This is a genomic window from Naasia sp., from assembly GCF_025465545.1.
In the GTDB taxonomy this organism is placed as follows: domain Bacteria; phylum Actinomycetota; class Actinomycetes; order Actinomycetales; family Microbacteriaceae; genus Naasia.
Genome location: NZ_JAODMK010000013.1, coordinates 1 through 42,597, shown reverse-complemented (window position 1 = coordinate 42,597; position 42,597 = coordinate 1). Strand labels below are relative to the sequence as shown.

The 42,597-nt window shown below is 70.6% G+C and carries 40 protein-coding genes, 2 tRNA genes and 1 pseudogene; 10 read left to right on the top strand and 33 right to left on the bottom strand.

Annotation, left to right across the window (positions count from 1 at the left end; all coding sequences use genetic code 11):
* Position 1: 1 nt before the first annotated feature.
* A tRNA-Ile gene (locus JWR33_RS03960) sits at positions 2–75 on the bottom strand.
* 43 nt (positions 76–118) lie between these two features.
* Entirely contained in the window at positions 119–1,990 is a 1,872-nt protein-coding gene (locus JWR33_RS03955; RefSeq protein ID WP_297409651.1) for an NAD-binding protein, read from the bottom strand.
* Between the two features lie 145 nt (positions 1,991–2,135).
* Here JWR33_RS03955 and JWR33_RS03950 point away from each other — a divergent pair, with 145 nt between their 5' ends.
* A complete protein-coding gene (locus tag JWR33_RS03950; RefSeq protein WP_297409650.1) occupies positions 2,136–2,315 on the top strand; it encodes a hypothetical protein in 180 nt (59 codons plus the stop codon).
* A 43-nt stretch (positions 2,316–2,358) separates the two neighbouring features.
* Here the strand turns inward: JWR33_RS03950 and JWR33_RS03945 are convergent, their stop codons facing one another.
* Together JWR33_RS03945 and JWR33_RS03940 are read right to left on the bottom strand one after the other, a co-directional pair.
* Positions 2,359–3,591 (bottom strand): glycosyltransferase, encoded by a 1,233-nt coding sequence (locus JWR33_RS03945; protein WP_297409649.1) that lies wholly within the window; start codon positions 3,589–3,591, stop codon positions 2,359–2,361.
* 174 nt (positions 3,592–3,765) lie between these two features.
* Complete coding sequence (locus JWR33_RS03940; protein ID WP_297409648.1) at positions 3,766–4,680, bottom strand: DMT family transporter; 915 nt, start codon at positions 4,678–4,680, stop codon at positions 3,766–3,768.
* A 46-nt stretch (positions 4,681–4,726) separates the two neighbouring features.
* On the opposite strand from JWR33_RS03940, the gene def reads away from it, so the two are divergent.
* Positions 4,727–5,293, top strand: a complete 567-nt coding sequence (gene def, locus JWR33_RS03935; RefSeq protein ID WP_297409646.1) for a peptide deformylase — start codon at positions 4,727–4,729, stop codon at positions 5,291–5,293.
* Positions 5,294–5,296: 3 nt separating this feature from the next.
* On the opposite strand, the gene JWR33_RS03930 is transcribed toward def, so the two are convergent.
* Genes JWR33_RS03930 through JWR33_RS03920 form a run of 3 tightly spaced genes read right to left on the bottom strand, consistent with a single transcriptional unit; the run spans position 5,297 to position 7,249 of the window.
* Complete coding sequence (locus JWR33_RS03930; RefSeq protein WP_297409644.1) at positions 5,297–5,611, bottom strand: AzlD domain-containing protein; 315 nt, start codon at positions 5,609–5,611, stop codon at positions 5,297–5,299.
* Positions 5,608–6,366, bottom strand: a complete 759-nt coding sequence (locus JWR33_RS03925) for an AzlC family ABC transporter permease (RefSeq protein ID WP_297409642.1) — start codon at positions 6,364–6,366, stop codon at positions 5,608–5,610. The genes JWR33_RS03930 and JWR33_RS03925 overlap by 4 nt, the downstream gene beginning before the upstream one ends.
* Positions 6,350–7,249: a histidine kinase gene (locus tag JWR33_RS03920; RefSeq protein WP_297409640.1), complete on the bottom strand. Its 900-nt coding sequence runs from the start codon at positions 7,247–7,249 to the stop codon at positions 6,350–6,352. Before JWR33_RS03920 ends, JWR33_RS03925 begins: the two co-directional genes overlap by 17 nt.
* Before the next feature lie 65 nt (positions 7,250–7,314).
* On the opposite strand from JWR33_RS03920, the gene JWR33_RS03915 reads away from it, so the two are divergent.
* Positions 7,315–7,665 (top strand): TraR/DksA C4-type zinc finger protein, encoded by a 351-nt coding sequence (locus tag JWR33_RS03915; protein WP_297409638.1) that lies wholly within the window; start codon positions 7,315–7,317, stop codon positions 7,663–7,665.
* A gap of 79 nt (positions 7,666–7,744) precedes the next feature.
* On the opposite strand, the gene JWR33_RS03910 is transcribed toward JWR33_RS03915, so the two are convergent.
* The 8 genes from JWR33_RS03910 to dnaG all read right to left on the bottom strand — a co-directional run bounded on the left by JWR33_RS03910 (position 7,745) and on the right by dnaG (position 17,573).
* Positions 7,745–7,817: transfer RNA gene (locus tag JWR33_RS03910), tRNA-Asn, on the bottom strand.
* A gap of 50 nt (positions 7,818–7,867) precedes the next feature.
* Positions 7,868–8,875 carry a D-isomer specific 2-hydroxyacid dehydrogenase family protein gene (locus JWR33_RS03905; RefSeq protein ID WP_297409637.1) on the bottom strand — a complete coding sequence of 336 codons (1,008 nt, stop codon included), beginning with the start codon at positions 8,873–8,875 and terminating at the stop codon, positions 7,868–7,870.
* Positions 8,872–9,732: a dipeptide/oligopeptide/nickel ABC transporter ATP-binding protein gene (locus tag JWR33_RS03900; RefSeq protein ID WP_297409635.1), complete on the bottom strand. Its 861-nt coding sequence runs from the start codon at positions 9,730–9,732 to the stop codon at positions 8,872–8,874. The genes JWR33_RS03905 and JWR33_RS03900 overlap by 4 nt, the downstream gene beginning before the upstream one ends.
* A 41-nt stretch (positions 9,733–9,773) precedes the next feature.
* A complete protein-coding gene (locus JWR33_RS03895) occupies positions 9,774–11,456 on the bottom strand; it encodes an ABC transporter ATP-binding protein (protein ID WP_297409633.1) in 1,683 nt (560 codons plus the stop codon).
* Positions 11,453–12,478, bottom strand: coding sequence for an ABC transporter permease (locus JWR33_RS03890; protein ID WP_297409631.1), 1,026 nt, complete (start codon positions 12,476–12,478; stop codon positions 11,453–11,455). The genes JWR33_RS03895 and JWR33_RS03890 overlap by 4 nt, the downstream gene beginning before the upstream one ends.
* Positions 12,478–13,542: an ABC transporter permease gene (locus JWR33_RS03885; RefSeq protein WP_297409653.1), complete on the bottom strand. Its 1,065-nt coding sequence runs from the start codon at positions 13,540–13,542 to the stop codon at positions 12,478–12,480. The genes JWR33_RS03890 and JWR33_RS03885 overlap by 1 nt, the downstream gene beginning before the upstream one ends.
* 93 nt (positions 13,543–13,635) lie before the next feature.
* The gene (locus tag JWR33_RS03880; protein ID WP_297409629.1) at positions 13,636–15,279 is read right to left on the bottom strand and encodes an ABC transporter substrate-binding protein; all 1,644 of its coding nucleotides are present in this window, start codon (positions 15,277–15,279) and stop codon (positions 13,636–13,638) included.
* Positions 15,280–15,467: 188 nt separating this feature from the next.
* A complete protein-coding gene (gene dnaG, locus JWR33_RS03875) occupies positions 15,468–17,573 on the bottom strand; it encodes a DNA primase (protein ID WP_297409628.1) in 2,106 nt (701 codons plus the stop codon).
* Between the two features lie 271 nt (positions 17,574–17,844).
* On the opposite strand from dnaG, the gene lysA reads away from it, so the two are divergent.
* The 4 genes from lysA to JWR33_RS03855 are packed head-to-tail and all read left to right on the top strand — an operon-like array spanning position 17,845 to position 21,750.
* Entirely contained in the window at positions 17,845–19,068 is a 1,224-nt protein-coding gene (gene lysA, locus JWR33_RS03870; RefSeq protein ID WP_297409627.1) for a diaminopimelate decarboxylase, read from the top strand.
* Between the two features lie 51 nt (positions 19,069–19,119).
* Positions 19,120–20,046, top strand: coding sequence for an ABC transporter substrate-binding protein (locus JWR33_RS03865; protein WP_297409626.1), 927 nt, complete (start codon positions 19,120–19,122; stop codon positions 20,044–20,046).
* Between the two features lie 2 nt (positions 20,047–20,048).
* The gene (locus tag JWR33_RS03860) at positions 20,049–20,984 is read left to right on the top strand and encodes an amino acid ABC transporter permease (RefSeq protein WP_297409625.1); all 936 of its coding nucleotides are present in this window, start codon (positions 20,049–20,051) and stop codon (positions 20,982–20,984) included.
* Entirely contained in the window at positions 20,977–21,750 is a 774-nt protein-coding gene (locus tag JWR33_RS03855) for an amino acid ABC transporter ATP-binding protein (protein WP_297409624.1), read from the top strand. The genes JWR33_RS03860 and JWR33_RS03855 overlap by 8 nt, the downstream gene beginning before the upstream one ends.
* Positions 21,751–21,761: 11 nt before the next feature.
* Here the strand turns inward: JWR33_RS03855 and JWR33_RS03850 are convergent, their stop codons facing one another.
* From JWR33_RS03850 to dusB, 3 genes are read right to left on the bottom strand one after another with little or no spacing between them, the layout of a single operon-like run.
* Entirely contained in the window at positions 21,762–22,577 is an 816-nt protein-coding gene (locus JWR33_RS03850) for an oxygenase MpaB family protein (protein ID WP_297409623.1), read from the bottom strand.
* Positions 22,553–23,821 carry a deoxyguanosinetriphosphate triphosphohydrolase gene (locus JWR33_RS03845; protein WP_297409622.1) on the bottom strand — a complete coding sequence of 423 codons (1,269 nt, stop codon included), beginning with the start codon at positions 23,819–23,821 and terminating at the stop codon, positions 22,553–22,555. The genes JWR33_RS03850 and JWR33_RS03845 overlap by 25 nt, the downstream gene beginning before the upstream one ends.
* Positions 23,811–24,965 carry a tRNA dihydrouridine synthase DusB gene (gene dusB, locus JWR33_RS03840; protein ID WP_297409621.1) on the bottom strand — a complete coding sequence of 385 codons (1,155 nt, stop codon included), beginning with the start codon at positions 24,963–24,965 and terminating at the stop codon, positions 23,811–23,813. Before dusB ends, JWR33_RS03845 begins: the two co-directional genes overlap by 11 nt.
* Positions 24,966–25,129: 164 nt before the next feature.
* Between dusB and JWR33_RS03835 the strand changes: the two genes are divergently transcribed.
* Positions 25,130–25,588, top strand: coding sequence for a YbaK/EbsC family protein (locus JWR33_RS03835; RefSeq protein WP_297409620.1), 459 nt, complete (start codon positions 25,130–25,132; stop codon positions 25,586–25,588).
* A gap of 119 nt (positions 25,589–25,707) precedes the next feature.
* On the opposite strand, the gene JWR33_RS03830 is transcribed toward JWR33_RS03835, so the two are convergent.
* The 6 genes from JWR33_RS03830 to recO form a co-directional block, all read right to left on the bottom strand.
* Positions 25,708–25,854 (bottom strand): hypothetical protein, encoded by a 147-nt coding sequence (locus JWR33_RS03830; RefSeq protein ID WP_297409619.1) that lies wholly within the window; start codon positions 25,852–25,854, stop codon positions 25,708–25,710.
* Positions 25,851–26,501, bottom strand: a complete 651-nt coding sequence (locus JWR33_RS03825) for a DsbA family oxidoreductase (RefSeq protein ID WP_297409617.1) — start codon at positions 26,499–26,501, stop codon at positions 25,851–25,853. Before JWR33_RS03825 ends, JWR33_RS03830 begins: the two co-directional genes overlap by 4 nt.
* Positions 26,502–26,717: 216 nt before the next feature.
* A complete protein-coding gene (locus tag JWR33_RS03820) occupies positions 26,718–28,100 on the bottom strand; it encodes a glycine--tRNA ligase (protein WP_297409615.1) in 1,383 nt (460 codons plus the stop codon).
* A 55-nt stretch (positions 28,101–28,155) separates the two neighbouring features.
* Positions 28,156–28,407: a hypothetical protein gene (locus JWR33_RS03815; protein ID WP_297409613.1), complete on the bottom strand. Its 252-nt coding sequence runs from the start codon at positions 28,405–28,407 to the stop codon at positions 28,156–28,158.
* 242 nt (positions 28,408–28,649) lie between these two features.
* Positions 28,650–29,453, bottom strand: coding sequence for an isoprenyl transferase (locus JWR33_RS03810; protein WP_297409652.1), 804 nt, complete (start codon positions 29,451–29,453; stop codon positions 28,650–28,652).
* Entirely contained in the window at positions 29,450–30,211 is a 762-nt protein-coding gene (gene recO / locus JWR33_RS03805; protein ID WP_297409611.1) for a DNA repair protein RecO, read from the bottom strand. Before recO ends, JWR33_RS03810 begins: the two co-directional genes overlap by 4 nt.
* An 85-nt stretch (positions 30,212–30,296) precedes the next feature.
* Between recO and JWR33_RS03800 the strand changes: the two genes are divergently transcribed.
* Positions 30,297–30,938, top strand: coding sequence for a hypothetical protein (locus JWR33_RS03800; RefSeq protein ID WP_297409609.1), 642 nt, complete (start codon positions 30,297–30,299; stop codon positions 30,936–30,938).
* A 4-nt stretch (positions 30,939–30,942) separates the two neighbouring features.
* Here the strand turns inward: JWR33_RS03800 and JWR33_RS03795 are convergent, their stop codons facing one another.
* Positions 30,943–31,323, bottom strand: coding sequence for a nuclear transport factor 2 family protein (locus JWR33_RS03795; RefSeq protein WP_297409608.1), 381 nt, complete (start codon positions 31,321–31,323; stop codon positions 30,943–30,945).
* 124 nt (positions 31,324–31,447) lie between these two features.
* On the opposite strand from JWR33_RS03795, the gene JWR33_RS03790 reads away from it, so the two are divergent.
* The gene (locus JWR33_RS03790; RefSeq protein ID WP_297409606.1) at positions 31,448–32,092 is read left to right on the top strand and encodes a TRIC cation channel family protein; all 645 of its coding nucleotides are present in this window, start codon (positions 31,448–31,450) and stop codon (positions 32,090–32,092) included.
* 86 nt (positions 32,093–32,178) lie between these two features.
* On the opposite strand, the gene leuA is transcribed toward JWR33_RS03790, so the two are convergent.
* The 8 genes and pseudogenes from leuA to JWR33_RS03750 all read right to left on the bottom strand — a co-directional run.
* Positions 32,179–33,942, bottom strand: a complete 1,764-nt coding sequence (gene leuA / locus JWR33_RS03785; RefSeq protein ID WP_297409604.1) for a 2-isopropylmalate synthase — start codon at positions 33,940–33,942, stop codon at positions 32,179–32,181.
* A 573-nt stretch (positions 33,943–34,515) separates the two neighbouring features.
* Entirely contained in the window at positions 34,516–37,014 is a 2,499-nt protein-coding gene (locus tag JWR33_RS03780; RefSeq protein ID WP_297409602.1) for a DUF2156 domain-containing protein, read from the bottom strand.
* On the bottom strand, positions 37,011–38,309 hold the full coding sequence (locus tag JWR33_RS03775; RefSeq protein ID WP_297409600.1) for an alpha/beta hydrolase-fold protein: 1,299 nt from the start codon (positions 38,307–38,309) through the stop codon (positions 37,011–37,013). Before JWR33_RS03775 ends, JWR33_RS03780 begins: the two co-directional genes overlap by 4 nt.
* A 98-nt stretch (positions 38,310–38,407) precedes the next feature.
* Positions 38,408–39,030, bottom strand: a pseudogene (locus JWR33_RS03770) (response regulator transcription factor).
* 78 nt (positions 39,031–39,108) lie between these two features.
* Positions 39,109–39,999, bottom strand: coding sequence for a GTPase Era (gene era, locus JWR33_RS03765; protein ID WP_297409597.1), 891 nt, complete (start codon positions 39,997–39,999; stop codon positions 39,109–39,111).
* Complete coding sequence (locus tag JWR33_RS03760; RefSeq protein WP_297409596.1) at positions 39,996–41,429, bottom strand: hemolysin family protein; 1,434 nt, start codon at positions 41,427–41,429, stop codon at positions 39,996–39,998. Before JWR33_RS03760 ends, era begins: the two co-directional genes overlap by 4 nt.
* Positions 41,426–41,902 (bottom strand): rRNA maturation RNase YbeY, encoded by a 477-nt coding sequence (gene ybeY, locus JWR33_RS03755; RefSeq protein ID WP_297409595.1) that lies wholly within the window; start codon positions 41,900–41,902, stop codon positions 41,426–41,428. Before ybeY ends, JWR33_RS03760 begins: the two co-directional genes overlap by 4 nt.
* The coding region (locus JWR33_RS03750) for a PhoH family protein (RefSeq protein WP_297409593.1) at positions 41,899–42,597 on the bottom strand (699 nt) is incomplete at its 5' end. The genes JWR33_RS03750 and ybeY, both read right to left, overlap by 4 nt.

The following is a 42,597-nucleotide window of genomic DNA, read 5'->3' as shown; positions in this document are numbered from 1 at the left end:
GTAGGGCGGACGGGACTTGAACCCGTGACCGAGCGATTATGAGTCGCTTGCTCTGACCAGCTGAGCTACCGCCCCGAACGCGTTCACGATACCGGCACCCGCGGGTGCCGGTCGTCGCTCACCCCTCGGCGAGGACGATGATCTTGTCGTGCGGCGCGAAGCTGCGCGACTCCGCCTTCGAGGGATTCACCCGCACGCCGTACGCCTCCTCGCTGTTGCGGGCGTGCTCGGCGATCCGGTAGCCGATGGCGGTCTCGCCTCGCCGGCGGGCCGCCTCCAGCACCGTGTAGAAGTCGGCGGTCACGCCCGGGCGCACATAGCTGGAGGCAGGACGCAAGTAGATCTCGCTGCCCTCGCTGGAGAAGAGTGTGTTGAAGACGTCGGTCAGCTTCTTGTTCTCCGACGTCTGGGAGAGCATGAGGCTGATCAGCTTGTCGCTGACGATGAAGTCGTCGGCCTTCGTGACCTCGGCCAGCTCCCGGTTGGCGTCGTCGAGCATCTCGCTCACCACGGCGAAGTCGACCTCGGCCCGATCCGCCATGTCCCGCAGGTGCAGCAGCGTGATCAGGGTCTTCGCGTCGGCACGGTGCACGTCGAGGTGCTCCTTGTAGGCGAGCACGATGATGTGGTCGAACTCCTCCACCGACAGGCTCTCCAGCACGGCGCGGCTGGTGGAGTCCCCTCGGTGGGATCGGATCTCCAGGTTCGGCAGCTTCTGCAGCGGAGGCAGGTCGACATCGGCCACGACGAGCACCGTCGACCCCGGCGCCACGTACTCGCTCAGCTCCCGCAGCATCGTGTGCAGGCCCGAGTTGTAGCCGAGCACGAGGGTGTGCTCCGGCTTCGGCGCAGGCACCTCGGCGAAGCTGATCGCGTCCGGGTCGGGCACGCCGGGCGTGCCGAGCTTGATCGCACTGTCGTCTTCAGCGATCAGAATGAGCTGGTCGCCCTCCTCGTAGAGCACCTCGGCGGCCGGGTTGAGCACCACAGCGCCGCCCTTCACCATGCCGATGACCGCGCAGTCGGCATAGGCCAGCTGCACGCCGAAGTACGTCTCCCCGACGAGAGCGGGCTCCACGGTGAAGTAGATCTCATCGCCGCCGAAGTCGAGCAGCTCGGTGTAGACGACGCTGAGCCCGCTCTGCCGGCAGCTCTGCACGGTGATGCGGCTGATCAGTTCGCCGGCCAGCACCCAGTGCGCCTCGTCGCGGCCGACCAGGCGGGCCGCCTCGAGGTTCCCCGGGTCGTGGATCTCTCCCACGATGTGGTAGCTGCCCTCCTTGCGGTGCGGGTTGTTGGTGAGGGCGAGCGCCGTCCTGATCACCACGGAGTCCGGATCCGGGGTGTCCTCGGGCGCGAGGATCACAATGCTGCGCGCCGCGTGCGGGCTGACGAGCTCCAGCTCGGCCAGATTCATCGGGTTGCCGCTGCGCACCACGATCCTCGTCTTCCCCCGCTTCGGGAGCTGAGCGTGGAGCTCGTCCTCCATCTGCACCTTGTCCCGGTCGGCGAGGATCACGATGGTGGGCCGTCGCCGCGACTCGTTCGCGATGCAGATCTCGGTCACGATCGGGAACACCTTCGAGCTCCAGCCGAGGATCAGCGTGTGGTCGCTCTCGAGCACCTTCGAGCGGCCCTTGCGCAGGTCCTCGACCTTGCTGTCGAACGCGCTGGAGATGATGCCGATGAGGCTGGCCACCAGGATGACGCCGCCGATCGTGACCACGAGCATCGCGATCCGGAAGCCGCTGCCCTCGTCGCCGCCCATGGTCCCGCTGTCCAGGGTGCGCATCAGGTTGCCCCAGAGCACCTCCCAGAAGTCCGGGTTCCCTCCGGTGGGAAACAGGTGCAGCAGCTGCACGACGAGCGCGACGAGCGCGATGAACACCACCGTCGCCAGGGCGAGGAGCCCGATCAGTGCGATGGTGCCCTTCGCCATGACGCCGTCGAACCAATACCGAAACCGCTGCCCGAGCGTCACCTTCTGCACGTCCACATGTTGGCGGACAATCGCCGGGCGGCCCCGTACCCCACGCCGGAGGCCCTTCCTCGACCGGGAAGCGCCGACGCCCCAGTGCCCGACGGCCGCGCCCCATTCCGGGTGCAACGGCGGCGGTCGGCCTCACACTCGCATCATGACGACTTCCCTCTGCCCCACCTGTGGTGGGGTCACCCACCTGCTCCCCAACACCGAGCGACCGCTCGGCGCCATCAGCAGCTACATGAAGTGGCAGTGCGAGTCGGACGCTGCCCACGTGTTCGATGACGAGAACAGCCCGTCCCTGAGCCAGAGCCGTTCGTTCGGGGACCACTGAGGCCAGAGGTCCCGCGCCCGGAAGTCGCCGGACCGGCCGAACCCTAGTCGAGCGCCGAGACTCCGCGGACGCGTCGTCGCAGCGAGCGGAACTGCTCGCGCAGCTTCGCGCTGAGCGGCGCCACCTCGGTCACCGGGTCCTCCACCTGCTCGCCGCGGTAGAGGCGCTCGAACACGCTGACGGTGGTCTCGATGTCGTGCGGCTCGATCAGCCGGAGCGAGGCGTTCTTCATCACCAGCAGCTCCTCCTCGGGCAGGCGGAGCACCCGCTCGATCCGGTCGGCGAGGGCCCACGCGTCCCCCGGAGGGAACAGGTAGCCGTTCTCGCCGTCGCGCACCAGATGCGGCAGCGCCATCGCGTCGGCGGCCACGATCGGCAGACCGGAGGACATCGCCTCCATGGTGGCGATGCTCTGCAGCTCGGCGATGCTCGGCATGGCGAACAGCGTTGCCTCGGTGAGCACCCGACGCAGCTTCTGATCCGTCACTCGACCGTGGAAGATCACCCGGTCGGCGATCCCCAGCCGGACAGCCAGTGCCTCGAGCGGCTTGCGCTGGTCGCCGTCACCGACGATGTCGACCTTGACGTCGAGGTCCGCGGGCAGCATGGCGACGGCTTCGAGGAGCCGGTCGAGCTGCTTCTCGGGTGCCACGCGGCCGCAGAATGCGATCCGATTCTCGGTGCGGGGCTCGAAGTCCGGCGTGTAATCGGAGGCGCGGATGCCGCAGGAGATCGCGTGCACGCCGCGCAGTCCGGTCTGCTTCTCGAGGTAGTCAGCGGCCTTGCGGGTCGGGGTCGTCACCTCGGACGCACGCATCAGGATCCGCCGCGCGTCCTTCCAGGTCAGGGACACCGCGAGCGGCCAGACGAAGCGCGGCAGGCCGCTGAACTCGATCAGGTTCTCGGGCATGAAGTGGTTGGTGGCGACGATGCGGATGCCGGACTTCAGCGCCTCGGTGGAGGCTCCGCGGCCGGCCAGCAGGTGCGACTGGATGTGCACCACGTCGGGCTTGATCTCATCGATGATGCGCCGGGCGTTCGCGTTGATGCGCCACGGATACACGAAGCGGATCCAGTCGTGCTTGAGCCAGCGCATGCTCAGCAGCCGGTGCACGGTGAAGGTGGCCCCGCTGTGGTGCTCCCGGAATGCGCCCTGACGGTTGTCGTGGGCCTGCGCGATGACGTGCACGTCGTGGCCGTGCCGGGTGAGGCCGGCGGCGAGGCGCTCGCTGAAGTTCGCCGCGCCGTTGATCTCGGGCGGGAACGTGTCCCCCACGATCAGAACGGTGAGCGGGCGGAAGTCGCCGGATGGGGTATCGGCGGGGTGTGACGCGTCGATCGTTCTTCCTTGCGTTGCCACAGGCGGACGTGGGAGTCTCGGGAGCCCTCACGCTACCGCACGCCCTCGTTTCCGCGGGGAGCGGGGTCCGGCCGCGTGTCCCCCGGCGCCTCAGTGCTGGGCCTGCGGGTGATTCTTCGCCAGGTCGAAGACCCCCAAGACCGCGATGATGCCCGCGACCACGAAGGCGATCGCGGCGTACCACGGCGCCTGTGAGGCCTCCCCCAGCACGAGGATGCCGATGCCGACTGCGACGAGCGGGTCCACGACGGTGAGACCGGCGATGACGAGATCGGGCGGCCCTGCCGAGTAGGCGGTCTGCACGAAATAGGCGCCGAGCGCCCCTGCGGCGAGCAGGCCTGCGAGGCAGGTGAGGGTGAGCCACTCGAAGTCGCCCTGCAGGATGCGGTTGATGACGACCTTGGCGAGGGTCGCCACGAAGCCGTAGAGCACCCCGGCTCCGATGATGTAGTAGACGGCCCGGAACTGGTGCCGCAGGGCCAGGAAGGATGCGACGAAGGCGATCAGGACCGCGGCGAGGATGATCAGGATGGTCACCAGCTGGGTGTCGCTGATGGCGCGGTCGACGGCGGTGAACGCCGCAATGGTCACGAACAGGCCGACCCCGCCGACGCAGAGCGCGATGGCGCGGATGGAGCGCCGGTTGAGCGGCACGTGGCTCACTCGGGCGTTGAGGATCGAGGTGATCACGAGCGCGATCGCCCCGAGCGGCTGCACGACGATGAGCGGCGCGAAGCCGAGGCTGGTCAGCTGCAGCACGATGGCCAGGGCCAGCATCATGGTGCCGATCACCCAGGAGGGCCGGCCGAGCAGCGACGTGAGCTGCCCGAGGGACAGGCCGGCGGTCGAGGAGGCGTTCTGCTCCTCAACCTTCGCGACGCCGCGGTGCTGGAACTGTGCGCCGAGGCTGAGGAAGACGGCGCCGACGAGGGCGATCGGGATGCCGAGCGCCTGGTAGGGCCGAAGCAGGATCTGATCAGTCAGATCGGTCAGCTCGGGCGGCACGCAGAAAATCTTACCGGCGCCCCCTGCTCGATAGTCTTATGGCGATATGGCGATCCTCCCGATCCGCATCACCGGCGATCCGGTGCTGCACCAGCCCGCGCTGCCGGTCACCCGCTTCGACGACGACCTGCGCACTCTCGTGGCCGACATGTTCGAGACGATGGCCGCCGCGCCGGGGGTAGGGCTGGCCGGCCCGCAGGTCGGCGTTCCCCTGCGCCTCTTCGTCTACAACTACTCACCTGACGACGGCGGCGAGCGCCGCGGCGTCGCCATCAATCCGGAGCTCTGGATCACGCCGACCCCGACGGGCGAGGCCGATGAGCTCGCCGAGTCGGAGGGCTGTCTGTCCGTGCCGGGCGAGCGCTTCCCGCTGCGCCGGGCCGAGCGGGCACTGCTCCGCGCGGTCGACCTCGACGGGAAGTCGTTCGAGATCGAGGCGGCCGGCTGGTTCGCCCGGATCTTCCAGCATGAGTTCGACCACCTCGACGGGGTGCTCTACGTCGATCGTCTGGACTTCCTCAACGCGCGCCGCGCGACGAAGGCGATCGTGAAGAGCGGATGGGGCAAGCCGGGCAACTCCTGGCTCCCCGGGGTGGACGACCTGGAGGGCTGAGGCCTAGGCCGCCCAGCCGAGCAGGCGCAGGACCGCCGCGAGTGCCGCGGCGGCGACCACCACCGCGAGGAACGGTGCGCGCAGCGCCAGGAGCACGGCCGCAAGCAGCACGGCAGGCACTCGGGCGTCGACGGTGAGGGTCATCCCCGCGCCCAGCGTCTGGACCGCGATGAGCGCGGCGAGCAGCGCGACGGTCACGAGGTTCGCGGTCCGGGCCGCCGCCGGGCGCTCGAGGATCGTGGACGGCACGAGGTAGCCGGCCAGCTTGAGCGCGAGGACCGCCCCCGAGGCGAGCAGGACGATGGTCCAGATCGTCATCCCGGCTCCACCGCCCCCTCGCGACACGCGGGGCTCCCCGCTGCGTCGTCACTCTCCGGTCGGCGGCCGAATGCGTTCGTGATGCCGACGACGATCGCGACGGCCGCCGCGGCGAGCACCGGGACGCCCGGCGGCAGCACGGGGACCAGCACGGCGGCCACGACGACCGCCGCGACCGCCACGACGACCGGCTGCAGGGTGCGGAGGCGGGGCCAGAGCAGGCCGAGGAACGCGGCAGCCGCAGCGGCGTCCAGCCCGTACTGCCGCACGTCGCCGAGCGCGTCGCCCAGCAGGGCGCCCAGCAGGGTGGTGGCGTTCCAGCCCGCGAAGACCACGAGGCCGGTGACCCAGAAGCCGAGCCGCGCGCTGCGCAGCGTGGGCTGCACGGTGGCGACCGCCGTCGACTCATCGATCGTGACCCACGCCGCCGCAGCCTTGCGCCACACGCTGCCGCCGATCAGCGGCTTCACCCGCACGCCGTAGAGGGTGTTGCGGGCGCCGAGCAGGGCGGCGCCGGCGATCGCGGACGGGCCAGCCGCGACGCCGCCTGCCGCGAGAACACCGACGAGGGCGAACTGGGATCCGCCGCTGAACATCACGAGGCTCAGCACGCAGGTCTGCCAGACGTCCAGGCCGGAGGCCACCGAGAGCGCGCCGAAGGAGATGCCGTACAGGGCCGTCGCGATGCCGACGGCGAGGGCCGATCGCCGTGCGGCGGTGTCCGGATCGGCCGCGCCGCTAGCGCGTTCCGCCACGGCTCAGGTCCACGCCGTGCACACCGTTGTGATGCCGGAGCGCCGGGAAGACGGCCGAGACCGAGAAGCCCACGCCGGCGGTCTGGCTCACCGAGAGGATGCCGCCGAACAGCTCGGTCCGCTCCCGCATCTCCTCGATGCCGGGGCCGACCACCTGTTGGGTGAGGGTGCGCAGGTCCTCTTCGACCGTGTAGACCGTGCCGCCGTGGTCGGGGTCGAGGCCTTTCCGGACGGCGGCGTTGCGGATGCCGTCGTCATCGACCCGGACCTGCATGCCCTGAGTCGTCCAGGTGAAGCTGACGCGCGCCTCGGTGCCGTCGCCGCCGTACTTCAGCGAGTTGCTCAGCGCCTCCTGGAGGATGCGGTAGATCGCCAGCTCTGCGCCAGCGCTGAGCGGATACGGCTCTCCCGACTCGTCGAAGGTGACGCCGAGACCGGCGTCGCGCATCACCTTGAAGAGGTCCCGGGTCGACTTGAGCGTGGGCTGAGGAGCCACGTCCGCCTCGGTCTCCCGGACGAGGGAGCTGACCCGGCGCATGTCGGCGAGGGCAGCGCGGCCGGTGTCCGCGATGGTGGAGGCCGCGCGCACCGCCACCATCGCATCGCTCCCGGCGGCGTACTTGGCACCGTCCGCGTCGGCGATCATCGTGGTCACCCGGTGCAGGGCGAGATCGTGCAGCTCCCGGATGATGCGGAGCCGGCCGCCCTGCTCGGCCACCGACAGCTCGAGGTCGATGCGCGCCCGTGCGGACGCCGTCTGCTCGGATGCGAGGCGCCGGTATCGGCGGGTCGCGCGGATCCAGAGCACGAGGAAGAGAACGGCGAGGAGCGCGGGCACGGCGATCAGCAGAGCGGTCGGAACGGCGTCGAGGGTCCATGCCATGCCCGCCAGTCTAGGATTCCGGGGTCCCGTCATCAGGTTGCCGGGCCGCCGGGAGGAGAGTCGGGATGAAGCCTGTGGACGTCGCGAGTGCGCTGCTGGATCGCGCCGCCGCCGACGCCGAGAGCCTGCTCCGCGGCCTCACCGCGGACATCTCGTCGCTCACCGACGCTCGGCGCGACGCGAACTCCGATGACGAGCACGACCCGGAGGGAACGACACTCGCCTGGGAGCGATCGCAGGCGGACTCGCTGCGACTGGATGCGGTGGCGCGACTGGCGGCCGTGGCGGCGGCCCGCGCGCGGGTCGCGGAGGGCACCTACGGCACCTGCATCCGCTGCGGCGGCCCGATCGCGCCGGGTCGCCTCGAGGCGCGTCCCTGGACCGACCGCTGCGTCGCCTGCGCCGACGCTCCCTGAACGGGACGCGGCGAGGGCTGGGCTCGTGATAGCCGCGGCAAACGAGGAAGCCCCCGCAGCTGGGCTGCGGGGGCGTGAGCTCCCCGACTTGGACTCGAACCAAGAACCTGCCGGTTAACAGCCGGCTGCTCTGCCAATTGAGCTATCGAGGAATGCGTTTTTACGGCTCGTCCACTTTAGCGCACCAGGAGGTCCGCGGCCGTCAGTAGCCCCGACTGGGGTCGACGAGTCCCACGAAGCGTCCCGTGGACACGTATGCCTCCACGTTCTGCCGCACCCGCTCGGCGAGCAGCGGCGCGATCATCTCGGGCGTGTCGGCCGAGTGCGGGGTGAGCAGGGCTCGCACCTCGGTCCAGAGCGGATGACCCTCGGGAAGCGGCTCCGGGTCCGTCACGTCCAGCCCGGCGAAGAGCAGCCGCTCCTCCCGCAGTGCCTGCACGAGCGCATCGGTGTCCACGAGCGGGCCGCGCGCGATGTTGACCAGCACGGCGGTCCGCTTCATCCGGGCCAGCTGGTCGGCGCCGATCATGTGGCGGGTCTCGCCGGTGCTCGCCGCGGCGAGCACGAGCACGTCAGCGGCGGGCAGCACGTCGTCCAGGGCATCGGAGGTGACCGTGCGGTCCGCGCCCTCGACGTTCCCGGGGCTGCGCCGCACCACGGTGACCGTCACGTCGAACGGCTGGAGCAGGCGGATCAGCTCCACCGCGATCCCACCGGCGCCGACGATCACCACGTTCCTGCCGTAGAGCGACTCGCCCTTCTTCGCACCCCACGACTCGGCGAGCACCCGCTCGGGGAAGTGCCGCAGGCCGGCGAGGGTGAGCGCGAGGGCGTGCTCGGCGACGGGCTGGGCGTAGGCGCCCTTGGCGCTCGTGTAGACGAGACCCTCGCGGTCGTGCGAGGCGAGCGCGGCGGCGAACGCGTCGACGCCGGCCCAGGGCAGCTGGACCCAGGAGATCCGGGGGTAGCGCTCGAGTGCGTCGAGCAGCCCCTGCGGTTCCGAGTTCGCAAGCCAGACGATCGCCCGGGTGTCCTCGCTGAGGGGTGCGATCTTCCCCCCGCCCGCACCGACCGCCTCCCGGAACTGGTCCGTGACGTCGCTCTCGGGCAGGAGTGCGATCGGGCCGGTGGCCGGCCGAGACTCCGGCGGCAGAGTCGCGACGCTCGCGCCTGCGACGGCTCGGTGGGTGAAGCGGGGGACGTCGGTCATGGCGCATCATCTCCAGTGAGATCGGGAAGCTCGATGGGGCCGGTCGCGATGCGGTACTCCTGCGCGAGCCCGCGAACGTAGGGATGGCTGGGGTCGCGCAGCACCTCGTCCAGGCGGCCGAGGCCCACCAGGTGGCCGCGCTGCAGCACCGCGATCCGGTCGGTGAGGCGGGCGGTGACCGCGGCCTCGTGGCTCACGATCAACGCGGAGAAGTCGTGCTCGCTCTGCATCTCCAGGATGGTGTCGAGCACCGGGCCGCGGGCGGTGACGTCAACCCCCGCCGTCGGCTCGTCCGCGACCCAGAGCGCGGGCCCGAGCACGAGTGAGCGGGCGATGGCGACACGCTGCCGCTGTCCGCTCGAGATCTCGTGCGGGTACGCGGACATGACCTTGAGCGGCAGCTGGACGGCGTCGATCAGCTCCGCGACGCGACTGCCGAGCTCCTTGCGATCTGCCCTGCGGTCCCGGGCGAGCAGCGGCTCCGCCACGTTCTCGGCGATGGTGTAGCCGGGAGTGAGCATGCGGCCCGCGTTCTGCGGCAGGTAGCCCACGTCGAAGGTGAGGAGGTTGCGTCGGCGGGCATGCATGCCGCGCAGCTCCACTCCCAGAACGTGCAGCGAGCCGCCGACGATCTGGGTGACATCGTCGCCGGCAAGGCCGCGTCCGGTGCCACCCGCGATGGTGCGGGCGAGGGTGCTCTTGCCGGAGCCCGACTCCCCCACCAGACCCATCAGCTCGCCGCGCTTGATGTCGAAGGTGACCCCGTCGATCGCCCGGTGGGCCGCGCGCCCGTGGCCGGGCGGGTACTCGATCGTCACATCGCTGGCCGCCACGACGACGTTCTCGGCGGTTGCCATAGTGCCATTCTGCCGAACCGGGACACCCCGGGCCGACCGGCCTACCCTTCGCTCGCCCTCAGGGCGGCCAGCGCGGTGCGCCGCTCGGCCTGAGCGGCCGGGTCAGGGACGGGCAGGGAGGCGAGCAGGCGCTGGGTGTACGGATGCTGCGGTGCGCCGAGCACCTGGGCGCCCGTGCCCTCCTCGACGAGCTTGCCCCGGTAGAGCACCGCGATCCGGTCGGCGAGCAGATCCACCACGGCGAGGTCGTGACTGATGAACAGGCACGCGAAGCCGAACTCCCGCTGCAGCTCCGCGAACAGCTCGAGCACCCGCGCCTGCACGGACACGTCGAGCGCCGAGGTGGGCTCGTCGGCGATCAGCAGCTTGGGGTTCAGCGCCAGCGCCCGGGCGAGGCTGGCGCGCTGGCGCTGCCCGCCGCTCAGCTCATGCGGGAATCGGTCCCCGTACGAGCGGGGAAGCTGAACGGCCTCGAGCAGCTCGCCGACCCGCGTGTGCGCCGAGGCGGCGCTGCGGAAGCGCTTGTGCACGATCAGCGGCTCGGCCACCGCCTGCGCGATCGTGAGGAGCGGATTGAAGCTCGATGCGGGGTCCTGGAAGACGAACCCGATGTCTCCCCGATGCTTGCGGAAGTTCCGCTCCCGCATGCCGAGCATCTCGGCGCCGAGCACGGACAGGGAGCCGCCGGACACCCGCGTGAGGCCGGCGAGTGCACGTCCGATGGTCGTCTTGCCCGACCCGCTCTCCCCGACCAGGCCGAGCACCTCGCCGGGGAGGATGTCGAAGGAGACCCCGTCGACGGCACGGAAGCCGGGGCGTCCGAGCCGCCCGGGGTACTCGATCACGAGCCCGCGCGCGGAGACGAGGGGCGCCTCGGGGGCGGCCGCTGCGCGGGCTGCGGCGCGCTGGTCGGTGGCCGCCTTGCCCTGGCCAACATAGGGAACCGCGGCGAGCAGGCTCTTGGTGTAGGCGGCAGTGGGCGCGGAGAACAGCGTGGCGGTGTCGGCCTCTTCGACGATGCGGCCCTGGTACATCACCGCAACGCGGTCGGCGAGGTCGGCAACCACGCCCATGTTGTGCGTGATGAGCACGATCGCGGTGCCGAACTCGTCCCGGCAGCGGCGCAGCAGGTCGAGGATCTCGGCCTGGACGGTCACGTCCAGTGCCGTCGTCGGCTCGTCGGCCACGATGAGGCCCGGGTCGAGCACGAGCGCCATCGCGATCACCACGCGCTGCTTCTGGCCGCCCGAGAACTGATGCGGGTAGTAGTCCACCCGCTTCTCGGGCTCGGGGATGCCGACCCGGCGGAGGATCTCCACGGCCTTCTCGCGCGCCTGCTTGCGCCCGAGCTTGGAGTGGGCGCGGAGTCCCTCCGCGATCTGCCAGCCCACCGTGAAGACCGGATTGAGGGCGGTGGAGGGCTCCTGGAACACCATGGCGACGTCGGTGCCGCGCACCTCCCGGAGGCGACGGCCGGAGAGCGTCACGATGTCGGACACCCCGCCGCTGCTGGAGGAGAGCAGCACGGCCCCCGACTCGGTGGCCGTCTCCGGCAGCAGACCCAGGATCGTCTTGGCGGTGACCGTCTTGCCGCTGCCGCTCTCGCCCACGATGGCGACGACTTCCCCGCGCTCCACGGTGAGGCTCACCCCGTCGACCGCCTTCACCGTGCCCTGGTCGCTCGCGAACGAGACGTGCAGGTCCTTGATCTCGACGACGCTCACCGTGCTCGCTCCAGTCCGTCGATGCCGCCGGGCGCGCTCAGCACGCCGCCCGGGACGACCGAGGTCTCCCCCACCAGCCCGGAGGCTGCCGCGACGGATCGGCGACCGCGGAGTCGCGGATCGGCGAGATCGTTGAGACTCTCGCCCACGAGGGTGATGCCGAGCACGACGAACACGATCGCGAGGCCCGGGAACAGCGAGGTCCACCAGATGCCGCTCGTGACATCCGAGATCGACTTGTTGAGGTCGTAGCCCCATTCCGCGGCCGAGCTCGGCTCGATGCCGAAGCCGAGGAATCCGAGGCCGGCCAGGGTGAGGATCGCCTCGGAGGAGTTGAGCGTGAAGATCAGCGGGAGCGTCCGGGTGGCATTCCGCAGAACGTGCCGGAACATGACGCGGGAGGTGCTGGCACCGATGACCCGTGCCGACTCGACGAACGCCTCCCCCTTGATCCGGACCGTCTCTGCCCGGATGACGCGGAAGTACTGCGGGATGTAGACGACCGTCAAGGAGATCGCGGCCGCGAAGACGCCGCCGAACAGGCTCGACTGGCCGCCCGAGATGACGATGGCCATGACGATCGCGAGGAGCAGGGTCGGGAAGGCGTAGATCGCGTCCGCGACCACGACGAGGATCCGGTCGATCCAGCCGCCGAAGTACCCCGAGACGAGGCCGAGGGCGACACCGGCGACGATCGAGAGCGCCACCGCCACCACGATCACGAGCAGCGCGGTCTGCGAGCCCCAGATCACCCGGGCCAGCACGTCGTAGCCGCCCGAGGTGGTGCCGAGCAGGTGCTCGCCACCGGGAGGCTGCTGGGCGCCGAACGACCCGTTCGAGTCGCGGAGCTGGGAGTAGCCGTACGGCGCGAGCACCGGGGCGAGGATGGCGGCGAGCACGAAGATCGCGGTGAGCACGAGCCCGGCCACCAGCATGAAGCGCTGCACGCCCACGCTCTGCCGCACCTGATGCACCACCGGGATCCGGTCGATCAGGCGCCGGCGGTCGATGGGGGCCGCCATCAGTACCTCACCCGAGGATCGATGAGAGCCGCGATGACGTCGACGACGAAGTTGGTGACTGCGACGATCACGGCGAGCAGCACGACGATGCCCTGCACGGCGACGAAGTCGCGCGCCTGCAGGTAGTGGGTCAGCTGGAAGCCGAGGCCCTTCCACTCGAAGGTGGTCTCGGTGAGCACGGCGCCGCCGAGGAGCAGCGCGACCTGCAGGCCGATCACGGTGATGATCGGCACGAGCGCAGGCCGGTACGCGTGGGTGCGGACCAGCCGGAACTCGCCGACGCCGCGGGAGCGAGCGGACGTGACATAGTCGGTGCCGAGAGTGCCGATGACGTTGGTGCGCACGAGGCGGAGGAAGACTCCGCCCGTGAGCAGCCCGAGCGCGATCGCCGGCAGGACGGCGTGCCGGAGGACGTCCTGCAGCACGGCGGGATCGCCGGTCTGCATCGCGTCGATCAGGTAGATGCCGGTCGGCGACGGCAGGAGCTGCATCTGCAGCTCGCTGGCCACCGAGGCGCGGCCGTACACGGGGAGCAGGCCGAGCTGCACGGCGAAGACCAGCTTGAGCAGCAGGCCGGCGAAGAACACCGGCGTCGCGTAGCAGAGGATCGCGAAGACCCGCAGGACGGCGTCGCCCCAGCGATCCCGGATATAGGCCGCGAGCATGCCGAGCGGGATCCCCACTGCGAAGGCGACCACCAGCGCGTAGACGGCCAGCTCGAGAGTCGCTGTTCCATAGGTGACCAGGACCTCGGTGATGGCCCGATTGTCGGTGAGGGTGCGGCCGAAGTCGCCGGTCGCGACCTGCCCGAGGTACTCGAAGTACTGGATCAGGATCGGGCGGTCGTAGCCGGCGGTGTGGATCCGCTCCTGCAGCTGGGCGGCGGGCAGGCGGCCGCCCACCGATGCCGTGATCGGGTCGCCGGAGGCGCGCATGAGGATGAAGACGAGCGTGACCAGGATGAAGACGGTGGGGAAGATCAGGAGGAACCGGACGAGGAGGTAGCGCCCCAGTCCGCCTCCTGCGGCCCGGCTGGTGCCGACGGAGCCGGGGGCCCCGGTCACCGGCGTGTCCAGTGCAGTCACTCGTCCTTCTTCCGCACGGAAAGGAGCGAAGGGGCGGCCCGCCATCCGGCGGACCGCCCCTCTCGATCAGGTTCAGCCCTTGGTGATCCCGGCATACCGGAACTTGTAGGACGCGTCCAGCGTGACGCCGGAGATCCCGGTTCCTGTCACGGCCAGCTCGGCGCCCTGCAGCAGCGGAATGGTCGGAAGCTGGGCCGCGACCTGGTCCTGGATGGCGCCGATCACGGTCGCCCGCTCGTCCTTGTCCTGGGTGCCGATCTCCTGGGAGATCAGCGCGTCCACGGCCTCGTCCTGGTAGTGGTTGGCCAGGAAGCCGTTGTCCAGCCGGAAGAACGGCGTGAGGTAGTTGTCGGCGTCGGAGAAGTCCGGGAACCAGCCGAGCTGGTACGCCGGGTACTGGTCCGCGGTGCGGTCCTTCGAGTACTGCGTCCACTCGGTGCTGGCGAGGTTCACCTTGAAGAGGCCGCTCGTCTCGAGCTGGTCCTTCACCAGTGCGTACTCGTCGGGCGAGGAGGGGCCGTAGTGCTCGAGCGCGTACTGCAGGTCCAGGGTGACCGGGGTGGTCACGCCGGCGGCGTCCAGCGTTGCCTTCGCCTTGTCTGCGTCGGGCGCGCCGGAGCCATCGCCGTAGAGCGACTTGAGGGACTCGTTCGCGCCGGTGAGCCCGGCCGGGACGTAGGAGTACAGGGGGGTGAAGGTGCCCTTGAACACCTGATCGGCGATGGTCTGGCGGTCGATGAGGTCGGCGACCGCCTGGCGGACGGCCAGCGCCTTGCCCTCGTCCGCGCCGTCGGTCTTGGCACCGAACGGCTGCGTGTCGAAGTTGAAGACGATGTAGCGAATCGCGCCACCCGGCCCGTCGAGCACCTTCACCTTGTCGTCACCGCGCAGGTCGGCGACGTCCGTCGGCGACATGCTCCGGTACGCCACATCGATGTCGCCCTGCTGGATGGCCAGCTTCAGGTTGGAGGAGTCGTCGAAGTAGGTGAGGTTGACGGTGTCGTTGGCTGCGGGGTCGAGGTTGCCCTGATAGCCGTCGTACTTCGTGAACTGGATGAGGGTGTTCACCTTGTAGGAGGTGATCATGTACTGCCCGGCGAACGCCTTGCCCTTGACGATCTCGTCGTCGGGCGTGAGGGCGTCGGGCGAGAACACGTCTTCGTCGACGATCGGCCCGACGGGGCTGGAGAGCACCTGCTGGAACGTCACGTCGTTGGGCACCTTGAGGGTGAACACGACGGTGCTGTCGTCGGGAGCCTCGATGCCGGCGACGTTCGCGAGGAGCGACGACGGGCCGTTCGGGTCCTTGATGGCGAGCTGTCGGTCGAAGGTGAACTTGACGTCCGAGGAGGTGAGCGGGTTGCCGTTCGCCCACTTGAGACCCGACTTCAGCTTCACGGTGAACTCCGTGGGCGTGGTGAACTCGCCGGACTCGGCGATGCTCGGCTCGACGTCCGGGCTGCCCACGGGGCTGTCGAAGAGGAACGGGAACACCTGCAGCTGAACCGCGAGCGAACCGTTGTCGTAGGAGCCGGCCGGGTCGAGGGTGGTCAGCGGGTCGCTGGTGCCGATCGTGATCGTGCCGCCGCCGGTGCCGCCCGAGGACTGGCCGCCGCCGCTGGCTCCAGCGCAGCCGGCGAGCGTGAGCGCCGCCGCCGTGATGCCGGCGGTCGCGAGGAGAACGCGCCTGGTCCGGACCGAGATTGCGGATGTCATCCGTCTACCTCTTTCGATGAAGGGATGTCGCCCCTGGTGCGGGGCAGGCGCGGAATCGACGCCGCGCTGCTGTGACACTCTGGTCTAACACACGGCTGATCCTCAGCCCGACTCAAGCGGGACTTCGTTATGGCGCCGAAACATCCTCGTCAGCGCCGCGGCGTCCGCCACGGGAGACCCGCCGCCGGTCAGCCCTCGAGCAGGGTCCGGCGGTCCGCCTCGAGCGCCACGAGGTCCCGCTGCAGCCCTCGGTACCGCTCGGGGTCGTCCGCCGGCCTGGTGCGCTGCAGCTGGCCGAGCAGCTCGGTCTTGCGGCGGAGCAGATCCCGGTCGATCAGCCGAGCGGTGACATCCCGCACGTAGATTCCGAGGGCCTCCTCGCCGGGCTGCTGGGGAAGCGGTGCGATGGCGAGCTGGTGCACCAGCCCGGTGAGCGACTCGGGAACCGCGGTCGCGACGCGCTCGAGCCACTGCGGGGACTGCAGCGCGTCGAGGCTCGCCCGGATGCCGTCGCGCACCCCTGCGAGCGACCGGTTCGCGAAGCCCGTCTGCACCGCCCGCTCGAGCAGGGACTCCCCCACGAGCTGGGGGAACTGCAGGGCGGCCATCAGGGCATCGCGCTCGAGCCGAGTGGCGGGATCGCCCGGCAGCTGGGCGAGGGACGGGCCGCGGGCGGGCGCCGGCGCGTCGTAGTTCCCGTCCTCCGGCGGAGGGGCGGAGTCGTAGTCCTCGGGGGGCGGGTCGTCCACGGGTGCGTGCTGGCGAGCGGGACTGCCCTGCGAGCCGCGCTGCTCCCCGGGACCACGGCGTGCGGGGCCGGCCGGCGCCCCACCGCGCTGCGGTCCGGCGCCGCGCTGAGGCGCCTGGCCGGGACGCTCGGGTCCCTGTCCGGGACCGCCCCCGCGCTGTCCCGGGGCACCGCCACCCTGGGCGGCGCTCCCACCGCGCCGGTCGCCGCGGGAGTCGCCGCTGGACCCCCGCGGGGCCGCAGATGCCACCGCCGACTGCACGTCGGCGAGCTCCATGCCGAGCCAGCGCGCGAGTTCGCGGGCGTATCCGGGCCGCAGGGAGGGGTCACGGATCTCGGCGACCACCGGAGCGGCGGCGCGCAGGGCGGCCACGCGCCCCTCCACGGTGTCCAGGTCGTGCGCGCGGAGGTGCTGCTGGATGATGAACTCGAACATCGGCTTCTTGGCGGCGATCATCGCCTGCACGGCCTCGTCGCCGTGGGCGAGCCGCAGATCGCAGGGGTCCAGTCCCTCCGGGCCGGTGGCCACGTAGGTCTGGGCGGCGAAGCGCTGCTCCTCGCCGAATGCCCGTACGGCGGCCTTCTGGCCCGCGGCATCGGGGTCGAAGGTGAAGATGACCTCGCCGAGGCCGGAGTCGTCGCCGAGCACACGCCGGAGGATCTTGATGTGGTCGACCCCGAACGAGGTTCCGCAGGTGGCGACGGCCGTGGTGATCCCCGCGAGGTGGCAGGCCATCACGTCGGTGTAGCCCTCGACGACCACCACCCGGCGGCCGCGGGAGATGTCTCGCTTGGCGAGGTCGAGCCCATAGAGCACCTGGGCCTTGTGGTAGACGGGCGTCTCAGGGGTGTTGAGGTACTTGGGGCCTTTGTCGTCCTCGAGCAGCCGGCGGGCGCCGAAGCCGACCGTCTCGCCGGTGAGGTCGCGGATGGGCCAGACGACGCGCCCGCGGAAGCGGTCGTAGACGCCCCGGTCGCCGCTCGAGACGAGGCCGGCGGCCGCGAGCTCGAGATCGGTGAAGCCGCGCCCGCGCAGGTGCTTGGTGAGCTCGTCCCAGCTCTGGGGGGCGAAGCCGACGCCGAAGCGGGCGGCCGCGGCGCGGTCGAACCCGCGCTCGCCCAGGAAGCGGCGCCCCGGGTCGGCGGCGGGGGTCGCGAGCCTCTCCACGAAGAACTCGCCCGCGGCGCGGTTCGCGGCGAGGATGCGGGCCCGGTTGCCGGTCTCGGCGGCCGCCCCGCCGTCCTCGTAGTGCAGGGTGTAACCGACCTTCGCGGCCATCCGCTCCACCGCTTCGGCGAACGTGACGTGGTCGATCTTCTGCAGGAACGTGTAGACGTCGCCGCCCTCGCCACAGCCGAAGCAGTGGAAGAGGCCCACCTGCGGACGCACATGGAAGCTGGGGCTGCGCTCGTCATGGAAGGGGCAGAGCCCCTTGAGGGACCCGACGCCGGCGGTCTTGAGGGACACGTAGTCGCCGACGACATCGCCGAGATTGACCCGGGCGCGCACCTCGTCGATGTCCGACTTGAGGATGAGGCCCGCCATGCGGGCAAGTCTAGATTCGGCCGGGGACCCCTCGGCCCGGTTCTGCGCATCGCGCCTCCTTTCCCGGTCCGCACCGCTGCCGAGCCCCGGTGCGGTGTTTCGGCGATGTAAAAGTTCGGCATCTCGTTGCTCGTCCTGCGGATTGCGCGCCTCCGGGGGCAATAGCGTGACGGAATCAGTTGAAGTCCCCGCCGGCGCTCCACGCCGAAGATGCAAAGGAACCCCGACCACGTTCGATCAACTCCGGCCGATCCTTCCTGTCAACAGCTCGGTGAGCGAGGACGACGTCCTGCTCATCGGCGGCTGCAGCGTCGAGGACCTCGCCAGCACCTACGGCACACCCCTGTACGTCTACGACGAGGCAGGGCTGCGTGCACAAGCTCGGGCACTGAGCGACGGACTGCGAGCGCGGTGGCCCAACAGCGAGGTGCTCTTCGCCTCGAAGTCCTTCCCCGCCGTGGCGATGTACCGCCTCGCCGCGGAGGAAGGACTGAGCGTGGACGTCGCGGGGCTCGGCGAGCTCCAGTTCGCTCTGGCGGCCCGCGTTCCTGCGGACCGGCTCTACCTCCACGGGAACGCCAAGAGCGACGACGAGATCCGGCTCGCGGTGGAGACCCACATCGCGGCGATCATCGTGGACAACACCGACGATCTGCACCGGATCGAGCGTCTCGCAGCCGAGCCCCAGAACGTCCTCCTCAGGGTCATCCCCGGAGTCGCTCCGGACGTGCACGCGTCGCAGTCGACGGGCGGGCAGGACTCGAAGTTCGGTGTGCCCCTCGACCAGCTCGACGACGTAGTCCGGCTCATCGCACGCCTGGAGCACGTCACGCTGATCGGGATCCATCTGCACATCGGCTCCCAGGTGCTCGAGACCGAGCCTTTCGTGCGGGCGGTCGAGGCCATCGGGCGCGTCGGCGAGTACCCGGTCTACAACATCGGTGGCGGGCTCGGTGTGCAGTACACCTTCGACGAGGACCCGCCCAGCGTTGAGGCCTACCTCGACGCCGTCGTGGCCGCAGCGGCCCGCGTCCTTCCCGCGGGCGCCAAGCTCCTGATCGAGCCGGGCCGATCGATCGTCGCCCGGGCAGGGGTCACCCTCTACCGGGTGAACACCGTCAAGCGCTCCGGCAAGAGCTTCGTCGCGGTCGACGGCGGCATGGCCGACAACATGGACATCGCCCTGACGGGGCAGCGCTACGAGGCGCTGATCGCCAACCGGGTCGATGGCGGCCTACCGGAGACGGTGGATCTGGTGGGCCGGCAGTGCGAGTCCGGCGACCGGCTCCGGGCCGACATCGCCCTCAACCAGCCGGTGGTGGGCGACCTGGTCGTCATGACCACAACGGGGGCGTACGCGTACACGATGGCCAACAACTACAACGGCGCGCTGCGGCCGGCGGTGGTCTTCTGCGCAGACGGGAAGTCGCGCGTCGTCGTCGCCCGGGAGAGCATCGACGACCTCCTTCGACTGCAGGAGCCCGCAGCGCTCTGATCCGGAGCCGCGACGCACAGCTGCACCCACTTGCCAACCAGGAGGACACCAATGCACAGCACTCACCGGAAGGCCGTCGTCAGCGCGGCCGCACTGATCATGATCGGCGCCCTCGCGGGGTGCGCGGGCGGGGCATCGGGTTCCGCCGGCGCACCGGCGGACAGCACCCCCACCGCGGCGGTCGACACGGCGGCGGCGGCGGCCCTGCCCGCCCAGTACAAGGAGAACGGGATCAAGTTCGCGTCGGACATCGCGAACCCTCCCATGGAGTTCTACAACGACGACCAGGAGATCCAAGGGTTCGACTTCGACCTGATGAACGAGCTGGGCGCGCGCCTCGGCACCGAGGTCTCGATGAACCAGCAGGCCTGGGACACGATCATTCCCTCACTGCAGTCGAACAAGTGGGATGCGATCATCGCGGGAATGAACGACACCGAGGAGCGCGAAGCGGTCCTCGACTTCGTGGACTACTTCTACGGCGGGTTCGGAATCCTCGTGCAGAAGGGCAACCCCGACGGGATCAAGGCTGCCGCCGACCTGTGCGGCAAGAAGGTGGCCGTGCAGAAGGCGACGGTGCAGGGCGAGGTGCTCACCGAGCGGGCGAAGGACTGCCCCGCCGGGACCACGATCACGCTGGTCGAGCTCCCCAGCGAGCTGGACTCGCAGACCGCGCTCCGGGCGGGGCAGGCGTCCGCGGAGGTCGTGGACGCGTATGTCGCCGCCTACGCAGCCCAGACCGCCGGTGACGGTCAGTTCTTCGAGCTGATCTCCGACCCCGAGAGCCCGGCCGGTCTGAACCCGGTCTACACCGGCATCGGGGTGCTGAAGAAGTCGGATGGACTTGCTGCCGCACTGCAGCTGGCGCTGCAGTCGGTGATCGACGACGGCACATACGAGAAGCTCCTCAGCAAGTGGAACCTCGCCGATTTCGCCATCGACAAGGCCGGGCTGAACCTCGCGACGACCGGCGACTAGCCATGACCGACACCCAGCGCCAGGCGACGACGGAGAGCGACGACGTTCTCGCGGTCCCTCTGCGTCACCCCTGGCGCTGGGCCTCGGCCCTCGTCCTCGGCCTCCTCTTCGCCTGGCTGGCCGTCGAGCTCTGGAACAACCAGAACATCGATCACGCCACGATCGGCAACTACCTCTTCAACTCCCGCATCCTGAGCGGCGCGGTGATGACGGTGTTCCTGACCTTCGCCGCCATGGCCGTGTCGACGGTCCTCGGAGTGCTGGTGGCGGGGATGAAGCTGAGCGCCAACCCTGTCCTGTCCTTCCTGGCCTGGTTCTACGTGTGGGTCTTCCGCGGCAGTCCCCTGCTGGTGCAGATCGTGTTCTGGGGCTACCTCGGGCTGCTCTTCAGCGAGATCGTCTTCGGCGTTCCGATGACCGACATCGTGTTCCTCCGGGCGAATACGAACGCCCTGATACCGCCTCTGGTCGCCGGTCTGATCGCGCTCACCCTGAATCAGACCGCCTACTCGGCGGAGATCATCCGCGCCGGCCTCCTCTCGGTGGATTCGGGCCAGCGGGAGGCCGCGTACTCGCTGGGGATGAGCCCGCTGAGGACGTTCTCCAAGATCGTGCTCCCCCAGGCGATGCGGGTCATCATCCCGCCCATGGGCAATGAGACGATCTCGATGCTGAAGGACACGTCGCTGCTCTCGGTCATCGCCGTGCTCGAGCTCTACACGGCGGCGACCCGGATCGCCTCGCAGAACCTGCGCCAGGTGGAGCTGCTGCTCGTCATCACCATCTGGTACGTCGTCATGACGACGGCCCTGTCGATCCCCCAGCACTACCTCGAGAAGCGATTCGGTCGCGGCACAGGCGCGCAGGACGGAATCCTGGACCGCACCCTCTCGCGCGCCTGGTCCGCACTCCGCAGAAGGAGCGACGCACGTGGCTGACGACGACGATGCGCTGATCCGGGTGCGCGCGGTGCGGAAGCGCTTCGGCAGCAGGGAGGTGCTCAAGGGCATCGACCTGACCGTGAGACGCGGAGAGGTGGCGGTTCTGCTCGGGCCATCCGGTTCGGGAAAGTCGACGCTGCTGCGCTGCATCAACCACCTGGAGACCGTGGACGGCGGCCGCATCGAGGTCGGCGGCCACCTCGTCGGCTACTCGCCCAAGAAGGGCAAGCTCTACGAGATGACGCCGCGCCAGGTGGCGGACCAGCGGCGCACCATCGGCATGGTCTTCCAGCGGTTCAACCTGTTCCCGCACATGACCGCCCTCGACAACATCACCGCGGCTCCGCTGGCGGTGCTCCGCCAGCCCAAGCGCGACGCAAGGGCCCGTGCCATGCAGCTTCTGGACCGGGTGGGCCTCGCCGACTGGGCCGGGCACTATCCCGCACAGCTGTCCGGCGGGCAGCAGCAGCGGGTCGCGATCGCTCGCGCTCTGGCCATGGACCCCGAGGTGATGCTGTTCGACGAGCCCACCTCCGCGCTCGACCCGGAGCTCGTGGGCGAGGTGCTCGCCGTGATGCGGGAGCTGGCCCGCTCGGGGATGACCATGGTCGTGGTGACGCACGAGATGAACTTCGCCGCCGAGGTTGCGGACCAGATCACCTTCATGGACGACGGCGCAGTGGTCGAGAGGGGCACCCCGGACGAGGTGCTCACCCGCCCACGGAATGCCCGGACCAGGGAGTTCCTGCAGCGCGTGCTGTAGCGACCCGCGGCTCAGCCCGCAGGTGAGGTCTCGGCCCGGAAGTGCCGCAGTACTCGTCGCCCGGGCAGGTGCCGGATCCGGCGGGGCAGCACCCGGTAGCCGGCGAGGATGAGGCCGAGCAGTCGGTCGGCCCGCGCCTGGTGCTCGGCGCTCCATCGGACGCCGTAGCCGCGGCGCACCCCGTCGGGCAGGAGAGCGGCGGTCACCGGGCGTGCCAGGGGCAGAGCGGCCCTCAGCCACAGGGGTGCCCCCTCCGGGCGGAGCAGCGCATGCGCGAGCCGTCGCGCCGTCGGCCCGACGACGAGTGCGCCCACCGTGGCGGCCCAGTATTCGGCGAAGGCGGACCGGTCCTCCGGCCAGGCGGACGCCGGCATCCCGAGCGCGGTGCCGATCCGCCCACTCTGCGCATAGACCTCGTCGGCGGCAGCGGCGGGCAGCGGGCCGAAAACGCGCTCGTACATGAGCACTGTCGTCTCGTAGAGGGTGGCGGCCACCCAGAGCTGGAGGTCCGCATTCGCAGCGTCGTAGGGCGGCTCCCCGTCGACGGCGCGCACCCCCCGGTGTGCGCGGCCGACGTGGGCGGCCACCCGGGCGATCTCCTCCTCGGTGCCGAAGGCGAGCACGTAGAGGTAGGTGAGGGTGCCGGTGAGTCGGGGTACCGGGTCCTCGGCGAAGGAGCTGTGCTCGGCCACCCCCCGGGCGACCGCCGGGTGCGCCAGCTGCAGCAGGAGCGCCCGCGCGCCGCCGGCGAGCAGGATGCCCTCCCCCGCCACGTCGGCGAACGTGGTCGGCCGAGGCAGTGTCAGCCGACGAGCCGCTCGTGCCATGCCATCGCCGACTGGTCCGTGAGGCTCGCCACCTGGTCGACGACCGCACGGCGGCGCTCGGCGTCCGTGCCGGCCTCCCTGAAATCGGCGGCGAACGCCGGGTCGAGGGCCTCGGGCCGAGTGACGAGCACGTCGGCCAGTTCCTGCAGCACGGCGCGCTGCTGGCGGTACACCGGCGTGCGGGTGGTGCTGGTCATCACGAACGCGGCGACGATGCCTTTGAGCACGGCGATCTCGGCGCCGATCTCCGGCGGCACCACGACGTTCGCGGCGAAGCGGCTGAGGAGCGACTGCGGATAGGCGGCGCGGGTGGCGCGAGTCGCTGCGCCGGCGAATCGGCCGATGAGTTGGCTGGTGAGGTTCTTGAGGCGGCCCTGATCCCGGCGGGAGCCGTCCCAGGTCGCCAGCCAGAAGTCCAGCGAGTCGAGGCGGTCGAAGGCGCCGATCAGCTGCGCGTGGTCGTACTCGCCGCCGATCCAGGCATGCATCGCGGTCACCAGCTCGTCGTGGTGCTTGCGGTGCGCGAGGGCGCGAACGTCGATGTAGCCGCCGGTCACCGCGTCCTCGAAGTCGTGCACCGAGTAGGCGATGTCGTCGCTGAGATCCATCACCTGGGCCTCGATGCAGCGGATCCCCTCGGGGGCGCCTTCGCGCAGCCAGGCGAAGGCCGCCGCGTCGTCGGTGTAGTAGCCGAACTTGGCGCGCCCGCTCGGATCCTCGATGGACCGGGTTGCGGGCCACGGGTACTTGCAGCTCGCGTCGAGGCTCGCGCGGGTCAGGTTGACCCCGTACGGCCGGCCGTCAGGCCCGAAGACCTTCGGCTCGAGGCGGGTGAGGAGGCGCAGGGACTGCGCGTTGCCCTCGAAGCCGCCGATGTCGACGGCCCACTCCGAGAGTGCCCGCTCACCGTTGTGGCCGAACGGCGGGTGGCCGATGTCGTGGGCGAGGCACGCGGTGTCCACCACGTCGGGGTTGAGCCCGAGGCTCGCGGCGAGTTCCCGGCCGACCTGGGCCACCTCCAGGGAGTGCGTGAGGCGGTTGCGAGCGAAGTCGACGCCGGCCGTCGGGCTCAGCACCTGCGTCTTGGCGCCGAGCCGGCGCAGGGCGCTGGAGTGCACCAGGCGGGCACGGTCACGGGCGAAGTCGCTGCGGCGGCTGGAGTGCTGCTCGGGGAGCCACCGCTCCCGGTCCCGGTCGGTGTACCCGGGATCGCGGGCACCGACAGCCGGTGCGTCAGCCGCCACTGGAATCGAGCTCCGCCCCGGCGACCTCGGTGCGCTCGGCGGTGCCGAGGACGCGGCTTTCCAGCCAGCGCTCGGGCAGCACGGGGCGCTTGGGGCTGCCGGCGCGGCCGCGCTGGCCTTCCGCCGCCTCACCGGGATAGGGCGAGTCGGCATCGAGCGTGCCCAGGAGGTCGTCGATCTCCTGCAGGCTGTCGGAGGTGGCGAGGCTGGCGCGGGTGTCACCGCCGACGGGGTAGCCCTTGAAGTACCAGGCGACGTGCTTGCGGATGTCGCGGCAGCCGCGATCCTCGCTGCCGAAGAACTCGACGAGCAGCTCGGCGTGCCGACGGAAGGTGCGGGCCACCTCGCCGAGGGAGGGCATCGCGATGCGCTCCTCGCCGGCGAAGGCTGCGGCCAGGTCGCCGAAGAGCCAGGGGCGGCCGAGGCAGCCGCGACCGACCACGACGCCATCGCAGCCGGTCTCGCGCACCATGCGGACCGCGTCGGCACCGGACCAGATGTCGCCATTGCCGAGCACGGGGACGCTCGTGACGGTCTCCTTGAGCTTGGCGATCGCCGACCAGTCGGCGTGGCCGGAGTAGAACTCCGAGGCCGTGCGGGCGTGCAGAGCCATGCTCGCGACGCCGGCGCCCTCGGCGATCCTGCCCGCCTCCAGGTAGGTGAGGTGGTCGGCGTCGATGCCCTTGCGCATCTTGATCGTGAGCGGCACCGCGCCCGCCGAGCGGACCGCACCCTCGACGATGTCGCGGAAGAGATCGAGCTTCCAGGGCAGTGCGGCTCCCCCGCCCTTGCGGGTGACCTTGGGCACCGGGCAGCCGAAGTTCAGGTCGATGTGGTCGGCGCGGTCCTCGTCGACGAGGATCCGCACGGCCTCCGCCACGGTCGCGGGGTGCACACCGTAGAGCTGGATGGAGCGCGGGGTTTCCGACTCATGGTGGGTGATCAGCCGCATCGTCTCGGGCGTGCGCTCCACCAGCGCGCGGCTGGTGATCATCTCGCTGACGTAGAGACCGGCGCCGAACTCCCGGCAGAGCCGACGGAATGCGGTGTTGGTGATGCCCGCCATGGGCGCGAGCACGACCGGCGCATCGAGGCGCAGCGGTCCGATCGCCAGGGCGGTTGCCGGCGCGGTGAGGGTGGACATCGCATCGATTCTCCCAGACGCGCCCGACCCTCCGGGGCGGGCTTCCCTCGCGAGCACCGACTTGCCACGAAATCCCGCTTCCAGCCCGGATGGCGGCACCTCGTGGCGAGTGGATGCCGCGCGACACACCGGACCGCCAGGAGACCGGGTGCGAGGATCGAGGCATGACGCGGGAGCGGGTGGAGAAGGCGGCGCGTGAGCTCGGCCTCGCCGTCGAGGTCGTGACCCGGCCGGCGGCCGAGTCGCTCGAGCAGGCGGCGGAGCTGCTGGGCATCGCGCCGAGCGACATCGTCAAGTCGCTCGTGGTGAAGCGCAAGGACGGCACCTTCCTGTTCGCCCTCGTGCCAGGCGACCGGCAGATCGCCTGGTCCAAGCTGCGGGCCGTGGTCGGGGTGAACAAGCTGCAGCTGCCCGACGCCGCCCAGGCGTTCGAGGCCACCGGATACCAGCGGGGCACGATCACGCCGCTGGGCAGCACCACGGCCTGGCCCGTCTACGCCGACGAGCGGATCTCGGGCCGCCGCGTGGCGATGGGCGGCGGCGAGCACGGCCTCAGCCTCTTCGTGGATGCCGACGCCCTGGTCCGCGCCCTCGACGCGACACTCGCCGACATCAGCGACTGACCTGCACTCCACCGCGGCAACGCACCGAGCGCGCCCCGAAACACCCGGCGCGCCCCGAGACGCCGAGCGCTACCCGGGCACGGCGTGCGCTCGGTGCCTCGAGGCGCACTCGGTGTCGCTCAGTCGGCCCGAATCTCGCAGACATCGTCGATGCAGACCGCCGCGCCGGCGACGCCGAGCAGCGTCAGCGAGGGCGCGACGACGAGCGGAACCGTCGACTCCACGGACGCGGACGCGGACACGGACACGGACGCGGACGCGGTCACGACTCGACCCGCTCGGCGGCGACCTGCTCGAGCGCTCCGGCGAAGACCGCGGGGTCCTGGGCGCCGGAGATGCCGTACTTGCCCTCCAGCACGAAGAACGGGACGCCGTTGATCCCATAGGCCACGGCCTGCGCCTGGTCGGCACGAACGTCCGCCAGGAACCGGTCGGTCTCGAGCGCGGCCAGCACATCGGCCCGGTCGAAGCCGAGCTCCTCGGCCAGGTCGGCGAGGTCCTCGACGCGTCCGACGTGACGCCCCTCCACGAAGTAGGCGCGGAGCAGCCGCTCCTTCATCTCGACCTGCCGGCCGACCGCCTTCGCGTAGTGCACCAGCTGGTGCGCCTTCACGGTGTTGGTGTGCTGCAGCGCCTCGTAGTCGTAGTCGAGGTCGACTTGGGCGGCGACCCCGATCACGGAGTCGATCATCTGCTGGGCGCGTTCGCGGGGCAGGCCCTTGTGGCCGGCGAGATAGTCGGCGGCGCTGCCCTCGAAGTCGACGGGGGTGTCAGGAGACAGCTCGAAGCTGTGGTACTCCACCTCGACGTCGCCGCCGAAGCGGAGCACGCCCTCCTCGAACTTGCGCTTGCCGATGTAGCACCAGGGGCAGGCGATGTCCGACCAGATGTCGACCTTCACGGGAATGCTCATGATCAAGGCAACTTCTGCACCCCGCCGGTCATTCCCGGACGTCAGTAGTCGAGCGATCCCTCATCCAGTGCGCGACTGACCTGGTGGCCGGCAGCGGCCGGCTGGTCCGTGGCGGGCATGTCGTTCATCGCACCTCGTCTTCGTCGATGGGAATGGCGTCAGCGTAGCGAGGACGCGCGCGGCCACCGGGCGGCGCGCCGCGTCCGGCGCGGGGTCTCAGCAGCCGGTGAGGCGCTCGGCCAGGTAGCCGTGCAGGCGGTCGATGGAGACCCGCTCCTGGCTCATGGAGTCGCGCTCCCGCACGGTCGCCGCGTTGTCCTCGAGGGAGTCGAAGTCCACGGTGATGCAGAACGGGGTGCCGATCTCATCCTGCCGGCGGTACCGGCGGCCGATGGCGCCGGCGTCGTCGAACTCCACGTTCCAGTCGCGGCGCAGGTCAGCGGCGAGCGCCTTCGCGACCGGCGACAGCTGCTCGTTGCGGGACAGCGGCAGCACCGCGGCCTTGACCGGCGAAAGGCGCGGATCGAGGCGCAGGACGGTGCGCTTGTCCACGCCGCCCTTGGTGTTGGGCGCCTCGTCCTCGGAGAACGCGTCGACCAGGAACGCCATCAGGCTGCGCGTCAGCCCGGCGGCCGGCTCGATCACATACGGGACCCAGCGCTCGTTCTTCGTCTGATCGAAATAGCTGAGGTCGGTGCCCGAATGCTTGGAGTGGGTGGTCAGGTCGTAGTCGGTCCGGTTCGCGATGCCCTCGAGCTCGCCGAACTCGCCGCCCTGGAAGCCGAATCGGTACTCGATGTCCACGGTCCGCTTGGAGTAGTGCGACAGCTTCTCCTTGGCGTGCTCGTAGAGCCGCAGGTTGTCGGGGTTGATGCCGAGGTCGACGTACCAGCGGAGTCGCTCGTCGATCCAGAACTGGTGCCACTCCTCGTCCGTGCCCGGCTCGACGAAGAACTCCATCTCCATCTGCTCGAATTCGCGGGTGCGGAAGATGAAGTTGCCCGGCGTGATCTCGTTGCGGAAGCTCTTGCCGATCTGGCCGATGCCGAACGGCGGCTTCATCCGCGCCGAGTTGAGCACGTTGGCGAAGTTGACGAAGATGCCCTGCGCGGTCTCCGGGCGCAGGTAGTGCATGCCCTGGTCGTCGTCGACGGGACCCAGGAACGTCTTGAGGAGCCCGGAGAAGGGCCTGGGCTCGGTCCAGGCGCCCGGCTGGCCGGTCTCCGGGTCGCGGATGTCCGCGAGGCCGTTCTCGGGCGGGCGACCGTGCTTGGCCTCGTACGCCTCCAGCAGGTGGTCGGCACGGTATCGCTTGTGCGTGTGCAGGGACTCGACGAGCGGGTCGCTGAACACCTCGACGTGCCCGGACGCCTCCCACACCTGACGGGGCAGGATCACGCTGCTGTCGAGGCCCACCACGTCCTCGCGGCCCCGCACCACCGAGCGCCACCACTGGCGCTTGATGTTCTCCTTGAGCTCGACTCCGAGGGGGCCGTAGTCCCAGGAGGAGCGCGTTCCGCCGTAGATCTCTCCCGCCTGGAAGACGAACCCGCGCCGCTTGGCGAGCGCGATGACGGAATCGAGACGAGAGGCTGCCACGTGAGAACTCCAGGATCTGGCCGGACTGGGTGCCCGGCCGGGTGCGGCCCCGAGTCTATCCGGGGCCGAGAGCTAGCCTGACGGCATGCTGCGCGCCGGGGACCCGCTCCCCGTCCGGCCGCAGCGGATCCTGATCGCCGGGTGACGGGGTGAGCAAGACCGCTCTCGCGGGGACGAGCACCTCCGCGCCGGCGGGAACGACTGCCTCGATCAGGCTGGTCTGCACCGACGCCTGGGAGCCGATGGCGGCGGCGCCGGCCGGCACGCCGACGAGGCGGGCGTAGGCGGCCCGGGTCCGCTCGATCACCGGGTCGTAGCCCTGGGGGTCGCGGTCCGCGGCCCACCACGCGGCCAGGTCTGCGGTGCGCGCGGCGACCGTCTGCCTCGTGGGAGGCCGGTCGACGCGACCGCGAGGTGGTCGCGGTGGTGGGTGAAGCTGTCGATGGCGGCGGCGAGAGAGGCGGACGGCATGCGCTCACCCTCCCGCTCACCCTCCCCGGGCGGTACCGCCGCGATCGGAGGGCGGACCGGGGATCCCGCGGCCCGGTCTCAGCCGGTCGGCGCGTCCGTCGCGCCCCCGAAGCGGCGGTCCCGGTCGGCGTACTGCTCGATGGCGTGCCACAGGTCGGTTCGCGTGAAGTCCGGCCAGAGGGTGTGCAGGAAGACGAGCTCGGCGTAGGCCGACTGCCACAGCAGGAAGTTGCTGGTGCGCTGCTCCCCGCTGCTGCGCACGAAGAGGTCGACGTCCGGCAGCTCAGGCACGTAGAGCCGGCGGGCGAGGAGCTTCTCGGTGACCGCGGACGGACGGAGGGTCCCGGCGGCGACATCCTCGGCGATTCCCCGCACCGCGTCCGCGATCTCGGTCCGGCCGCCGTAGTTGACGCACATGGTGAGGGTGAGCACGTCGTTGCCGGCGGTCAGGCGCTCGGCGAACTGCAGCTCGTTGATCACGGAGCCCCACAGCCGCGGTTTGCGCCCGGCCCAGCGGATGCGCACGCCCCACTCGTTGAGCTGATCCCGCCGCCGGTGCAGCACCTCGCGGTTGAAGCCCATCAGGAAGCGCACCTCGTCGGGTGAGCGCCGCCAGTTCTCGGTGGAGAACGCATACACGCTGAGGTGCGTCACCCCGATCTGGATGGCGCCCGCCACCACGTCGAGGAGCGCCGTCTCCCCCGCCTTGTGGCCCTCGACCCGCGGCAGCCCCCGGGCGTTCGCCCAGCGGCCATTGCCGTCCATCACGACGGCGACATGCCGGGGAACGGCGCCCGCGGGCAGGGCAGGCGGCTGCTGGCCGGTCCAGTCGACCGGTCGGTAGGGCACCGCGTCGCGGTGCGTGGTGGGCTTGGGCATCAGGCTCCGGCTCCGGCGTTGGCAGGTCGGTCGGTGGCGGTGCGGTCCACGTGCTGAAGGGATCGCAGGCCCCGCTCGAGGTGCCACTGCACGTAGGCGGCGACCACTCCGCTCGCCTGCGCCTGGGTGCGCTCGTCCGCCGCGTCTGCCGCCGCCCAGTCGCCGGAGAGGAGCGCGCCGAGCAGCTCGATGACCGAGCGCTGCAGGCGGGGCGACCCCGGCGGGGCGACCGCGTCGGCCACGACTCCGCCGAGCTGCACCACGAACACGGTGTGCGGCCCGGGGGCGCCGGTGACGGCGCAGTCGTCGAAGCTCGGCGCCCAGCCTGCGATGGAGAGGGCGCGGAGCAGGTAGGAGTCGAGGGTGGGCCCCGCGCCGTGCTCGCTCCTGGACAGCGAGCGGAGGGCGCCGACGAGCAGCAGGTACTGCTGCAGCGATCCCTCCCCCTCGGTCAGCTTGTCAGCCGTCTCCACCATCGCGTTCGCGGCAGTGTACGCGGCGTAGTCGGCGGCGATGATGGCCCCATAGGAGGCGAGGGATTCCGCTTGGGTGATCACGTCGAGGGTGCGCCCCTCGTGGAGCTGCACGTCGACGAGCATGAAGGGCTCCAGCCGGGCGCCGAACTTGGACGAGGTCTTCCGCACGCCCCGGGCCACCGCACGGATCTTGCCGTGCTGCCGGGACAGCATCGTGACGATGCGGTCCGCTTCACCCAGCTTGTGGGTGCGAAGCACGATGGCTTCGTCGCGGTAGACCGGCATCCGTCAAGTATCGCGCTAGGGTGCGGTATTCCCTCGCTCTGGGGGCCGTCCGAGGTGTCGGCCGGCGGGGGTTCGAGGAGTTGCAGTGTCGCAGCAGAAGACCCTTGTCCGAGCCGCCAACGTGGCGATCGCCTGCGCGATCGCGGCGGCATTGGCAGGATGCGCACCGGGAGCGAAGCCATCAGGCGTGGCAACGCCACTCGCCGCCCCCTCGTCGGCCGCCCCTTCCGCCTCACCGGAGACGGCGGCCGACAGCGCCTACACGGAGGTGTCGAATGACTCCGGCTCGATCACGGTTGAGCTGCCCACCCGCTGGTCGGAGCTCGACGGGGCGCCCTTCGAGGACTCCTACGGCGCGAAGTTCGACGCGCTCGCTGCGGCGGCCGACCTCGACGCGTTCTCCTCCGGCTGGTCGGAAGCCGGGGTGGATCTTCGTGCCTCGGCGACCGCCCACTCCTCGTACACGGTCGACAATCTGCTGAACAACGCCTCTCTTGAGGCCGAGAAGGTGTGCGTCCTGCAGCAGACCGACGATTACGCCGAGAACGGCCTCACCGGCAAGTACGCCTTCTACACGGAGTGCGGCGACGCGGGCTCGGAGTACGCCGTGATCGCCGCGACCGATGCCGGAGGATCGGTGCGGATCGTGCTCACCGGCGTGTTCCTCACGGAGGAGGACCGGGCGGACTGGTCGCACGCCCTCGCCACGCTGCAGCTGCAGCCCTGAGCGGTCAGGCCGCCATCGGGTAGGCCCGCGCCTCCTCGAGGCTGTCGAAGAGGTAGACGCCGCAGATCGACCCGTCGCGCAGGCCGAAGCTCGTGTAGAGCTTGGCGGGCGTTCCGTTCGCGTCGAAGTCCTCCCGGCCCGGCCAGGTGGCCTCCTGAGCCACGACGATGCCGCCCGGCACGTCGTAGGCCTCCTTGGGCATCAGCCGGATGCCGGCCGCCCCGACCCACGTCCGCATCTCGTCCCGGCCGTGAGCGGTGCCCTGGGGGCCGCGCATCACGACATCCTCCGTGCAGGCCGACGCAGCCGCGTCCGCATCGCCGGCGTTGACCGCGACGTGCCAGACCACGATGACCGAGTCGAGAGTCGATGTCATGAGTGCCATTGGTCCAGACTGCCCGACGCCGCGAACACACGCCAACCCCTTCCCGGGAATGTCGACTCTCGATACGGCGAGGAGCCGACTGGCGCGCGGGCCGCGGCCCGGCGGTATGCGGGAGAATTCGGGAGTGGCCACGCCCTTCATCATCCCGCTCTGGGCAGACCTCGCTGCCGTCGCCGTCGGCGGCGTGCAGGGTGCCGCCTTCGCAGCCGGCTTCCGGGACCGGCGCCTCGATCTCCTCGGCGTCGCCATCATCGGCGTCGCGTCCGGGCTCGGCGGCGGACTCCTGCGGGACCTCTTCATGTCCGAGACCCCGGTCGCGCTGCAGACCAACTGGTACCTGCCCACCGCCGTGGCGGCAGCACTGGTCGGCATGCTCCTGCAGCAGGTCTTCCGACGCCTGGACGGGCTCGTCACCGCACTGGACGCCCTGACCATCGGCCTATTCGGGGCCATCGGCACCTCGAAGGCGCTCGCTGCGGGACTGCCGGTCGTACCCGCCGTATTCGTCGGCGTGGTGTCGGCCGTGGGCGGCTCGGTGCTCCGCGACCTGCTGCTGAATCTGCCCATCGCACTCATGCACGTCGGCTCGCTCTACGCGGTGGCGGCGGGCGCGGGCACCGTCGTCCTCGCGGTGTTCCTGCGCTTCGGCATGCCCATCGAGGGCGCCGCCGCGGTCTGCGTGGTGGTCACCGTCCTGATCCGCCTGCTGGCGGTCCGCTTCGGCTGGAGCCTTCCCGAGCAGCGCCCGCTGCGCCGCCGCCGCGGCTGACCGCATCCCTTCCCGCCGCGCGACTGAGGTGCCCGTTCCGGCGCGAAGTGCCCCATGTAATGGGCACTTCGCGCCGGAACGGGCACTCAGACGAAGGCGAGGTCGACCTGGTCGCCCACCTCCGCGCGGATCGCGCGGTTGACGCTCGACACGATGGCCTTGAGCGAGGCGGTGGAGCTGTCGGCGTCGATGCCCACGCCCCACAGGCGGCGGCCGTTCACCTCGAGCTCCACGTAGGACGCGGCGAGCGCGTCGCCGCTCGCCGAGAGGGCGTGCTCGACGTAGTCGTAGAGCTGCACCTGCACGCCCTGGTCGGCGAGCACGTCGAGGAATGCGGCGATCGGGCCGTTGCCGGTGCCCTCGACGTCGAGCACGTCGTCGGAGACCCGGAGCTTGGCCTGCAGGGTGACCGAACCGGTCATGTCGCTGGCAGTGCGGGTGCTCTGCAGCTCGAACCGGCCCCACTTGTCGGCGTCCCGACGGGCGGGCAGGTACTCGTCCTGGAAGATCGCCCAGATCTCGTCGCTCGTCACCTCGCCGCCCTCCGCGTCGGTGCGGGCCTGCACGACGCCGGAGAACTCGATCTGCAGTCGTCGCGGCAGGTCCAGCGCGTGGTCCGCCTTGAGCAGGTAGGCCACGCCTCCCTTGCCCGACTGGGAGTTGACGCGGATGACGGCCTCGTAGCTGCGCCCGAGATCCTTGGGGTCGACCGGCAGGTACGGCACCGCCCACTCCAGCTCTTCGACGGCCTTGCCCTGCGCCTTCGCCTCGACGGCCATGGCCTCGAAGCCCTTCTTGATGGCGTCCTGGTGGCTGCCACTGAACGCCGTGTAGACGAGGTCGCCCGCCCACGGGCTGCGCTCGGGCACCCGAAGCTGGTTGCAGTGCTCCGCGGTGCGGCGGATGCCGTCCAGGTCCGAGAAGTCGATCTGCGGGTCGACCCCCTGGGTGAACAGGTTGATGCCGAGCGCCACCAGGTCGACGTTGCCGGTCCGCTCGCCGTTGCCGAACAGGCAGCCCTCGATCCGGTCGGCGCCGGCGAGGTAGCCGAGCTCCGCGGCCGCGATCGCCGTCCCGCGGTCGTTGTGCGGGTGCAGCGAGAGGATCACGTTCTCGCGGTGCGCCAGGTGGCGGCCCATCCACTCGATCGAGTCGGCGTAGACGTTGGGGGTCGCCATCTCCACGGTGGCCGGCAGGTTGATGATCACCTTGCGATCCGGCGTCGGCTCGAAGATCGCGAGCACCTGGTTGCAGACGTCGACGGCGAACTCGAGCTCCGTGCCGGTGTAGCTCTCCGGCGAGTACTCGTAGTAGATGTCGGTGCCCGGCACCGTGCTCTCCATCTGCCGGCAGAGCCGCGCGCCCTCCAGGGCGATGTCCACGATCCCCTGCTTGCCGCTGCGGAACACGACGTCCCTCTGCAGCACGCTGGTGGAGTTGTAGAGGTGCACGATGGCCTGCTTGGCACCGACGAGCGACTCGTAGGTGCGGCGGATGAGGTGCTCCCGCGCCTGGGTGAGCACCTGGATCGTGACGTCATCGGGGATGGCGCCCTCCTCGATGAGCTGGCGCACGAAGTCGAAGTCGGTCTGGCTCGCCGAGGGGAAGCCGACCTCGATCTCCTTGTAGCCCATGCGGACGAGGAGGTCGAACATGATGCGCTTGCGCTCAGGGCTCATCGGATCGATGAGCGCCTGGTTGCCGTCGCGGAGGTCCACGGCGCACCAGCGGGGAGCGACCGTGATGGTCCTGCTCGGCCATGTGCGGTCGGGCAGCTCCACCCGGAACTGCTCCGAGTACGGACGGTAGCGATGCACGGGCATCGACGAGGGCTTCTGGGTGTTCTTCACTGGTCTTCTTCTCCTGGCGGGGTGTTCCGGTCCTGTTCAGGCGCTCGTGAACTCCGCGACGGGGAAGGCCTGGGAACTAGGACCCGTCGCGGCGACTAAGAAGGAGGAGGCCGCCGAGAATCACCCACACAGGCTACCACGGGCCCAATCGCCCCGCACCGGCGACGCCGGTGGCATCGGCCGCATGGCGGCGTGATCATGTCGTGATCGACGCGAGCAGGATGTATCCGACCTGCCCCGGCGACACCACGTCCTACCTCTTCTGAGCATGCTCAGTGCGACCGACGACAAGCCGCTCACGGGCAGCTGCTTCGCCGGCTGGGGCTCACGGGGTCAGGATCGGCACGAACCGCTGCGGCACGAGGCAGGAGAAGAACACGAGCGACCCGACCCACAGCAGGGTGACCTTGATCCGCTCCCGCAGGCCGAGGCCGGCCCGGCTCAGCAGCTCGGCCTTCTTCTCGGCGACCGCCTCCGCAGGACCGGCGAGTCCGTACGGACGGCCCCGCCGGCTCCTGCTCCATCGCGAGCGCCTCGCGCATCCGCCCTTCTCAGCGTCCGGTCACGGGCCGCCTAGAGGGCGGGGACCTTCTCCCGTGAGGGCGTCGTGGGCTGCGGCGCGAAGAGCAGCGAGCGGATCAGCACGACGGCCTGGCGCACGCTCACCCTCGGCAGATAGGCCCTCGCGATGGCGATCCCGACGGCGGGCAGGAGCGCGGCGTCCGGGTAGGCCAGATAGAGCGGACGGAACTCGGGCCGGAACTTGCTCTTGAACGCCAGCAGCGACCGGAAGCCGTAGAGCGCGTCCAGCCGCCGCCCGAGGAAGCCGAGCACCTGCGCGGTGAGGTCGGCGTCGGAGGCGGCCTCGACGCCGGCGAGGGGCGCGGCCGAGAGGCTCACGAACTCGAGCTCGCGTTCTGCGGCGAGCTGCATCGTGCGAGCGATGAGCACCTCGACGACGCCGTTCATGCTGTCCCCGCGACGCCGCATGACGTCGAGCGTCCAGCCGACCAGCGCGCCGGAGCGGTAGGTGGGCAGCCAGCTCGTCACCGCCTCGATCCGCCCGGTGGGCGAGACGGCGAGCAGCAGGCCCACCTCGGGGTCCCGCAGCTCGTCGACGCCGCCGAGGGTGAAACCCATCTCGGGCAGGTTGCGTGCCGCCACCCACTCCTCGGAGATCACCTCGATCTGGGTCCGCGCGGCCAGGCTCAGCCGCTCCCAGGAAGTCCACTCCGTCGTCACTCCCAGCTTGGCCGCCCGGTTGAGCGACGTCCGCACGTCCTGGAACCGCTTCCCCCTCAGGCTGAAGCGCGCCGGGTCGAGGACCGCGTCCCCGCCGATCCCCGCGGTGGACCAGCCCGAGCGATCCAGGCGGCTCCGGAGCTCCTCCGGGATGCCGTAGAAGATCGGCGCCCAGCCCTGCAGGTCGCAGAAGCGCGCGAAGCCGAGCACCGCCTCCGCGTTGTGGCAGTCCGGGCCGATGGGTCCACCGGTCGTGATCGCCGCCCCGGCGACCCGACGGTAGGCGACTGCCGCCCGCCCGTCGCTCGTGAACCAGTACTCGTGGTTCTGCCAGGTGGCCATGTGCGAGAGGGACCCGATGCCCTCCTGGTGCAGCAGCGCGCGCACCCGGTCCAAGTCGCTGGCCTTGGCGCGTCCGCCGCCCTTCAGCACCGCGACGGCGCTTGCCGCGAGCAGCACGGCCCAGAAGAGCGGGCCGACGCCCGCGTAGAGCATCTCGGCGGCTGCGCCGGAGGGCAGGACGTCGGGGACGCGCAGGGAGAGGAAGCTCGTGGGCAGGTACCGCTCGGGAAGGTCGAGCGCCAGGTCGAGCAGGGTCACGGGCGGCTCGAACTGGTCCCGGAGCAGCCAGCCGCCCGCGAGGTAGAGCACCCCGGAGCCGACCGCGGCGGCCGCCACCGTGATCCCGTACCGGCGCGCCGACCGCCGGCTCGGCTTCACCGGGAAGTGCGTCAGCGAGGCCACGAGGATCCCCGCGATGACGAGGGGATGCACGATCGCCAGGGCGACGGGCAGGGTGGCCGCGGCGGCCTCTGCGCGGGGAAGCTCCGCTGCGTCGGGGAAGGCGGGCAGCAGCAGGAAGTACAGGGCCGACACGGCCGAGAAGAGCAGATTGAGCACGATGGCCAGCCAGGCGGCGATCCGCCTGCCCCTCAGCAGTCCGTAGGCGGCGACGCCGAGCACGAGCAGCGGGAGGATCGACAGCAGCACCGGCCCGAGCCCGTCGAAGCGGGTCCTGGACAGCTCCGTGAGGCAGGACGCGGTGACCGCCAGGCGATCCGGGCACGACGCGTCTGCCCCGCTCGCCGCACCGCTGCGGAAGAGCGGCCCGAGGGGCTGGAGCCCCCACGGGAGCCCGGCGACGGCAACGAGGGGTCCGGCGGCGATCACGATCAGGAGCGCGGACAGCAGGGTTCGCGCCTCGTGCTGCGAGCTGCGCACCCAGCGGAGCACCCGGCGCCTGGCCGGCACGATCACGGTGCCGAGCACGAGGCCGGCGAGCGCGCTGAGCAGGCGGACGAGGTCGAGGGTGGTCCCCGAGTAGAGGATCATCACGAGCAGCGCGGTGAAGCCGAGAATCCGGATCCGCCTGCGCCAGAGGGGGTTCGCGTAAGCACTCGCGGTGAGGACCACGCCGACGAGGGGTGCGAACGGGTCGAAGATCGGCAGCCCGTCGTCCCACTCCCCCAGGCCGAGCACGCCGCCGGCCTCGAGACCGATCGTGGCGAGCGCGCCGAGAGCAGGGGTCGCCACGAACGCGACTGCGGTGCGCCACCGTCCCATCAGACGCTCGCCGATCCCCACGCAGGCGACGAGCATCAGCAGCGCGAGCGCCAGCTCGGCCGGGGAGTCGGCGAACAGGCCGAAGGTGAGCAAGGACCAGAGGTTGTCGGCCTCCCGCAGCGGGGCGATCCCCATGCCCAGCAGGACGCGGAACTCGTCCTCGGCGAGCATCCGCAGCGGAGAGGTGGCGAGCGCCAGGCCGGCGAAGGTGAGCAGCAGGACGAGCGTGACCGGATGGCGCGCGAACTCCTGCCGTACTCGCCTCATCCTGGAATCCCCCATCGCTGCAGCAGCCGGGTGAACCCGCTCTGCAGCCCGTAGCGTGCCGTGTTCCAGTCATGCCCGGTCCCGGGGGAGACGTCGATTTCGACCCTCATGCCGGCGCTGGCGGCCCGGGCGGCCACCGCCCGCATTGATGCAGAGTACGCGCTGTCGGCCTCACCGGCCGCGAAGAGCGCCCAGCTGTCCGGATATGGGGCGTGCGCGGCGAGCAGGCCGGCGGGCGTCGCCGCGAGGTAGGCCGCCTCGTCGCCCCCGAACCCCTGGTCGATCGTCACCGTCCGGCCGCCCAGGGACGGCGCCTCCTCCCCCGACACGTCGATGACGGAGCCGAACAGCTCCGGATGCCCGGCACCCAGTTGGATGGCGCAGGTTCCCCCCTGGGAGAACCCGGCGATCGTCCAGCCCGTGCGGTCCGCGGTGACCCCGAGGTGTGCCCGGATCCAGGCGGGCACGTCGACGGTGAGATAGGTCTCGGACGCGCCGGCGGGACCGTCGACGCACATCGGATTGGCCGAGGGATCCGCCAGCTGGTCCGGCACCACCACGATGGGCGCCACCCCGCTGTGCGCGGCCGCGATCCGGTCGAGCAGCACATCGAGGCGTCCCGCTCGGAAGAGGTCGGCAGGCTCCCCCGGCTGACCCCCGAGCACCACGACCACCGGTAGGGCCGGAGGATCGGCGACGAGCGCGGCCGGCGGCAGGTACACGTACGCCTCGCGGGCGGGGAAGCCCGAGACCGGCGCCGGGATGGGCAGATGCCCCACCCGGCCCGTCGCGGGAATCTGCGCGGGCGGCTGCCAGTCCGCAAGGGCGGGCAACTGGGCCGCACGGGGCGGCAGGCGCGCCGCATCGGTGTAGGAGAGCCCGATGGCGTCACCGAAGGTGGGGAACTTGCCGAAGTCGAGGTTGAAGACGAGTCCGAGGCAGAACAGGGTGAGGGCGGCCGTCGCGACGGCCACCATCTTCCGCCACCAGCGGGTGCGGACCAGGTTGACGAGCGCCATCCCCCACGCGGCAAAGGCCACCGTGTCCGCCCAGCGCACGACCCAGGTGAGGGACAGTCCGAACACGTTCAGCACGTCGGAGAGGAGCCAGGTCAGGATCGCCCCGACCGCACCGCCGACGACGGCTCCGACGGCGACCGTGGCGAGGTGCCGCTGAGAGGGGCGGCGGACGCCGGGGCCGGGAGTCGCGAGCAGCACGAGGAGAGCGGCCAGCACGAGGAAGCAGGCCAGGAAGACGGGCCCATCCAGCACGCTGATCGACCCGATTGCCTGCACGCCCTCGCCTCCTTCCGGCTCAGGCTAGGGGGCGGGCCGGGGCAGCGCCGCGCTCCACTCCGCCCGGACCGATATCCGCAGCGGGCTCGGGGCGCCGGTCAGCCGAGCAGCCGGCGCTCGGGGGCGACGACCACGAGCTGCACTCGATCCCGGAGGGACAGCTTGGAGAGGATCCGCGAGATGCGCGTCTTGACCGTCGCCTCCTCACGTACTGCGCGGCGGCGATCTGGGCGTTGCTGAGCCCCCGGGCGGCCAGGAGGAGGATCTCCCGCTCGAGGTCGCTCAGGGCGGCGAGATGGGTGTCAGTTGCGCCGACCGGAGCCCGGTCGGCGACGTGCTCGAACGGCTCTGGGTGGCGCTCGGCGCGATGACGGCGGTTCCGGCGTGCACGGTGCGGATCGCGGCGAGCAGGAACTCCGGCTCGGCATCCTTCAGCACGAACCCGCTGGCATGGCGCGGATGGCGCGGGCAGCGCCTTCGTCGAGATCGAAGGTCGTGAGCACGAGGACCGGCGGCGGCGTGCGATCTCCCGCGTCCGCCTCGGCCATGATCCGCTCCGTCGCCGCGATGCCGTCCACCCCCGGCATCCGGATGTCCATCAGCACCACGTCCGGCGATGTCTCCGCAGCACACGGGTCGCCCTCGACCTCGAGGTCGTCCTGAGAATCGACGAGCCTGCGCAGGCCGAGCGGAAGAGCGGCTGGTCATCCACGACCACCACTGGTCACCACGGGGGCGCCGCCGAGGCGAGGCCCGTCGCGTCACCCCAGAGGTCGCACCACGCGAGAACCCGGGACGGCTAGAACCCCAGCCGGCCCAGCTGCTTCGGATCCCGCTGCCACTCCTTGGCCACCTTCACGCGCAGCGAGAGGAACACGGGCTTGCCCACGAGGGGCTCGATGGCGGCACGTGCCCGGACGCCCACGTCTCTCAGGCGGGAGCCGCCCTTGCCGATGATGATGCCCTTCTGGCTGTCGCGCTCGACGAAGAGGTTGGCGTAGATCTCGAGGAGGTCCTTGTCCTCGCGCTCGATCATGTCGTCGATGGTGACCGCGATGGAGTGGGGAAGCTCGTCGCTGACGCCCTCGAGGGCTGCTTCACGCACGAGTTCGGCCACCCGCTCGGTGAGGGTCTCGTCGGTGACGGCGTCCTCGCCGTACAGCGGCGGCGACTCGGGCATCAGCGCAAGGAGCTCCTGCACGAGGACATCAAGCTGAGTGCCGTTGACCGCGGAGACCGGGACGAGGCTCTCCCACTCCCGCAGCTGGGAGACCACGAGGAGCTGGTCGGCCACCCGGTCGCGCGGGACGGTGTCGACCTTGGTGATGATCGCGACCTTCTTGGCGTTCGGGTAATCGTCGAGCTGCTCGTTGATGAACCGGTCGCCGGGCCCGATGTCGTCCCCGGCGGGGAAGCACATGGCCACGATGTCGACATCCGACAGCGTGGAGGAGACCAGATCGTTGAGCCGCTGGCCGAGGAGGGTGCGGGGGCGGTGGATGCCGGGGGTGTCGACCACGATCAGCTGGCCGCCGGGCGCGTGCACGACGCCGCGGATGGCGCGCCGGGTGGTCTGCGGCTTCGAGGAGGTGATGGCGACCTTCTCGCCGACGAGCGCGTTGGTCAGGGTGGACTTGCCCACGTTGGGGCGTCCCACGAAGGAGACGAAGCCGGCTCGGAAGGCGCTCATCGGGTGACCTCGGGCTGGGGCCGGCGCTCGGCGCGGCGCTCTTCCGCCCGCTCCTCGCGGCGCTCTTGAGCCTCGCGCCGCTCGGTGCGCCGATCGTCGGCCCGACGGCTCTCCGCCTCCCGCTCTTCAGCCCGGCGGGTGTCCTCCCGACGATCGTCGTCATCGCTCGTCGGAGCCTCGGGGTCGCGTTCGACCCGCACGGTGCGAAGCCGTCGCCGGCGGCCGTCGGTGCGCTCGGCGGTGAGGAGCAGCCCGTCGACGCGGGCGACGGATCCCTTCACCGGCAGGCGGCCGAGCGCCTTGGTGAGCAGTCCGCCGACCGAGTCGACGTCGTCGTCGTCGAGCTCGAGCTGGAAGAGGTCGCCGAGCTCGTCGATGGGGAGTCGCGCGCTCACCCGGTAGATCCCGCCGCCGAGGTCTTCGACCTCCCCGTCGGCCTTGTCGTACTCGTCGGCGATGTCGCCCACGAGCTCCTCGATGATGTCTTCGAGGGTCACGAGGCCCGCGATCCCGCCGTACTCGTCGACGACCATCGCGATGTGGTTCGACTCGAGCTGCATCTGCCGCAGCATGTCGTCCGCCTTCTTGGATTCGGGCACGAACAGCGCCGGCCGGATCAGTCCGGCGACCGGACGGCTCTCGACGTCGGCGGTGCCTTCGTGCATCAGTCGCGCCAGGTCGCGCAGGTGGAGGATTCCGGCGATCTCATCGGGGTCGTTCTCCTCGGTGACCGGCAGGCGCGAGTAGCCGCGGCTGAGGAACAGGTTCATGGCGGTGCCGACCGTCGCGGTGCGGTCGATGGTCGCCATGTCGGTGCGCGGCACCATCACCTCCCGCACCACGGTGTCGCCGAATTCGAAGATCGAGTGGATGAGCTCCCGGTCGTCCTCCTCGAGCACGTCCAGCTCGGTCGCCTCGTCGACCATGCTCAGCAGCTGCTCCTCCGAGGTGAAGGTCGCGGATCGCGGCCGGCCGGGCGTCACCCAGTTGCCGAGCAGCACGAGGGCATCGGCGATGGGGCCGAGCAGCACCCGCACCCCGCGCACGACCGGCGCGCCGAAGCGGAGCACGACCCGGGCGTGCGCGCGTCCGACGCTGCGAGGGCTCGACCCGACGAGCACGAACGACACCGCCGTCATGACGAGGGCGGCGAGGAGCAGGGCGAGCCAGAGCTCGTCGATCGCGTTGGCGAGCGCGAAGGTCACGAGCACCGCCGCGGTCGTCTCCGACGTGACGCGGAGGAAGCTGATGGCGTTCACGTGCGCGCCGCTCTCCCCTGCGATCGCGAGCAGTGAGCGCTTGGCCCGCCCGACCAGGGCGAGGTCCTGGATGTCGGCCCGGGAGAGCGCGCCGATCGCCGAATCGGCCGCGGCGAGCAGTCCGGCGAACGCGACGAGGAGGAGTGCGACGAGCAGCAGCCAGAGACTCATCGTCGTCGAGTGCCGCGCTTCTTCTCGTCCGCCACGAAGCTCGCGAGGATGTCGCGCTGCAGCGCGAACATCTCCTGCTCCTCCTCCGCCTCGGCGTGGTCGAAGCCGAGGAGGTGCAGGAGGCCGTGCACGGTGAGCAGCTGGATCTCGTCCAGCAGACTGTGCCCGGCCTGCTCCGCCTGGCCCTGGGCGACCTGGGGGCAGACGACGATGTCGCCGAGCAGCCCGGCGGGCGTCTCATGCTCCTCGGTGCCCGGGCGCAGCTCGTCCATCGGGAAGCTGAGCACGTCGGTGGGACCCGGCTCGTCCATCCACTGCACGTGCAGCTGCTCCATCGCGGCCTCGTCGACGAAGACGACGGCCACCTCGGCGTCGGGATGCACGTGCAGCGAGTCGAGGGCGAAGGTGACGAGACGCTGGATGGCGGCTTCGTCGACGTCGATGCCGGACTCGTTGTTCAGCTCGACGCTCACGGGGTTCGCCTTCCTCCGCCGTGGCCGTCCTGGGCACGGCGATCGGCACGGTTCGCCGGCGGGCGGAAGTCGGCGGGAGGCCGACCGTGGCCGTGCTCGTGCTCGTGCCCCCGGTCGGGCCGGCGCTCGAACTGGGCGGCCTGCCGCTCCGCGTCGAACCTGGTGTAGGCGTCCACGATGCGGCCCACCAGGGTGTGCCGCACCACGTCGGCGCTGGTGAGGCGGGCGAAGTGGATGTCCTCGATGTCCCCCAGCACCCGCGTGACGAGCTGGAGGCCGCTCGCGCCGGCCGGCAGGTCGATCTGCGTCACGTCGCCGGTGACGACCATCTTCGAGCCGAAGCCGAGTCGGGTGAGGAACATCTTCATCTGCTCGGGGGTGGTGTTCTGCGCCTCATCGAGCACGACGAAGGAGTCGTTGAGGGTGCGGCCGCGCATGTAGGCGAGTGGGGCGACCTCGATGGTCGAGGTGGCGAGGAGCTTCGGCACGATCTCGGGATCCATCATCTCGTTGAGCGCGTCGTAGAGCGGCCGGAGGTACGGGTCGATCTTCTCGGTGAGGGTGCCCGGCAGGTAGCCGAGCCGCTCTCCGGCCTCCACCGCGGGACGGGTGAGGATGATCCGGCTCACCTCCTTGCGCTGCAGCGCCTGCACCGCCTTCGCCATGGCGAGGTAGGTCTTGCCGGTGCCGGCGGG

What these genes read in the sequence shown, in the direction of transcription:
- JWR33_RS03950 (WP_297409650.1), top strand. Translation starts at nt 2,136, where the DNA reads ATGACGACTTCCCTCTGCCCCACCTGTGGTGGGGTCACCCACCTGCTC.
- def (WP_297409646.1), top strand. Translation starts at nt 4,727, where the DNA reads ATGGCGATCCTCCCGATCCGCATCACCGGCGATCCGGTGCTGCACCAG.
- JWR33_RS03930 (WP_297409644.1), bottom strand. Translation starts at nt 5,611, where the DNA reads ATGACGATCTGGACCATCGTCCTGCTCGCCTCGGGGGCGGTCCTCGCG.
- JWR33_RS03920 (WP_297409640.1), bottom strand. Translation starts at nt 7,249, where the DNA reads ATGGCATGGACCCTCGACGCCGTTCCGACCGCTCTGCTGATCGCCGTG.
- JWR33_RS03915 (WP_297409638.1), top strand. Translation starts at nt 7,315, where the DNA reads ATGAAGCCTGTGGACGTCGCGAGTGCGCTGCTGGATCGCGCCGCCGCC.
- JWR33_RS03905 (WP_297409637.1), bottom strand. Translation starts at nt 8,875, where the DNA reads ATGACCGACGTCCCCCGCTTCACCCACCGAGCCGTCGCAGGCGCGAGC.
- JWR33_RS03900 (WP_297409635.1), bottom strand. Translation starts at nt 9,732, where the DNA reads ATGGCAACCGCCGAGAACGTCGTCGTGGCGGCCAGCGATGTGACGATC.
- JWR33_RS03890 (WP_297409631.1), bottom strand. Translation starts at nt 12,478, where the DNA reads ATGGCGGCCCCCATCGACCGCCGGCGCCTGATCGACCGGATCCCGGTG.
- JWR33_RS03880 (WP_297409629.1), bottom strand. Translation starts at nt 15,279, where the DNA reads ATGACATCCGCAATCTCGGTCCGGACCAGGCGCGTTCTCCTCGCGACC.
- dnaG (WP_297409628.1), bottom strand. Translation starts at nt 17,573, where the DNA reads ATGGCGGGCCTCATCCTCAAGTCGGACATCGACGAGGTGCGCGCCCGG.
- JWR33_RS03865 (WP_297409626.1), top strand. Translation starts at nt 19,120, where the DNA reads ATGCACAGCACTCACCGGAAGGCCGTCGTCAGCGCGGCCGCACTGATC.
- JWR33_RS03860 (WP_297409625.1), top strand. Translation starts at nt 20,049, where the DNA reads ATGACCGACACCCAGCGCCAGGCGACGACGGAGAGCGACGACGTTCTC.
- JWR33_RS03850 (WP_297409623.1), bottom strand. Translation starts at nt 22,577, where the DNA reads ATGGCACGAGCGGCTCGTCGGCTGACACTGCCTCGGCCGACCACGTTC.
- dusB (WP_297409621.1), bottom strand. Translation starts at nt 24,965, where the DNA reads ATGTCCACCCTCACCGCGCCGGCAACCGCCCTGGCGATCGGACCGCTG.
- JWR33_RS03835 (WP_297409620.1), top strand. Translation starts at nt 25,130, where the DNA reads ATGACGCGGGAGCGGGTGGAGAAGGCGGCGCGTGAGCTCGGCCTCGCC.
- JWR33_RS03825 (WP_297409617.1), bottom strand. Translation starts at nt 26,501, where the DNA reads ATGAGCATTCCCGTGAAGGTCGACATCTGGTCGGACATCGCCTGCCCC.
- recO (WP_297409611.1), bottom strand. Translation starts at nt 30,211, where the DNA reads ATGCCGGTCTACCGCGACGAAGCCATCGTGCTTCGCACCCACAAGCTG.
- JWR33_RS03795 (WP_297409608.1), bottom strand. Translation starts at nt 31,323, where the DNA reads ATGGCACTCATGACATCGACTCTCGACTCGGTCATCGTGGTCTGGCAC.
- JWR33_RS03780 (WP_297409602.1), bottom strand. Translation starts at nt 37,014, where the DNA reads ATGAGGCGAGTACGGCAGGAGTTCGCGCGCCATCCGGTCACGCTCGTC.
- era (WP_297409597.1), bottom strand. Translation starts at nt 39,999, where the DNA reads ATGAGCGCCTTCCGAGCCGGCTTCGTCTCCTTCGTGGGACGCCCCAAC.
- JWR33_RS03760 (WP_297409596.1), bottom strand. Translation starts at nt 41,429, where the DNA reads ATGAGTCTCTGGCTGCTGCTCGTCGCACTCCTCCTCGTCGCGTTCGCC.